The 57671-nt window shown below is 41.7% G+C and carries 44 protein-coding genes (1 of these 44 running past the window's edge); 5 read left to right on the forward strand and 39 right to left on the reverse strand.

The genetic code is table 11. The features are described 5' to 3' along the window. A partial coding sequence (locus CTER_RS00095) for an aspartate--ammonia ligase (RefSeq protein ID WP_004622776.1) occupies positions 1–843 on the reverse strand: 843 nt, incomplete at its 3' end. 271 nt (positions 844–1114) lie between these two features. Beyond that, the gene (locus tag CTER_RS00100; protein ID WP_004622750.1) at positions 1115–2320 is read right to left on the reverse strand and encodes an NADP-dependent isocitrate dehydrogenase; all 1206 of its coding nucleotides are present in this window, start codon (positions 2318–2320) and stop codon (positions 1115–1117) included. 297 nt (positions 2321–2617) lie between these two features. On the opposite strand from CTER_RS00100, the gene CTER_RS00105 reads away from it, so the two are divergent. Beyond that, on the forward strand, positions 2618–3355 hold the full coding sequence (locus tag CTER_RS00105) for a type II toxin-antitoxin system prevent-host-death family antitoxin (protein ID WP_004622738.1): 738 nt from the start codon (positions 2618–2620) through the stop codon (positions 3353–3355). A gap of 132 nt (positions 3356–3487) precedes the next feature. Here the strand turns inward: CTER_RS00105 and CTER_RS00110 are convergent, their stop codons facing one another. The 10 genes from CTER_RS00110 to CTER_RS00155 form a co-directional block, all read right to left on the reverse strand. Next, a complete protein-coding gene (locus CTER_RS00110) occupies positions 3488–4447 on the reverse strand; it encodes a phosphoglycerate dehydrogenase (RefSeq protein WP_004622816.1) in 960 nt (319 codons plus the stop codon). A 14-nt stretch (positions 4448–4461) separates the two neighbouring features. Beyond that, positions 4462–6144 carry a dihydroxy-acid dehydratase gene (gene ilvD, locus CTER_RS00115; RefSeq protein WP_004622820.1) on the reverse strand — a complete coding sequence of 561 codons (1683 nt, stop codon included), beginning with the start codon at positions 6142–6144 and terminating at the stop codon, positions 4462–4464. A gap of 35 nt (positions 6145–6179) precedes the next feature. Then, the gene (locus tag CTER_RS00120; RefSeq protein WP_004622807.1) at positions 6180–7214 is read right to left on the reverse strand and encodes a zinc-dependent alcohol dehydrogenase; all 1035 of its coding nucleotides are present in this window, start codon (positions 7212–7214) and stop codon (positions 6180–6182) included. Between the two features lie 60 nt (positions 7215–7274). Beyond that, positions 7275–8105: a carbohydrate ABC transporter permease gene (locus CTER_RS00125; RefSeq protein ID WP_004622792.1), complete on the reverse strand. Its 831-nt coding sequence runs from the start codon at positions 8103–8105 to the stop codon at positions 7275–7277. Then, positions 8105–8986 carry a carbohydrate ABC transporter permease gene (locus CTER_RS00130; RefSeq protein ID WP_004622741.1) on the reverse strand — a complete coding sequence of 294 codons (882 nt, stop codon included), beginning with the start codon at positions 8984–8986 and terminating at the stop codon, positions 8105–8107. The genes CTER_RS00125 and CTER_RS00130 overlap by 1 nt, the downstream gene beginning before the upstream one ends. 93 nt (positions 8987–9079) lie before the next feature. After that, positions 9080–10429 carry an ABC transporter substrate-binding protein gene (locus CTER_RS00135; protein ID WP_004622747.1) on the reverse strand — a complete coding sequence of 450 codons (1350 nt, stop codon included), beginning with the start codon at positions 10427–10429 and terminating at the stop codon, positions 9080–9082. Positions 10430–10616: 187 nt separating this feature from the next. Beyond that, positions 10617–11267 carry a dihydroxyacetone kinase family protein gene (locus CTER_RS00140; RefSeq protein WP_004622794.1) on the reverse strand — a complete coding sequence of 217 codons (651 nt, stop codon included), beginning with the start codon at positions 11265–11267 and terminating at the stop codon, positions 10617–10619. A 48-nt stretch (positions 11268–11315) separates the two neighbouring features. Beyond that, the gene (locus CTER_RS00145; RefSeq protein WP_004622759.1) at positions 11316–12332 is read right to left on the reverse strand and encodes a dihydroxyacetone kinase subunit DhaK; all 1017 of its coding nucleotides are present in this window, start codon (positions 12330–12332) and stop codon (positions 11316–11318) included. Between the two features lie 69 nt (positions 12333–12401). Beyond that, a complete protein-coding gene (locus CTER_RS00150) occupies positions 12402–13358 on the reverse strand; it encodes a phosphoglycerate dehydrogenase (protein ID WP_004622788.1) in 957 nt (318 codons plus the stop codon). A 32-nt stretch (positions 13359–13390) separates the two neighbouring features. Further along, entirely contained in the window at positions 13391–14287 is an 897-nt protein-coding gene (locus CTER_RS00155) for a dihydrodipicolinate synthase family protein (RefSeq protein WP_004622752.1), read from the reverse strand. Positions 14288–14902: 615 nt separating this feature from the next. Here CTER_RS00155 and CTER_RS00160 point away from each other — a divergent pair. Next, positions 14903–15922, forward strand: coding sequence for a LacI family DNA-binding transcriptional regulator (locus CTER_RS00160; RefSeq protein WP_004622736.1), 1020 nt, complete (start codon positions 14903–14905; stop codon positions 15920–15922). A gap of 51 nt (positions 15923–15973) precedes the next feature. Here CTER_RS00160 and CTER_RS00165 read toward each other — a convergent pair whose 3' ends face one another. From CTER_RS00165 to CTER_RS00225, 13 genes are all read right to left on the reverse strand, one after another. Beyond that, a complete protein-coding gene (locus CTER_RS00165; protein WP_278245886.1) occupies positions 15974–16516 on the reverse strand; it encodes an SIS domain-containing protein in 543 nt (180 codons plus the stop codon). A 69-nt stretch (positions 16517–16585) separates the two neighbouring features. Next, positions 16586–17560, reverse strand: a complete 975-nt coding sequence (locus tag CTER_RS00170) for a ribokinase (RefSeq protein ID WP_117387102.1) — start codon at positions 17558–17560, stop codon at positions 16586–16588. Positions 17561–17892: 332 nt separating this feature from the next. After that, positions 17893–26478, reverse strand: coding sequence for a glycoside hydrolase family 94 protein (locus tag CTER_RS00175; RefSeq protein WP_004622753.1), 8586 nt, complete (start codon positions 26476–26478; stop codon positions 17893–17895). Between the two features lie 157 nt (positions 26479–26635). Continuing rightward, positions 26636–27361 (reverse strand): pyruvate formate-lyase-activating protein, encoded by a 726-nt coding sequence (gene pflA, locus CTER_RS00180; protein ID WP_004622825.1) that lies wholly within the window; start codon positions 27359–27361, stop codon positions 26636–26638. Between the two features lie 82 nt (positions 27362–27443). Next, a complete protein-coding gene (gene pflB, locus CTER_RS00185; RefSeq protein ID WP_004622835.1) occupies positions 27444–29672 on the reverse strand; it encodes a formate C-acetyltransferase in 2229 nt (742 codons plus the stop codon). Between the two features lie 194 nt (positions 29673–29866). Next, positions 29867–30241 carry a hypothetical protein gene (locus CTER_RS00190; RefSeq protein WP_004622831.1) on the reverse strand — a complete coding sequence of 125 codons (375 nt, stop codon included), beginning with the start codon at positions 30239–30241 and terminating at the stop codon, positions 29867–29869. Between the two features lie 228 nt (positions 30242–30469). Beyond that, a complete protein-coding gene (locus tag CTER_RS00195) occupies positions 30470–30943 on the reverse strand; it encodes a hypothetical protein (RefSeq protein WP_004622761.1) in 474 nt (157 codons plus the stop codon). A 198-nt stretch (positions 30944–31141) separates the two neighbouring features. Continuing rightward, the gene (locus CTER_RS00200) at positions 31142–31621 is read right to left on the reverse strand and encodes a hypothetical protein (protein WP_004622798.1); all 480 of its coding nucleotides are present in this window, start codon (positions 31619–31621) and stop codon (positions 31142–31144) included. Positions 31622–32088: 467 nt separating this feature from the next. Further along, the gene (locus CTER_RS00205; protein WP_004622764.1) at positions 32089–33408 is read right to left on the reverse strand and encodes a M48 family metallopeptidase; all 1320 of its coding nucleotides are present in this window, start codon (positions 33406–33408) and stop codon (positions 32089–32091) included. An 81-nt stretch (positions 33409–33489) separates the two neighbouring features. Continuing rightward, positions 33490–34623 (reverse strand): beta-aspartyl-peptidase, encoded by a 1134-nt coding sequence (gene iadA / locus CTER_RS00210; protein ID WP_004622815.1) that lies wholly within the window; start codon positions 34621–34623, stop codon positions 33490–33492. Positions 34624–34651: 28 nt separating this feature from the next. Further along, a complete protein-coding gene (locus tag CTER_RS00215) occupies positions 34652–35374 on the reverse strand; it encodes an amino acid ABC transporter ATP-binding protein (RefSeq protein WP_004622837.1) in 723 nt (240 codons plus the stop codon). Continuing rightward, the gene (locus CTER_RS00220; protein ID WP_004622743.1) at positions 35367–36032 is read right to left on the reverse strand and encodes an amino acid ABC transporter permease; all 666 of its coding nucleotides are present in this window, start codon (positions 36030–36032) and stop codon (positions 35367–35369) included. Before CTER_RS00220 ends, CTER_RS00215 begins: the two co-directional genes overlap by 8 nt. Before the next feature lie 141 nt (positions 36033–36173). Further along, entirely contained in the window at positions 36174–36983 is an 810-nt protein-coding gene (locus CTER_RS00225) for an ABC transporter substrate-binding protein (RefSeq protein WP_004622771.1), read from the reverse strand. A 326-nt stretch (positions 36984–37309) separates the two neighbouring features. Between CTER_RS00225 and CTER_RS00230 the strand changes: the two genes are divergently transcribed. Beyond that, positions 37310–38386 carry a L,D-transpeptidase gene (locus CTER_RS00230; protein WP_083908881.1) on the forward strand — a complete coding sequence of 359 codons (1077 nt, stop codon included), beginning with the start codon at positions 37310–37312 and terminating at the stop codon, positions 38384–38386. 281 nt (positions 38387–38667) lie between these two features. On the opposite strand, the gene CTER_RS00235 is transcribed toward CTER_RS00230, so the two are convergent. Both CTER_RS00235 and CTER_RS26690 read right to left on the reverse strand, forming a co-directional pair. Then, the gene (locus CTER_RS00235; protein ID WP_004622829.1) at positions 38668–39060 is read right to left on the reverse strand and encodes an Imm7 family immunity protein; all 393 of its coding nucleotides are present in this window, start codon (positions 39058–39060) and stop codon (positions 38668–38670) included. Positions 39061–39075: 15 nt separating this feature from the next. After that, a complete protein-coding gene (locus CTER_RS26690; RefSeq protein ID WP_242834914.1) occupies positions 39076–41019 on the reverse strand; it encodes a restriction endonuclease fold toxin in 1944 nt (647 codons plus the stop codon). Between the two features lie 1123 nt (positions 41020–42142). Between CTER_RS26690 and asd the strand changes: the two genes are divergently transcribed. Together asd and CTER_RS00250 are read left to right on the forward strand one after the other, a co-directional pair. Further along, positions 42143–43228, forward strand: coding sequence for an aspartate-semialdehyde dehydrogenase (asd, locus tag CTER_RS00245; RefSeq protein ID WP_004622806.1), 1086 nt, complete (start codon positions 42143–42145; stop codon positions 43226–43228). 268 nt (positions 43229–43496) lie between these two features. After that, positions 43497–45956 carry a hypothetical protein gene (locus CTER_RS00250; RefSeq protein ID WP_004622760.1) on the forward strand — a complete coding sequence of 820 codons (2460 nt, stop codon included), beginning with the start codon at positions 43497–43499 and terminating at the stop codon, positions 45954–45956. A gap of 170 nt (positions 45957–46126) precedes the next feature. Here CTER_RS00250 and CTER_RS00255 read toward each other — a convergent pair whose 3' ends face one another. From CTER_RS00255 to CTER_RS00310, 12 genes are all read right to left on the reverse strand, one after another. Further along, the gene (locus CTER_RS00255; protein WP_004622827.1) at positions 46127–46507 is read right to left on the reverse strand and encodes a RidA family protein; all 381 of its coding nucleotides are present in this window, start codon (positions 46505–46507) and stop codon (positions 46127–46129) included. Positions 46508–46524: 17 nt separating this feature from the next. After that, positions 46525–47823 (reverse strand): glutamate-5-semialdehyde dehydrogenase, encoded by a 1299-nt coding sequence (locus CTER_RS00260; protein WP_004622766.1) that lies wholly within the window; start codon positions 47821–47823, stop codon positions 46525–46527. Positions 47824–47988: 165 nt separating this feature from the next. After that, the gene (gene glpK, locus CTER_RS00265) at positions 47989–49542 is read right to left on the reverse strand and encodes a glycerol kinase GlpK (protein WP_004622810.1); all 1554 of its coding nucleotides are present in this window, start codon (positions 49540–49542) and stop codon (positions 47989–47991) included. Positions 49543–49595: 53 nt separating this feature from the next. Then, positions 49596–49910 (reverse strand): AzlD domain-containing protein, encoded by a 315-nt coding sequence (locus CTER_RS00270; RefSeq protein WP_004622780.1) that lies wholly within the window; start codon positions 49908–49910, stop codon positions 49596–49598. Between the two features lie 71 nt (positions 49911–49981). Continuing rightward, a complete protein-coding gene (locus CTER_RS00275) occupies positions 49982–50728 on the reverse strand; it encodes an AzlC family ABC transporter permease (RefSeq protein ID WP_004622744.1) in 747 nt (248 codons plus the stop codon). 130 nt (positions 50729–50858) lie between these two features. After that, positions 50859–51686, reverse strand: a complete 828-nt coding sequence (locus CTER_RS00280) for an energy-coupling factor transporter transmembrane component T family protein (RefSeq protein WP_004622768.1) — start codon at positions 51684–51686, stop codon at positions 50859–50861. Beyond that, the gene (locus tag CTER_RS00285) at positions 51664–53391 is read right to left on the reverse strand and encodes an ABC transporter ATP-binding protein (RefSeq protein ID WP_004622748.1); all 1728 of its coding nucleotides are present in this window, start codon (positions 53389–53391) and stop codon (positions 51664–51666) included. The genes CTER_RS00280 and CTER_RS00285 overlap by 23 nt, the downstream gene beginning before the upstream one ends. 171 nt (positions 53392–53562) lie before the next feature. Then, a complete protein-coding gene (locus CTER_RS00290) occupies positions 53563–54135 on the reverse strand; it encodes an ECF-type riboflavin transporter substrate-binding protein (RefSeq protein WP_027628820.1) in 573 nt (190 codons plus the stop codon). Between the two features lie 467 nt (positions 54136–54602). Further along, positions 54603–55373 (reverse strand): TIGR00266 family protein, encoded by a 771-nt coding sequence (locus tag CTER_RS00295; protein WP_004622801.1) that lies wholly within the window; start codon positions 55371–55373, stop codon positions 54603–54605. A gap of 124 nt (positions 55374–55497) precedes the next feature. Beyond that, complete coding sequence (pdxA, locus tag CTER_RS00300; RefSeq protein ID WP_004622767.1) at positions 55498–56523, reverse strand: 4-hydroxythreonine-4-phosphate dehydrogenase PdxA; 1026 nt, start codon at positions 56521–56523, stop codon at positions 55498–55500. 26 nt (positions 56524–56549) lie between these two features. Beyond that, positions 56550–57005 carry a VOC family protein gene (locus tag CTER_RS00305; RefSeq protein WP_004622749.1) on the reverse strand — a complete coding sequence of 152 codons (456 nt, stop codon included), beginning with the start codon at positions 57003–57005 and terminating at the stop codon, positions 56550–56552. 233 nt (positions 57006–57238) lie between these two features. Beyond that, positions 57239–57671: the 3' portion of a hypothetical protein gene (locus CTER_RS00310; protein ID WP_004622778.1), read on the reverse strand. Its footprint extends 305 nt past the window's final position; 433 of the gene's 738 nt are visible here — the last part of the coding sequence; the start codon falls outside the window, past its right edge; its stop codon occupies positions 57239–57241.

A 57671-nucleotide genomic window follows, 5' to 3' on the forward strand; every position in this document is an offset into this window, starting at 1 on the left:
GTGGAACGGAAGGCTCTTCCTGTCTTCGCAGCCGGCCTTCTTCAATTGGGCCGCCAGGGAATCCTCATCAACCCTTATGCCCATGGATGACACCTCATATGCAATATCCAGCACAGGATAATAAAATACAATGTCTCCGTTCAATGCCCAGTCATCATAGTCCGGTGCCCTTCCGTCATGTTTGGTTCCCGATTTAAGAGTATCGCCTATTTTCATTATAAATACAGCCCTCTTCTCTTTGGCAAGCTCCCTCTCCCTTTCTTTGGGTGTCAGGCCAGGATACATATCTTCAAGCTCCTGTGTCGTAACAAAGAAGATATCCTGGGGCAGAAAGCGCTTAAGTGAAGGATATATCCCTGTTATATAGTCCTCGGTCCTTTTGAATACCGAATAAATTTGTCTGACTATACTCTTCAAGGTTTCCTCGGTGCGCTGGCTCTTATCTATTATTTTTTCCCAGTCCCACTGGTCTACATAGACAGAATGCAGGTTATCCAGATCTTCATCCCTTCTTATGGCATTCATATCGGTGTATAAACCCTCACCCGACGAGAAGCCGTAACGCTTAAGCGCCATTCTCTTCCACTTTGCCAGGGAGTGGACGACTTCAACCCGATCTCCGTCTATACCCTTTACATCAAAAGCAACAGGCCTTTCAACTCCGTTCAGATTATCGTTCAACCCGGTTTCGGGTTTCACGAATAATGGTGCCGAAACTCTTGTGAGCTTCAATTCCCTGGCAAGTTCATCTTCAAAAAAATCCTTGATCTGCTTGATGGCGATTTCTGTCATGCGGATATCAAGGCCGGATTTATAGCCGTTTGGTTTTGTAATATTACTCATAAAATTCCTCCTGATTTACATTTTGCTGATTCAATAAATTATTTTATAAATTAAAAATAATTGCAAGAAGCCAAATTATAAAAATCATTTTATCACATATTTAAACATAAATAAAACAACAATAAACAAATCACGACTGCAAAATAATAAAACAGACACAGGTAAAATAAAAATATCTGATTTTTTTACCTGTGTCTGTTTTGTTACTGTCAAATTATTTACTTTTCATTTAACGCAATCTATTTGATTCATTTAATGCATTCAAGCACTATTACATGGCATCAAAAGTCTTTTTAACTTCCTTCAGGAAATCTTCTGTGTTAACAGTTTTGATTTCTCTTAAATTCGAAAGGGCTGCAAGGTCTTTTGTCATTATTCCGTTTTCGATTGTCAGTATGGAGGCTCTGTCCATTTTGTCAGCAAACTCGACAAGTTCGGCTATGCCGTCAAGTTCCCCTCTTTTGCGGAGAGCGCCGGTCCAGGCAAACAATGTCGCCATTGAGTTGGTGGAGGTTTCCTCTCCCCTTAGATGCTGGTAGTAATGACGCTGCACCGTTCCGTGCGCCGCCTCATATTCATAATAGCCCTCGGGGGAAACCAGTATTGAAGTCATCATGGCAAGGCTTCCGAAGGCGGTTGCCACCATATCCGACATAACGTCTCCGTCATAATTTTTACATGCCCATATAAATCCGCCTTCCGATCTGACCACGCGGGCAACCGCATCATCAATCAATGTATAGAAGTATTCTATTCCGGCAGCTTTAAACTTTTCGTCATATTCCTTTTCGTATATCTCCTGGAAGATATCTTTAAAGGTATGGTCATATTTCTTTGAAATGGTATCCTTGGTGGCAAACCAGATATCCTGTTTCTGATCCAGCGCATAATTGAAGCAGGATCTGGCAAAACTTTCGATTGATTTGTCAATGTTGTGCATTCCCAGGATGACTCCGGCTCCGTCAAAATCATGTATGGTCTGACGGGTCACTTCACCGTTTTCATTTGTAAATACCAGTTCGGCCTTTCCAGCACCGGGCACGCGGTATTCCACATCTCTGTATACGTCGCCGTATGCATGCCTTGCAATGGTTATGGGCTTAACCCAGGTCTTGACAAACGGCTTTATGCTGCTCAGGAGAATTGGAGCGCGGAATACGGTCCCGTCCAGGACAGCCCTTATTGTTCCATTGGGACTTTTCCACATTTCGGTGAGGTCATATTCTCTGACTCTTTCGGCATTTGGAGTAATAGTGGCGCATTTAACCGCAACTCCGTATTTCTTGGTTGCAATTGCGGAATCTATGGTTACCCTGTCACCTGTCTTTTCTCTGTATTCCAGCCCCAAATCATAGTATTCGGTCTTAAGATCGATATAAGGCAGCAATAATATATCCTTTATCATTTTCCAGATCACTCTGGTCATTTCATCTCCATCCATTTCAACCAGTGGAGTTTTCATAATAATTTTTGCCATAAAACATGCTCCTTCTCAATTAATTAATTAATTTTATTTTAAAACTATTTCTTAAACATTATTGTTATATTTTTCACACATGGGAATTTTATTGTTTGGTTATTCATTAATATAGCACATTAAAGGGCTGAATGTAAATGCACAAGCAAGAAATTGTCGTCAGAACCGACACCTATCCGAAAAACCGATTGACATTGCCATTAAAATCCAGTATAATATAATTAGCTAATTTAGCTATTTATAAATTGCCTTTTATTGATTATTTTAGCTAATGTTTTTTATGGGAGGATTGACTTTATGATTGTCAACGCTACGGATCTTAAAAACAATCTGGGAAAATACCTGAGAGCAGTGGAAAGAGAGGATGTCATCATCACCAGCAACGGCAGAAAGATTGCCAAACTGACTGTCTATACCGAAGAATATGCCGCTGACCCCGCCCTCACAAATGAGACTGTAAAGGAGAAAGCAGAAGCTTATTCCCTGTTTCCCCGGGAAGCCACCTTCGAAGAGTTTCTGCAGCTGTCGGAGCACGGCGAGGACCGGTATGAGTACATTGACGGTGTCATATATTTTCTGGCTACACCCAAAACAACTCATCAACAGGTTCTGGGAGAGTTATTCGGAAATTTTTACAATTGGTTCAGCGGCAAAAAATGCAGACCCCTGCTGGCCCCCTACGATATAACCCTTAAGAGAAATGCTGAAAATATAAATATAGTTCAGCCTGATCTCATGGTTATATGTGATCTGGAGGACAAGCTGAATGAAAAGGACAGTTACATGGGTGTTCCCTCTCTTCTTGTGGAGATTTTATCCGAAAGCAGCAGGGGAAAGGATGCCGTAAAAAAACTGGATTTGTACATGTCCACAGGCGTAAAGGAATACTGGATTGTAAACCCTTTCAACAGGGAAGTAACGCTTTTCCTCTTTGAAAATAACGACGTTCTTAAAAACACAACCTATAAAAATAACGAAACTGTTTCATCATATATATTTGAAGGTTTAAAAGTAGATCTGAAGAGTATTTTTTAGAATAAAAATCCATGTTTTTCAGCCACTTAATGGTTCCAAACCCGGGTCACTATCTTTTTGAAAAGTTAGTAACCCGGGTTTGGTAAAAAATAGATTAAAAAATTATACTTTTGCAAGGCAGTCTATTTAGAGTTACTTATTAAGCCAGTTAATGGGGTCTCTCCCGTTCATAACATCCAATATAGCCTGGGCTGTTGCCATTCCAACCGCTTCATATGTTTCATAGGTCTCAGCCGCACTGTGGGGAAGACATACTACATTATCAAGTTCAAATAGAGGGTTGGCCGCTGCTGCAGGCTCAACTTCATAAACATCTATACCGGCTCCGGCAATTTTGTGTGTCTTCAGTGCATCATACAAAGCATTTTCATCAATCACCGGTCCCCTTGCTACATTTATAATAACCGCCGAAGCCTTCATCATCTCAAATTCCTTTTTACTAAAGAGTTTGGTGGTTTCGGGTGTGCAGGGAACATGTAAAGTAATAATATCGCTCTGCTTTATAATTGTATCCAGATCAGTCATGGTAACACCCAATTTTTTAGCTGCTGCATGATTCGGGTATACATCATATGCAAAAATTTCAGTTTCAAATGCACCAAGGATCTTGGCAGTATACTGAGCAATGGCTCCAAAACCTACCAGACCTATTTTTTTCCCTCTTATAGTGTAGCCAACATACCTTTCCCATTTGCCTGCACGGGTTGATTTATCCAGGTTGACAAGGTTTCTCAGCACAGCCAGGATCAATCCTACCGTACACTCGGCAACTGAATCGCTGTTAATGGCCCTTGCATTCATTACCTTTATGCCATATTTTTTTGCTGCTTCCAGGTCAATGTTGTCAACTCCGATACCAAAGCGTCCAATTACTTTCAAGTTTGGGGCCAGCTTAAAAACATCTTCATTCCAGGTATCTACTCCGGCAACAACCCCGTAAACATCTCCGACTTTATCTTTAAGCTCCTCAAAAGTCATTGGCCTTCCAAAGGTATTTTCAATAACTTCAAAACCTTCTTTTTCAAGAAGCGCTTTTGCCCCTGCACAAAGCCTGGAATAATTTGTAGCAGTCACAAGTACTTTTTTCTTCATGGTATCAACCCCCATTATTCTCTGTTTTTTATAATAGCGCCTTTGTCCGCAGATTCTGCAAGTCTTGCATAAACATTCAGATATCCTGCCGGAATTTTTTTATCAGGCTTTTTTACGGTAGATAACCTGTATTCAATCTCCTCTTGCGATACATCCAGCATTATATTTCCATTCGGTATATCTATACAAATGTCGTCTCCGTCACGCACAGCTGCGATGGGACCACCTTCCATGGCCTCAGGAGATATATGTCCTACGAAACATCCATTGTTTGTACCCGAAAAGCGTCCATCCGTGATTACCGCTGTTGACATGGCAAGATTTTGGCCATACAGCATTTTCATCACTCTTACCATCTCCCGCATACCGGGACCGCCCTTTGGTCCTTCATACCGTATAACCACAACCATGCCCGGCATGATCTTTTTGGCTGATATAGCCTCCGTTGCCTCTTCTTCAGAGTTAAAACATATGGCCTTTCCTTTAAAGACCTGCATGCTCTTATGAATAGCGGTCGGCTTGGTTACCGCACCTGCAGGAGCCAGATTTCCTTTTAAAACCGCAAGACTTCCCCATGGATGCCACGGGTTGGACCTGGAATGTATGATATCGTTTTCTATCTCAGGAATATTGTCCAGGATCTCTCCCCAGGTACTTCCTGTACATGTCATTGCCTCCGGATCAATCAGCGGTGATAAATGCTTCATCACGGCGGGAACACCCCCGGAGTTGTAAAAATCAGGTACGTTTTCAGGTCCTGCCGGGTATATCCGGGCAAGATGCGGTGTGTTTCTTGATATTTTATCGATTGTTTCCATTGATATATCACATTCCGCCTCATAGGCTATTGCAGGAATATGAAGTGCAAGATTGGTAGACCCTCCAATGGCCATTCCAAGCTTTATTGCATTTGTTAACCCCTTCATATTGATTATTTTCCTTGCCGTAATATTTTCCCGAACCATCCTGACAATTGTCCGTCCGGATTCCTGGGCTGCTCTGAGCCTCTCTGAAAATACGGCCGGGATGGAAGAGGTTCCCGGAAGGCACATACCAACAGCTTCTGTAAACGCCCCCATGGTATTTGCCGTCCCCAAAAATGAACACGAACCGCAGGTTTGCATGGAATTATCCTCAAGTTTGTCAAACATCTCCTGCGTAATCAAATTTTTTTGCAGCATCCCAAGTGCCTCCGATATGCTGGAATTATCTGCCGACCTGCCGTCAAACTCCATACCGCCCAGCGATGGTCCTCCCAAAACAATAATTGCGGGTATATCCAGCCGTGCCGCCGCCATCAGCAGGCCCGGGACAATTTTATCACAGGAGCCCAGCAATACAACCGCATCCAGCCGGTTTACCCGAACCATTATTTCAATTTCATTTGCAATGATGTCTCTGGCAGGCAGACAATAATGCATTCCGTCATTCCCGACTCCCATTCCGTCGCATGGGCCTATAATTCCAAACTCAACGGGTGTTCCGCCCGACTGAAGGATGCCCTGTTTGACATATTCAGAAACAGTATTCAGATTATAGTGCCCGGGAGTTGCACGGTTCCATGAATTTGCAATTCCAATCAGAGGATTTTCAAGATCATAATCACTATATCCCATAGCTTTATAAAGAGCCCTGACATGTGACCATAATGGACGCTTCAGAACTTCACTGCTTCGCAATTTAATATTATTTTCCATAGCTACCTCTTTTCAATTTATCTAAACAAAATACACTATTCATCAGGCTTAATGATAACCTTTATTTCATTGCCTCCATTAACAGCCTCAAAGGCATTTTGAGTTTTTTCCAAAGGAAATCTTTTACTAATGATTTTATCCAACTTAACTCTTCCATTTGATAAGTATTCAAGCGCCAGGGAACTTTCTTCGGCAAAACCCGTTGATCCGATCAATTGAATCTCTTTAAAAATCAGATTTGCCAACGGGAAATTCAATTGAGTACCATTATACCCAAGAGCTACAACTCTCCCGCCTTTTTTGCAGCAGCTCACCGCAAAATCATAGGTATCGGTAAATCCGGCAGCATCTATTACAACATCGGCTCCTTTACCATGTGTGTATTCATTTATCTCATTTAATGCTTTTTCCTTATTACTTGAATCAACAAAATGACTGGCACCTGCTTCCAATGCCAGAGCACTTTTTATACCTGAACGGCTGACTGCTATAATCTTATCGGCCCCTGCTATGCCCGCTGTCTGTAAAATTAGAAGTCCTATAGTACCGCAGCCGAGAACGACAACCTTGTCACCTATCCCAACATGGCCTCTGCGGATAACTCTTATGGCATTCCCAACCGGATCCAGTAACGCTCCTTTCTCGTAACTGACATTATCAGGAAGTCTCACCAGCTGCTTTTCAGAAATGCAGATATATTCACACATAGCTCCATGCAGAAACTTTCTTTTAGAAGATCCGATAAGCTGCATATTGTTACAAAGATTATATTTTCCTGTTCTGCAATAGATACAGGTATTGCAGTATATTTGCGGATTTATTGCCACTCTGTCACCAGGTCTCCATCCGTTAACTCCTTCTCCGGCCATCTCAACCATTCCCGCAGCCTCGTGCCCCATTATAATTCCGGGACGGCGTCTTTCAATATCTTTTCCCGTGAATGGGCCAATATCGGAACCACAGATGCCTGCAGCCATTATCCTGATCAATACTTCCCCCTTTTGCGGAACAGGCTTATCCATTTGGACTATGCTAAACTTGTACGGTTCCATAAATACCGCTGCTCTCATATTTTCCCTCCGGCATCAAAAAATTTCTTTAAAATCTTCCAATGTGACCTGCCAAAGGACCTAGCCTTTAACTGCTCCTGCAGTTAATCCTGCGATTACATACCTCTGCAAAGCCAGCGAAATTATCAAAATAGGAAGAGTGATCAATACGGCGGCTGCCATCAAGCTTGACCAGTTTATCTCGGTATATGATACAAAGTTAAATACTGCGGTAGGCAGTGTTTTAGTGTCATTTGTTCCAAGAACCAATGCAAATATGAAGTTATTCCACGAGAAAATAAATGCCAGTATTGAAGACGTCAATATACCAGGCGTGGAAAGCGGAAGCATTATTTTGAAAAAGGTCCCGACTCTTGAACATCCGTCAACCCATGCAGCCTGCTCCAGCTCCTTTGGCAGCTGTTCATAATACGGAATCATTATCCATATAATCAGAGGCAGGGATACCAATAAGTGTGCAAGTATCAGAGCTGTATATGTTCCTGTCAGCCCCAGCTTGTTGAATATAATATACCAGGGTACCAGGAATGAAATTGCAGGTATGATTCTGATAACCAGTATAATTCCCGAGAAAATTGTCTGCTTTTCTCTTGCAATTGAATATGATGTGGGTAAGCCGAATATTAATGACAGCACTGTAGATACAACCCCTACCAGCAAGCTGTTAAAAATGGGCCTTAAAAAATCATATTTGGAGAACACATCCAAATACGGCTGGAATGTTGGCTTGAATATAAACATTTTATCAACATTAAGCAAATCCACCATGCTTTTAAAAGATGCCAGAACCATCCATATAAAAGGAAAAGTGGCACAGATCAGTATTATAACCAAAAGCAAATAAAAAATAATATTGCCGGTTATCTTATTGGATTTAGCTGTTTTAGCCATCAGTAATCCACCTCCACTTTATTTTTAACCTTAATAAAAATGGCAGCAATAGATAATACAATCACAAAGAATATAACCAGTGTCGCAGAGGCTTTACCAAATTGAAAATATTCAAATGCATGCCTGAAGGATAAAATGTTCATTGTTTCGGTTGCGAAGCCCGGTCCTCCCTGCGTTGTTGCATATATGATGTCAAAAGTTTTCAGGACATCTATAAGTCTTAAAAGTATTGCCGTAAAAATAGTTGGCCTTAAAAGCGGAAGAGTTACCTTCCATAAGGTTTGCCATTTTGTTGCTCCATCTACCATGGCTGATTCAAAGGGTTCCGTCGACAGCGAAGATATACCCGCCAGCACCACCAGCATTACCATAGGAGTCCACTGCCATATATCCACCAACATCAGCGACGCCAGGGCTGTATCGGGTGAGCCGAGCCAGACAAGCGGTTTTAGTCCCACAGCTTTGACTATAACATTGGCAATTCCTATCGTAGGTTCGTATATAAGTGTCCACACAAGACCTACAGCAACAGGAGTGGCTACCATTGGCAGCAGAAAGGCAGTTTTCACAATATTTTTTCCAGCCATTTCCCTGTTCAGAAACAAAGCTATTGAAACTCCCAGCAACACTTCAAAAAACAGAGCTACAGCCGAGAAATAGAAGGTTCTTCCAACTGCAGGCAGAAATCTGTCATCAGTAAATAAACTCGTGTAATTTTCCAGACCAATAAACTTCATAGGTACACTATTAGACATGCCCCATTCAAAAAAGCTCAGGACCAGAGTATATCCCAGCGGAAAAAGTATCATAGCTAAAACAAATATTATTGTCGGAAGCGTAAAAATGTATTTAAGATTTTTATCAACCCATTTCAAAATCATTATATCACCCTCCTGTCATTGAAATTTTGGGGTAGTAGCTGATAATATTCTTGCAGTTACTACCCCATTGTTTATATAATTAATTTTATGAATTTATTTTTTTGCTTCCTTATCAAGCAATTTCTGAAAATCTTCATTGGCTTTGTTGGCCATGGCCGTCACATCCTTGCCCAATATGGCTCCGGTTATAACATTTCCTATTACCGTTCTTGCTTCTCCTACGTTAATCATAAACGGCCTGTCTGTACCGACACCGATTGGGTTAGTCTGATTTATGACTTCAACAAGATCAGCCGGGAAGTTCTTATTTGCCTCTTTATTGGTCCAGGTTGAGTTACGTGTGCTTGGATTTCCGGCAAGAGCTGTCTTGACATCCATTTCCTTGCCCAATGACCACTTTATGAATTCCCATGATGCATCCTTATTTTTTGAACCGCTGCTTATTCCCAATGCCCATGCAACTATATTAAACGGTTTTGCTCCTGCCGGTCCTTCCGGCAATACAAAATATCCCACCTTATCAGATATAAGAGAACTTTTTGGATCCAGTGCAAATCCATATTGGCTGTCGGCATCAATTCTCATGGCTGCCTTGCCCTGTGTAAACAGGGATTGAGTTTCAGTCCAGCCCATATTGGCTACACCGGCAGGACCGTAATTCTTCAGCAGATCTCCGTAGAACTGGAAAGCCTTAATTGCTTCGGGAGTATTTATTGCAGCCTTCCCGTCAACAATAAAGTCCCCGCCAAAGGCACGCAGGAAGCCGGAAAATTGAGTTACGGCATCTGAGCCTTTACCTCTGATAGCTATACCGGCTATACCCTTTTCAGGATTATTCAGTTTCTTTGCCGCTTCCATCAGTTCGTCCATTGTTTTCGGAACACTTGTTATACCCGCCTGAGCAAATAATTCCTTGTTGTAATATACAATTTCTCTTTCTGTCATCAGTGGTATGCCGTACATTTTGCCGTCAATTGCACATATGTCCTTTCCCGATTCAAAAAAATCATTTATATCAAAATCAGGAGATTTGGAAATATATTCATCCAAGGGCTCTACCCACCCGTTGTTTGTGAACAACAACGTTTCCTGCAATGGCCTGAACGCAATAACGTCAAGATCACTTCCGCCTGCCGCTGAACTAACTGCAATCTTGTTGCTCAACTGGTCATTGGCAAGCTGCTGGAAGTTAACCGTAATCCCTGTCTCTTCTTTAAACTTATCAAGATTGGCTACGATCTCATTTGTCCACATTGCACCAAAACCAATAAAGTTAATCTTTGTGTCATCAAAAGGCTTTGCCGTACTACTGCTGTTTGCCGCTGCGGAAGAGTTTGCAGTTGTTGAATCGGCAGCAGGTTTTTCACTGCCGCAGGCAGTAAATAGTGAAACGAGCATTGTAAATAACAGTAACATGCAGATTAATCTTTTTGTAGATCTCATAAATGAATTCCTCCTCTAATTTTTTCTTTGAGAAGGCATATATTTTTCAAAGATATTTCAGGCATCATTTTTTACTTTTAGTATGCCTAAGTACCCTTTTAAAGATATCTTGCCTTCTTTTTATGTATACATACACATGTATGCTACATTTTGCATGAAATTCCATTCAATAAAGCGTAGATCTGATTCAGCAGCTATGTCCGCTTTCTATTAACCTTACAAATTCAAGAAAGCCTTGCATCAAAAGAACAGCTACTACGGAGCCTGCATCCAGCAGTTCCCTTGAGTTCTCTCCTCTGGTTGCCGCTCTGCCATGAACAGCAAGCATAGTTTTTGTCATCTCGCTGCCTTTTTCAGATGCTTTTAATGCATTCCGTGCAGCCACTAATATTGTTTCACCCTTTGCCAGATCCTCTTTGAGAGAATCTACTGCAGGGGCTATTCCGTCAAGAAATGTTTTTTCCCCGGCTTTTGCCTTGCCTCGAAATTCCACACCCTGCTTGTATGCTTCAAAAAGTTGTACAATATCTCCAAGTGACAATACATCTTTACCCTTTAATGCCATTCCTGCCTGCATCAACCCCGAAGCCATCAATGTACCCATTGTGGAAGGAACAGCCGAGGACATTTTCTTTCCTGCCTTGTAAAATATTTTACCGATATCCGTTTCTTCTGAATCCGCGACAGCAAGATAAGCTGCCTTAAAGCCATCACTCATGGTCAAACCCAGATCACCGTCTCCGGCAACACTATCGATTTCTATCAGGTATTTCTTATTGCTCAGCATTATTATGCTCCATTGTTCAAAAAGCTTTTTAATCTTATTGAATCTGATCATAATTCCTCCTAAAACTTTAAGCACAGCTATAAAGCAGGTTAAATTATTTTATAATTGCATTTGCTTGAAAAACGGTGTATTTGCAGGAGCAGCCAAAAGTCTTTTAAGCTCATCATCCAGCTTGAACAGGGTTATTGAAGCTCCGGACATTTCCATTGCTGTGGCATATTCACCCACAAAAGCCCTGTATACGGAAATATCCTTTTCCTTAAGTATCTGGGAAACCCGTCTGTACATAATATATTGCTCCTCAAGAGGCGTTGCACCCAAACCGTTTATCAATACCGCCACTTCGTCCCCGGCAGCATAGGGTATATCATCTATAATCGGTTTAAGCATTTCATCAACTATTGCATCAGCTGAAGCAAGTTTACCCCTGCGGATTCCAGGCTCTCCATGTATCCCCATCCCTATTTCCATTTCATCTTCACCCAGTTCAAAGCTTGGCCGGCCAACCCTCGGAACAGTACACGGGGATAGTGCTACTCCCATTGTTCTGACATTCTCACACGCTTTTTCGGCAATACGCTTTACTTCCGCAAGATTCAGCATTTCAGCTGCCGCCGCTCCGGCACATTTATATACGAAAAATATGCCGGCCACACCTCTGCGCGTATTCTTCTGTCCCGGTGCCGAAGGTCCGGCTGAAGCAACATCCTCTCCGGCCACTACGGTTTCAACTTTTATACCGTCTTCAAAATCAGCCATTTCGGCAGCCATATCAAAATTAAATATATCTCCATTGTAATTGCCGTAAATATACAGAACACCGGCTCCCGAACTGATCGCCCTTGTAACCTCCAGGATTTGCTCCGGACTTGGAGATTGAAATACATCTCCTATGGCACATCCATCCAACATTCCCTCTCCGACATATCCCAGAAACAGAGGGAGATGACCCGAACCTCCTCCAGTGGCTATACCTACCTTGCCATTAATTTTTTTTGCAGAAACAAAGCATCTGACGTCTTCAGCAACAGGCTTAACCATATCCGGATGAGCCGAATAAATCCCTTCCAGCATTTCATTTACAAAATTTTCAGGTGAATTTATTATCTTTTTCAATTGAATACCTCCTTTTTCAAACCGGGTTTTGAAACAGTCAGCTAAATAATTTAATTAGAAATTTTGTGTTTATTTGTTTACATAATTTTCAGGATCCCTACCGTTGCAGACAACATCTACGGTAGCTTTGGCCGTAATTTCACCTACCATTTTTATGGTTTCAAGGGTATCGCTTCCCCAGTGGGGAGTACAGATGAAATTGTCCAATGTGAACAGTTTATTATTAGATAAAGGAGGTTCTGTCTCAAATACATCTGATGCGGCGCCTGCGAGTTTTTGATTTATCAAGGCTTCATACAATGCATCCTCATCTACCAGCGAACCTCGGCTGGTATTTATAAAAAACGCTCCATCCTTCATTTTAGAAATCGTTCCGGCATTTATTATGTGATTGGTCTCTTCCATCTTGGGCAAATGAAGACTTATAATATCACATTTTTCAATCAGTTCGTTAAAGCCGGTTATTTGAACATTATATTTTTCTGCCCATTCATAATCGGGATATTTATCAAATGCAAAAATCTTGGCATCAAAGCCATACAGCTTCCTGGCTACAAGCCTGGGGATTTTTCCAAAACCAATCAGTCCTATATTCTTTCCGGATATTTCACTGCCGACTATTCTGTCCCATTTACCTGTTTTACATATCCTGTCCCCTGTAACAATATTCCTTTTCAGATTAACAATTAACCCTATTACCAGTTCAGCCACAGCATTTGTTGAGGCAGGCGCATTGCTGACCTTTATTCCGTATTCCTTCGCCTTTATCAAATCAATGTTATCTACACCGATTCCGAACTTTGCAATAGATTTTATTTTTCTGCCTCTTTTGAAAAGCTCCTCATTCCATTCGTCCATCCCCGTTATGACAGCATCCAGATCTTCTACTATTTCTAAAAGCTCATCCCGGGTATATGGTCTCTGAAAAGAATTCTCAATTATCTCAAATCCCTTCTGTTCAAGATATGCTTTTGACTCGGGACAGTTTTTGGAATAGTTGTAGCCTCCGAAAAACAGCTTATACATGGATATCTCTCCCTTATATGATAATGAAGTGACTATTTTACGATCTCAAGACATTTTTTGAAGTCCTTTGTGAATAATTCAAGCTCCTGCGGAGAGATATCCAGCAATGGCTTTCTCATGGTACCCATGTCAATGCCTCTGATTTTCAAGCCTTCTTTGAAATAAGACATATTTGAACCGCACTTGATTGTCTCTGCAGCATATGTTGCAAGTTTCTGAAGTCTGGAAGCCTCCTGGTACTGTCCTTCCGTAAAAGCTTTGTACACTCTTGAAAAAGCTTCGGGGAATACACTGGAGCAGCCTGATACTATTCCGTCGCAACCAAGCATAAGTGAAGCAAACATCAGAGTATCGGCTCCCTGCACGACAGAAAAATTATCATTGTTTATTCTTCCATAATGTACTGTTCTGTTCATATCCGGCAGGCTATATTTTATACCTATTATATTTGGTGCTCTCTTTACTATTCTTTCGATAACCTCAGGTTTAAGATCATTGCCCGACAGCTGAGGAATATTGTAGGCATAAACCGGGAAATCAGCAGGAACGCTATTTGCAACTGCAACATAATATTCTTCCAATTCCCTGTCGGTAACCTTAAAATATGCAGGAGTTACAACTCCGATTCCATCAGCACCTATATCAAATGCATGTCTGGCAAGTTCAACAGTTTCGGCTTGGGCCATAGCACCTACATGGATATAGGCGGTAATCCTCTTATTGTTTTGAGCTATAACTGTTTCGGCCACCAGCTTTCTTTCCTCAACAGTCATAAGATCCATTTCACCTGTGGTACCCAGCGGATAAAGACAGTTCACTCCACCGTTAATCAAAAAATCAACATGCTTTCTGATTGCGTTTGCGTCAACCTTTTGATTTTTGTCAAAAGGTGTTACCATTGCTGTTATTACTCCATAAAGTTTTTTCATGAATCCAGCCTCCAATTTTGTTTTATGTTTTTATTAAAATAATGAATATTTTTAATCCATTAAGACTTAAGTTATCAACCATTGTGAAACTATTTACATACCGTCAACTCATATGACGTATAGTTTCATATCCCTTAATCAGATATGCAGACTTTCCCCTGTAATTTGCATATACGTATTTCCCCGATTTATACAAAGTCTTCCGGTTGTTAAGATTAATGCCGACATGTGTAATCGTTTTCACATTTATGTATATAATTTAGCATATATAACTAATAAACGCAATACTTTTTGCAAATTTTTTATATAATATTTATGATCAATATGTATGATTACTTTGTAAGCTACCATTAAAAAGTGTAATAGTTTCACATTTTTTGAGTATGGTTATGAAACTGTTACACTTTATGCATTTTAACTCAAAACAGTATAAATAGTGCCTCGGTTTTTATACTTATTTTTTATTGATATGTTTTTATGCATATAGTATACTTTTTATGAGTTATGAAACCGTATACATATTCAAAGAATATAATCGCCAATTGGGTTTCATACAAATCCATGAAGTAAAATATACTTTTAAAATATTCATACATTAACGAGGAGCATATAAGAATGAAAAACCCTACTATAAAAGATGTTGCCAGCAAAGCAGGTGTTTCGACAGCTACAGTTTCACGGTATTTAAATAGCAGCGGTTATGTCAGCAAAGAAATACAGAAAAAAATCAGTGATGTTATTGAGGAACTGGATTTCATCCCCAATAATGTTGCTCAAAGTCTTAAAAGAACCAGAACTAAAACAATAGGTATTGTAATACCAGATTTGTCAAATGTATCTTTTATGGATACTGTAAAAGCCATAAGCGACATTGTTATTGCACACAATTATCAACCTATCATTTTAAGCAGTGACGAAAATCTTGACAATGAGAACAAGATTCTTGATGTACTGGTCTCTAAAAGAGTCGACGGCATTATAATTGCTTCTGCCGGCAGGAATGAAAAACTGCTTAAAATCCATGGTAATGGGCTTCCTATCGTATTAATGGACAGGGACTTCTGCAACACCGATGACAATATAATAATAGATTCCGTTATTAATGATAATTTTACCGGGTCATATCAGATGATAAATTATCTTATTTCACTTGGCCATAAAAAAATAGCCATACTGTGCAGCCAACAAAATCCCGTACTCATAAACGACAGACTGCGTGGTTATATCAATGCCCATGAACATAATGGTATGGATGTGGATGAAAATTATATACTATATGGAAACTATAAATTTGAATCGGGCTATGAATTGACAAAGAGACTGATAATGCAGCCTTTGAAGCCTACAGCCATTTTTTCAGTCAACAATCTGATGGCATTGGGGGCAGTGGCTGCATTAAATGAGATGAACATAAGCATTCCTGATGAAATGTCTGTTTGTGCTTTCGGTGTATTTAAATATCATCCTATTTTAAACCCTGACATGACAGTTATAAATCAACGGCCTGTTGAACTGGGAATAAAAGCTGCCGAGCTTCTGATTAACAGGATAAAAAACCAAAAAGACTGGGTACCTCAAAAATTTGTGTTTGATGCTGATATTATAATGAGAAATTCTTGCTCCGGCCCTAAGTAGGTGGGATAACTTATCAAATATCATTAGCGTCTTAATTAAATCCCGGAAAGGTTACCGCATCTTGCCAAGGCTTCCTCCCGGATGCCACCTGACATATTGTTGGGAGGTTATTCCCTTTTTGCATTGCAGCAACAGACTCAGTATCTGCAGGACAAAAACCTCAGCAAGTATGGAAGCCCGGGGTGCTCTATTCAGCGGATCACCTTCATTTTCGACACCCGCGTAGAGATAAGCATCACCTTTTTTTGCCAGCCAGGATTCTCTCTTTCCAGTCACTGCAATTATCTTAGCTCCATTGTTCTTTAATGTTGTAACCGTCGCTTTCAGTTCAGCCGTTTCACCGCTATTGGATATGGCTATGACAACATCCCCTGGTTTTACCTGCCCTGCCGAGCCATGAACAGCTTCGGTGCCATGCAGCTCATAAGCAGGCGTTCCGGTGGAAGAAAGCAAAGAAGCAATATATCCCGCAACATGACCAGGCTTTCCTATACCGGTTATGTGCACTCTATTTCCGTTTTCTTCCGCCTCCATCACCAGTTTAATTGGCTTTTCATACATTTTTACACTGATTTCACTTTTTAAAGAATTAATCTCTTCAAGGGTAATGTTTATAAAGGTTTTTATTATTGAATCCAATGATTCCCCCACAAAATCACCTCCTTAAATTCTGCTGTAATTGTCTTTCATTATCAGACCTTTTACTTCTTCCATGGTTGGCAGAGATGTAATGGCCCCCATTCGCGAAACAGTAAGGGCAGCAGTATAACTTGCAAAATCAAGGGCTTCCTCCGCATCCATACCCATACATACAGCCGAGCAGAATGCCCCTGTAAAGGAATCCCCTGCCGCAGTGGGATCAATAACTTCAACAGTATCCACGCAGGGCCTGACTATAAAAGTATCCTTATTCATAAAGGCTGCTCCGTTACTTCCCAGGGTAATAATTACATTTTTAACACCTTTGTTCAATAAAATCTGTGCAGCCAGCATTAGCTTTTCGGTATCAACCGAACCATCCTCCGATATAAATTTAACTCCTGTAAGACCATATGCCTCATATTCATTTGGAGATATATAAGTCAATTTGGAGAGAATATCATCGTCCAAAGATTCATACGGGGCTGAATTCAACATAACAGGTATTCCCTTGGCATAAGCAAATTCAATAATTTTACGGTTGACCTCCAGAGGAATTTCAAGCTGTAAAATTACAAGGTCAAAATTTGAAATTTTTTCTTTTAAAAAATATATATCTTCAACAGTTAAGCTCATATTTGCACCCGGCACCACTAAAATTCTGTTCTGATTCTTTTTGCCGGGAATAACCTCCAATATTATGCAGCTTACAGCCGACGGGCAGGTCTCGTCTCTCAAAATGCCGTCAGAATCAATACCTGCATCTTGAATCGTTTTCACAAGTTGATCACCAAACATATCATTTCCAACCTTGCCGACCATGGTAACGTTTACACCAAGCTTAGCAGATTGAACCGCCTGATTAGCACCTTTTCCTCCCGGTGCCAATACAAAGGAGAGACCATTCTTTACAGTTTCACCTTCGCCCGGAACCTTTGAAGTACTATACACCATATCCATTGCGAGGCTTCCAACAACCAGTATTTTCGGTACTTTAATAATATTAATCAGCCCTTTCCCCAAATAATTTCTTATTAATAATAATATAATTTAATAATCTATTTGTCAAATTAAACAAGGAATATATTTAATTATCTCAAGATATTTTAAAGTAACATATTTGCACACTTTTATGTGTATTTATAGAATGTTACATATATTTTTTAAGAAAATGAGTCAGCAGACAACACATACTACATATTTTTTATGCGTCTTCGGAAGAGGTTACCCCTGCTTTAGACGGAGCTCTCACTAATAAACCCCATACTAAAAAACGGTACAGGGATAATTAAGGCTCCCATACCGTTTCTTTAATACATTTTCTACAAATTCTACAAATAAGCTTCTATTTTATGAACTTTTCCGTCGTCAATCAGTTCAAACCTGTTTCCTTCAACAGTTAATCCGTCGGAAACCATTTTCTTGACATTTGTATTTTGATGACTTTCGTTCTTTACGGTTATTTCGTATACAGCCGTACCAAAAGTGTATTTGACAGTATATCCGTTCATTTTCTTAGGAATGCACGGATCGATCATCAGATAATTTCCCTGCTTCCTGATTCCTAAAATATGCTCTATCCCAATACGGTACATCCAGCCTGCGGCACCGGTATACCAGGTCCAGCCGCCCCTCCCCTCATTGGGATAAACGGCATATACGTCGGCAGCCATGACATAGGGCTCTACCTTGTAGGTCATCCGTTCCATACCGGTTCTGGAATGGTTGATGGGATTGATCATGTCAAACAACTCCCAGGCCTGTTCTCCGTTTCCAAGTCTTGAGAAAGCATATATCACCCAGGTGGCAGCATGGGTGTACTGGCCTCCGTTTTCCCTGACTCCGGGCAGATAGCCCTTTATATATCCCGGATTCAGTTCACCGTCATAAAAAGGCGGAGTGAGCAGCTTGATCAGGCCGTTCTTCCTGTCTATCAAATACTTCTCCACGGCGCTCATGGCTTCTTCGACCCTGTTCTCCCTGGCGGCTGCCGATATGGCAGCCCAGGATTGTGAAAGGGAGTCGATCTTGCCTTCATCGTTTCCTATAGAACCCAGAGGTGAACCGTCGTCAAAATAAGCCCTCCTGTACCAGCTTCCGTCCCAGGCCTCCTTTTCCAGTGCTTCAATTATTTTTTCGGCTTTTTCCCGGTATTCTTCCGCTCTGCCTTCATCTCCCATATACTTGCACACCGGTATCATACGCTGCAGAACACAATACAGGAACCATCCAAGCCATACGCTCTCACCCCTGCCGTTGACACCAACCAAATTCATGCCGTCATTCCAGTCTCCGCCTCCAATCAGCGGAATACCATGTGGACCAAACCCCAGTCCCTTTTCAATGGCTTTGATACAGTGCTGGTATACGGTTCCGCGTTCTCCTGCCAAAGACGGTATTTCATATCTCTCGTGCTCATTCTCTCCCAGAAGAGGAGAACTCAAATATGGTTCAGCAATATTTAATATTGAGTAATCACCTGTAGCATTGATGTAGTCACAGGTTACATACGGCAGCCAGAGCAAATCATCGGAATACCTGGTCCTGATACCGTTGATCCTTTGTTCATGCCACCAGTGCTGCACATCCCCTTCAATAAACTGGTGCCTGCAATGCAGTAAAATCTGATTTTTAGTGATATTGGGCATGGTGTATACCACAGCCATTACATCCTGAAGCTGATCCCTGAACCCAAAGGCTCCGCCGGCCTGATAGTAGCCCGATCTTGCCCATAGCCTGCAGGAGATCACCTGATACTGTAGCCAGCCGTTAAGCATAATATTTACTGTTTTATCGGGAGTGTCAACCTGAATCTGCTTTAGTCTGCCTGTCCAGTTCTTCTTAACCCTGTCAAGCTCGGCAAGAGCCTGATTTTCAGATCTGAAATTATCAATCAGTCCTTTTAACTGTTCCGGTCTGTCCTGCCCGAAAAGGAAAACAATATGCCTGGTCTCCCCGGGCATAACATGAATCCTGGTCTTAATAACAGCGCAGGGATCAAGTCCTGCTCCCACCGTACCCTTTAAATCGGTTCTCATTCCTTCCGGGTTTGATAAATCCATCTTTTCGCCGATGAATTCCAGTCTGTGCCCCGTGTAGCTGATCTGGGTCCCGGAGCAGCTCAAAAAAGCACTTAAACCGCTAAAGTCTGGACTATACACATTATCTATCAATAACGAGGCCAGTTCATCCTTAAATCCGGTGACTATATAAGGAGTTGTTTGTCCAGGTTCGGTTCCAAGCACCGGCTTTAAATAATAGGCTGCATCCACTGCCGCCTCTGCTTCAGAAATATTTTTCAGCTTCAATATGCTTATTTTCACGGGAGCTTCAGCAGCAGTGAACTGTATCAGCTCCTGCTCCAGGCCGTGGCTTTTCTGAGAATAGACCGTATACCCAAAGCCATGACGTATTATATATGGATTCTTTTGCCTAACGGGCAGCAGTGTACAACTCCAGACAGCAGCATTCCCGTCCTTGTGCAGATATATGATTTCTGAAGGCGGGTCCAGGACAGGGTCGTTTGCCCAGGTCGTCAGCTTGTTCTGGCTGCTGTTCCGATTCCAGGTATAGCCCCCGCCGGCCTCGGTACAGATAAAGCCGAAGCTGTCATTGGCTATGACGTTTGACCAGGGCGCCGGCGTTGTCTCTCCTGCCTTGAGGCAAATCACATATTCCTCACCATTTTCGGTGAAGCCTCCGATTCCATTGAAAAAATTCAACTTTTCGGTTATGCCGGCAAGTTCGTGTTCACCGGTGTGGGTCTCTTCGGGCTGGATTTCACCAGTCTGGACTTCTATATGGGCAATTTCTCTGGCAAATTCACTTTCAGCCGATTTTACGGCGTACTTCGCGATTTCCCCACGCCTGTTTGCATTCACTGCCTGTACTATTTCATCCGAATCCAGAGCTTCATCTATAAAATCAGCCACTCCGTCATCGGCATTGATTATTAACTTTGCACAGGTAAAGAGCAAATTTCTCTGTCCGGGAGTCATCTGCCTTGTATTTCTGATGAATATTCCGCCCCTCTTATCTATCAGATCACAGGAACGGCCTGAAACAGCCAGGTCCCTGATCATATCCAAAATCGGCTGTATATACGACTCTTCATCTGTTATAAGGATCACGAGGTCAAAGCTTATACCCTTTAATCGCATAAAATCATGTAATTTCAGGGTCCAACGGATCTCTTCAAAACTGTCCCGGTTATGCACTGTCACAAGCAGTATGGGCAGATCCCCCGAAATCCCGAAAGGCCACAGGTCCGACTGGCTGAGGTTATTCCTCATAATATATTGGGCCTGGTTTCTCCTGACGGTACCGTATAAAAGTTTTGGAAGCAGCTTAAAGTAAGCCCGTTCATCATTGCCGCTGATATTTATGAAGCCGGCTTCAACAACGCTCCGTGTCCAGGCCATTTCAATCACTCTGTCGGCAGCGCTTACATCACTGTACTTCTCAAGCATGTCCAGGGCGGCACGTCTGGTATCACAGGTACCCATTGCAAAGTTGACCACGACAGATTCACCGGGATCAATGCGAACTCTTATTCTAAGGCTGAAGACCGGGTCAAGCACCGGGCCCACAGAATTTGTAAGAGGCTGATCCGGATCCATAGCCCTTGGAAATGCAAGACTTCTGTTTCTTCCAATAAACTGTGAACGGTCGGTCTCAAACTCTATATTCCCTTCCATAACACCATTTGTTGATACTGTGTGATAACCCCAAACGGTCTGCTTGACATCGTCCCTCTTTCTTCTCATGGCCAACAGGCCCTTATACTCACTCATATATTCAGTCTTGACGAATAGTTTACTGAAAGCGGGATGAGCAGTGTCCGATTCAGGCTGTGTCAGTACTACCTCCATATAGCTTGTCAGTTCCACAGTCCTTTTTGCTCCGCTGTGGTTATGGATGCTTACCCTTCTGATTTCGGTATCGTCCTCGGCACTTACCAGTACCTCGGTATTTGTCTCAATGTTCCCTTCTCTCCTGATATACTCCGCCTTATGAGGCGAGAAAATGACCTTGTATATCTCGGGTACACTGCTGGTAGGATTAAAGGTTGTTGACCAGAAATCGTTGGAATTTACATTCCTCAGATAAATAAACGCGCCGCTGCTGGCCATATAGTCGCCGGACCACCTGTATACCGCAAGGGAGTGGCATCTCGCAAACCCGCTGCCCCTGTCTGTGAGCATTACATTATAACTGCCGTTGGTCAAAAGATGCAGGTTTGGTACAGGCTCAAGTCCGGTGAAGCTGCGGATTACAATTTCCTCTGAATTTGCCTGTTTCCGGTAAGTGAACATGGGTTTTTCCCTATGCTCCTTCGAAATTACCACATGTGCTGGGAATTTCTCCTGAATCAATGAATCCACCGCTTTTATCTGGGGATTTGCATGAAACCTCTGCTGCATTATGTCCTGCCTGAAGAAATTAACCAGGGCCAGCATACTCATTCCCTGATGATGAACCATGTAGCTCTTAACTATTGCGCATCTTTGTCCCTCATCCAGCCTTGAGACGGTAAAATCCAGGGCCTCATAAAGTCCAAACCGTCCCTCTGCTCCGAATTCCCTGAGCCGCTCTATATTCTCCCAGCATTGCCTCGGTGCTATATCAATTGCCATTACCGTAGCATAGGGTGCTATGACAAGATCATTAATCAGCCCCCGCTTAAGTCCCAGATGAGGGACCCCAAAAGCCCTGTACTGGTAGTTTAGAGCTATATCAAACGCATGGTAGCAGGATTCCGAAATTCCCCACGGAACATTTTTACTCCGTCCGTATTTGATCTGGGTGTTTACTACAAAGCGATAGGTCTTCTCAATCAGTGTATTAGGATAGCTCTTTACAACCAGTCTTGGCATCAGATACTCGAACATGGTGCCCGTCCAGGATACAAGTCCCCTGTCTCCGTCAACCCGGGTCAATTTCCTTCCCAGCTTGAACCAATGCTGTTTTTCCACCTCTCCTTTTGCTATTGCAATCAGACTGGTCTGCCTTGCCTCGGATGCAAATAAATCGTAGTAGGATTTGCTGGGGTGACCCTCCTCAACATCAAAACCGATTGCAAATAAATTTCTCCTGGGGTCATACAGGCTTTTAAAATGCATACCGTCAATCAAAGACCGGATTCTTTTTCTCAATTGTTCCCACTGAACCTTAAGTTCTTCTATATTATTGAATTTATCAAAAAGCTCTTCTCCAAATTCCAGATGCAGAGCCTGGTATACGTCAAGAGCCGCAGTAAGCTTCCTGACCCAATATCCTCTCTTGCTTTTCTCATCAAGCTCCGAAAGATATTTTGCAAGCGTTTCGGTCAAATGTCCAAAACCTCTCTCAAGCCTTTTACTTTCCTCTGTTTGAGATCCATCCGGTGTATTTTCATCAAACACCAATTTTCTCAGGACTTCTGTTTCGAAATACGGTTTATCCCTGTCGATTTCACTGTTGCAAAGTTCAAGCAAATCAAGGAAAGCCTCCAGGTGCACTGCCTGGTATATGGGTTTTTGCCCATACTGCCCCAGTCCCTCATCGAGTACCATTAAATATCCGGCAAAATTTCCGCTGTCTACGGTAGATATAAATTTTGGGCGCAGCACCTCAAGATTGACGGTATTATACCAATTATAGAGATGGCCGTTCCACTTCTGCATTTTTTCAATTGTATCAACAGTGTTGCCAATCCTCTGCAGCAAGTCAATGGAGTTAATATATCCCAGATCTCTTGCAGCAAGGTGGGAAACCATCAGTAACCCAATGTTTGTTGGAGATGTACGGTGCGCAGCTCCTTTATACGGCTCCTCCTGATAATTATCGGCCGGAAGGAAATTTTCCTCAGGACCGGCAAACTCATCGAAATAGCACCAGGTTTTTCTTGCCAGTAATCTGAGCTGATCCAAACATTCCTCGGGAAGGCTTTCCCTTTCCTTACCTGACGGTTTGCTTATATAAAACGCCGCCCAGGGCGAAAGGAGCCACAGTATAAATGCTGCGAAGGCCAGAGGAAAGTATCCCTGGTACATGTATCTGACGGCTAACAGTACTGCAGCGCCGTATATGGGCGCAAACCACATCCTTCTGTAATAGCTTGGCAGATCATTCTTTAGTGCCAGCTCCATATCAGCAGCGGTTACCCATTCCAGAAGGTTCTTCTTTGTGGCAAGAACCCTGCCAAGGGTTTTAATTATGGCATTGGCCATCAAAAAGGCCTGGTACGGGGCAAAGGTCAGCATCAGGCCAACCTGCAGCAGTATTGCATTCAAGCCTGTGATTATTGTGGCGCTTCTTTTTGCCACATAAATTCTGTAGTCACCCACAAAAATAAGATATACAAAATAGCTCAATATTGGTGCGCATAAGGAAAATAGGCTTAGCCAGATCCAGCCGCTGGTGCTTTTGGGCAGCACAAGCAGGCTTAAAAGTATTATAACCGCCATTACAGGATATACGAGGCTTCTTCTCAGGTTATCAAACATCTTCCATTTTGAAAGCAGTGAGAGCTGATTTCTGCCGAAGATCCAGGGCAGCAGCTGCCAATCCCCTCTTGTCCACCGGTGGAGTCTCATCATGAAGGAATTGTACTTTGCAGGGTAACCGTCTATCAGCTCAATATCTGTGACAAGTCCTGTTCTCAGATAGCTGCCCTCCAAAAGATCGTGACTGAGCACAGTATTCTCGGGAATAACCCCATCCAGTGCCTGTTGAAAAATATCCACATCATATATACCCTTGCCGGTGAAAATACCTTCTCCGAAGGCATCCTGATATACATCCGAAACAGTTGTGGTGTACGGATCAATACCGCCCTGTCCGGCAAATATTCTGGTAAAAGCCGACGAGCCGGCACTTTCGATATTGACATCAATTCGCGGCTGGAGAATACCATAGCCTTCTGTTACTATGCCCTTTTCAGGGTCAAAAACTGCTCTGTTCATAGGATGCGCAATTGTTCCCACCAATTGTCGCGCAGCCTCCAGAGGCAGTTGAGTGTCGGCATCCAGGGTTATGACATATTTCACCTGGGGAATTTCTTCAAGTTTGCAGCTGGTAAACACGTAACTGGTATTCCTGTCTCCCCGCAGTACTCTGTTAAACTCTACGATGGCTCCCCTTTTTCTCTCCCAGCCCATCCACTTCTGCTGTTTTTCATTGAACTGCCTTTTTCTGCACAGGAAATAAAACACAGGTTTGTCCTGACTGCCGTATTTGCTGTTAAGCTGTTCTATCCTGCCCATTGCACTGCTGATTATTTCCGCATCCTCAGGCATTGTCTCTTCATTTGTGTCTTTAAAATCCCCAACCAGGGCAAAATAAATATTGCTTCCTTTATTGGCCAGATAAAATACCTCCAGATTGTTAATCAAATCAAGAGTTCTTTTTACATTTGGAACCAGGGTCGGAACAATAACCATTGTGGACATTTCCCCGGGAATCCCTTCCTTGAGCTCCAGCTTCGGAAACCGCGCAGGAATAATTATTCTGCTGAGAAAGCTGTTGACCAGGGCAGTGGCAATTTCACTTGCGGGAATCAAACCCAATATGCCTATGACCAATACTAACAAATAAGAATAGCGTGCTTCACGGTTTAAACCGGAAACCACAGGTATTGCCGCAAAGATTAAAGACAGCACAATGACGGCTGCAATAAAAATCTTAACGGAATGTTTCTTTACAAAGGGTGTATATTCGTCTTTCTGCCCGCTCTTTTTATTGAATTCACGGTATAGCCTGTTTCGTCCCTTACCGATCAAATAATACCCTACATGATTGTCTGGAATGCCTGTATCTCCCGGGTTATTGGCCTCGGCCGCAAATCCGCAGCTCAATCTTGCAATATTTATTTCGGTGGTCTTATATTTTTCAGCAAGCTCTACTATGACATTTCTGTAGTAATTCCTGGAGTTAAAATCCATCCTGTTGTAAATGCCGGAAGGGTCTTGCTTTAAAATCCTCTCCACCTCACTGAGGCTCTCAAACAATGCCGTACTGTCATAGCCTGCCAGCGACCGGAGGCTGTTGATGACATTTCCGGTAGAGACCTGGATAACAGCCTGATTATGGTGATCAATAGAAATATAACTATCGGTGTTTGCACTTTTCTGAACCAGTATGCTATCTATGCAGTCAATCATCCAAAGGGTCTTTGAACCCTCTTTTCTCAGCTTTTTGATCAGAAATTCCACAAAGGCAGGAGATAAGTCCTCAAGTCCTGTAATTTGGTCTTTAAATGCATCACAGTCATGCTCAAACTCTTTTACCAGTCCGGCTATCTCCTGGGCCTTGTACCAATCCCTGCGGGTGGAGTTCATCTTGTCGCATACCACCCAGAGCTTCTCCATTAATGCGGCTTTCACCATAAGTGTAAGCATCCACAGCTCTTCAATTGAGAGAAAGGTATACCTCTGGTATGCCGTTATAAAGTCTCTGATTGTTTTTTCATTTGCATTTCCGTCCACATGGGAAACAATCTCAACCGCGATGGAATATATTCTGGGAAAGCCCCTGTAAGTACCTTCAGCGATTACAGGCACCGCTTTTCTTATTTCATTCAGCTCTTTAACAATAATGCCCTTCTGTTCCTCTATAATATAAAAATTGTCCAGCAGCCATTCTGCCGCAGGCGGAATGGGAAATGAAGAGGAAGCATCCCTGTTCAGATTTTCATAAGTGTCCAGTATATTTTGGAATTTTGCTTCAATCCGTTTTGAGACCCTGCCTATACTCCGTTTTTTTATCAATGTCGTTTGGGATTTTGCAAGGGCTTCGGCATGTCTTTCAAGCTCATCATTGCACAGGGCAACATCCTCTATCTGAAACTCAAAAGAGGAGTGTCTGTCTATCCATATGATCAATGCCGCCAGTATTGCAGTCAATAAGATTATAATGAGAAAAATCCATATATTCATATATGTATATCACCATTTATAAAAATTTTTAAAAAAATAGTACTAATTAGATTCTTTAGATATATTGCCCCAAATTCAGAATCTTTAGTACTATTTGTTAATATTTTTATTTATAGTGATCAATATGGCTGACAATGGCCCTGGCCTTCAGAAAGAACTATTCTTTCCTGCCGGTGGTCAAAATATTTTTCGCCTTCTCCACCTCTTCCTTTGTAGGTGTGGGAACCCCTTCCAGCGGGTAATCAAGACAGAGCTTTTCCCACTTTTCCTTTCCCATGGTATGGTATGGCAGCACTTCTATTTTTTCAATATTTTTAAAATTCCTGAGATAATTATAAGCCGCCATAAGGTCTTCTTCAGCGTCAGTATAACCGGGAACCAGAACATACCTGATCCACACAGGCTTGTTGATATCGGCCAGGTATTGCGTAAATTGCCTTATCCTCCCGTTTTCAACTCCTGTCAGCTCCCTGTGCTTTTCCTCATTTGCCTGCTTCAGATCCAGCAGCACCAGATCGGTGTATTCAAGCACTTCTTTTACATCCTCCAGATTGACATACCCGGAAGTGTCAACAGCTGTATGAATACCCTGCTCCCTGCATTTTTTAAACAATTCCCCGACAAATTCAGGCTGTATCAACGGTTCCCCGCCGCTTACAGTTATCCCGCCTCCTGAAGAATCGATAAAATTCCTGTACTTTTTGACTTCGCTTACAATCTCCTCCGCAGTATAGAGTTTTGCACCCTCCGAACTCCAGGCATCTCTGTTGTGGCAATATTTACAGCGTAAAGGACAGCCCTTGAGAAAAACTATAAACCTGATGCCTGGTCCGTCAACTGTGCCGAAGGTTTCAAAAGAATGGACCCTTCCTTTTATCTCCATAATATTACCCCCTTTGCCATTACGAATACCGGGTTTGAATGGTGAAGACATACCGCTCTCCTCCACCATTCAAGCCAACATGTTAAACATTCTCATGAATAGTCCTGTTGATAACATCAAGCTGCTGCTCTCTTGTCAGCTTGATAAAGTTAACCGCATACCCCGATACCCTGATCGTGAGCTGCGGATATTTTTCGGGATGTTCCATGGCATCCAGCAGCATTTCTCTTTCAAAAACATTGATATTGATATGATGTCCGCCTTCCTTGAAATATGAATCAAGAAGAGCAGATAAATTGTCAATCCTTGATGTTTCATCTCTTCCCAAAGCTTTCGGAATAATGGAGAAGGTATATGAAATACCGTCCTGAGCAAACTGGTAAGGAAGCTTTGATATGGATTTGAGTACGGCAAGCGCTCCGTTCAAATCTCTGCCATGCATTGGGTTGGCACCCGGCCCGAAAGGTTCTCCGGCTTTTCTTCCATCAGGAGTATTCCCTGTTTTGGCACCGTAAACAACATTTGAGGTAATGGTGAGAATGGAAAGGGTAGGCACTGAATGCCTGTATGTCCTTTGCTTTTCAAGCTTTTCCATGAACCTCTTAACCAGCATGACAGCTATATTGTCAACACGGTCGTCATTATTTCCGAATTTTGGGTAGTCTCCCTCAATGTTGTAATCAACAGCAAGCCCTTCTTCGTTTCTTATTACCTTGACTTTGGCATACTTTATGGCACTGAGAGAATCTGCCACAACCGACAATCCGGCAATACCGCAGGCCATAGTCCTGAGTATGTCCTTATCGTGCAGGGCCATCTGAAGTCTTTCGTATGCGTATTTGTCGTGCATATAGTGAATAATGTTCAAAGTATTGATATATAGCTTAGCCACCCACGTAAGTACGGCATCGAAACGTTTCATAACATCATCGTAAACCAGGTATTCGGTTTCAACAGGAGTCAATGCCGGTCCGACCTGTACGCCTGATTTTTCATCACGGCCGCCGTTTATGGCATAGAGCAGCGCTTTTGCCATATTGCAGCGGGCACCGAAGAACTGCATCTGCTTCCCGATTCTCATGGCAGATACGCAGCAGGCAATGCCATAGTCATCACCCCAGTAATATCTCATTATGTCATCACTCTCGTACTGGATGGAGCTCGTCTTTATGGAAGTGTCGGCACAGAATTTCTTAAAGCCTTCCGGTAAATGTACCGACCATAAAACCGTCATATTTGGTTCAGGAGCGTGCCCGAGGTTGTGAAGGGTATGGAGCATTCTGAAGGAATTCTTTGTTACAAGGGTTCTGCCGTCCAGACCCATTCCTCCGATGCTTTCGGTTACCCAGGTGGGATCGCCCGAGAACAATTTTTCATATTCAGGAGTTCTCAGGAAGCGTACCATTCTGAGTTTCATAACAAAATGGTCCATTAACTCCTGGGCTTTTTGCTCTGTAAGTATTCCCTCCTTCAGATCTCTTTCAATATAAATGTCCAGGAAGGTTGACACTCTGCCCAGGCTCATAGCTGCCCCGTTTTGTTCCTTTACTGCTCCAAGGAATGCAAAGTAAAGCCATTGGAAAGCTTCCTGTGCATTTTCGGCAGGTCTCGAAATATCAAAGCCGTATTGCTGAGCCATCTGTTTAAGATATTCCAGTGCTTTGATCTGGCTTCTGGTTTCTTCTCTTTCCTGAATTGTCTCACCATCCATATAGTCCAGCTCAAGACTTTTCAACTGCTTTTCCTTTTCTTCAATCAGCCTGTCAACACCATACAGTGCAGTTCTTCTGTAGTCACCTATAATCCTGCCTCTGCCGTATGCATCGGGAAGTCCTGTTATAATACCTGCCTTTTTAGCTCTCATCATCTCGGGAGTATAAGCATCATAAACGCCGTCATTATGAGTCTTTCTGTATTCAGTAAACGTCTTTACCACACTGTCATCTATTTTCTTGCCGTATGCCTCGCTGCCCTTAATTACCATTCTGATTCCGCCAAAAGGCATGATGCCTCTCTTTAGCGGTTGATCTGTCTGCAGGCCGACTATCTTCTCAAGATCTTTGTTTATATATCCCGGATCATGGGAGGTCATAGTGGAGATTATTTTTGTATCAACATCAAGAACTCCTCCGCTTTCCCTTTCCTTTGTCAGCAAGTCACTGACCTGCCCCCACAGTCTGGTTGTATCCCCGGTAGGACCCTCCAGAAAAGATGAATCTCCTTCATAGGGTGTATAGTTGTTAATGATAAAATCCCTTACATCTATTTCTTCACACCAGTTGCCGTTCTTAAAATTTCTCCATGCTTCCATGAAAATCACCTCTTTGTTTAAAAATATTATTTTGGTTAATTAGTATGAATAGTATAAGCAAAACTGTTATGTGTTATTTATACCACAAAAGAGTGGCCTAAACCAGAAATTTTTGCAGGGAATAATTAACAAACCCGTATAATCGTCTGATCATGCGGGTTGTAAAAACGAAAAAAGTTTATTGTATACAAGATTTACTTGGTTTCCTTCAATTTTTCGGTGATAAATCTGTCGGCGAAGCTTTTGCTGAAAGGCAATTCTATACGGGTACTGCCCGAAATTAAAACGGTTTTTGTCCTGCCATCCTTTTGTTCGGTAATAACTTTGGCCTCCTTCACACTGACAGTATGCTGCTTGCCGAATAAATCAAGGGTTGCTGTTCCGTTATTTACAGTAAAGCTTGGCAGGTTCATATATATTATTACCCCGATTGCAATTACCGCCGCCAGAACCGCCAGCTTAAGTATACTTTTCGCAACCTTTGCAATAATCAGTATTATCACAGCCACAACTATAACGGGTATTAAAAATGACGTATCCAAAATTCCAAGTCCTTTAAGTAACTCCATAACTTTATCCCTCCAAAATTATATTCTCTCACATAATAATCAAGAAAATTTTTCCTGTCAATACAACTTTATTTCTATAAATTAAGGTCAATGCCATAATATAACCTTATTCAAAAAACAACAAGAAAAAAACAATAAATTTAGAAAACTTATCGTAATGAAGAATTTTTCAAAGATTTTTAAACTTAACTGAAGTAATACAGTTAACCAATACCACTATGATATTATCTAATTGTTCACATTCCTTTTCAACTTGATTACCTCTTGTTTTCCATTCCATTTTATCATTAACTCAATTTCTTCATCTTTATTCTCATATGCTACATTTTTGTTAAAGCTGGTTATTTCAACTTTTCCAGCTTTATTCTGAGAAGAAAAATTAACTTGGCCATTTAATTTACGGGCCGAACTTTTCATGTTGTATTCAATTATATTTATTTCATCAGAACCTTTTAAGTAATTTTTATAGAATAGTTGTAAATTTGAATTAATAATATTCGAGTATTCTAGTTTATTATCTTTACGACCAGTACTTTCAGTTATGTCTACTATATATGAAGCAGACCAATTATTGCTTTCTCCCTCATATGTATTTTTCTTATTATTTTGATTGGTATGAGATAATAAATATAAAGCAAATATTGCGACAATAATAACTCCCCCTACCAATATGAATAGATAACTTTTTTTACTATTAACCAAAATAGGATGGTCCTCCCCTATTATTCATATTTTATCTACATTAAAATAAAGCTTAGGTGTTTTGATAACACTATTGTGTGTAATTATACGGTCATCCTCTGATTAACAAAACACCTATTCACTTTAAGAAACTATATAATTATGTATAAGATTCCAGAATAATATCCTGTTACTCTATTTGCAGTATTATTAAGACGCTTATACAAATTTCTGGCAATTGATAAATTCAAATGGATATTTACTTCCTGTCCCTCGTTGCCAATTACAAGTCATATTAAAACTTAGCATACACCATAAGGCATCCTCTTCTATTGGAGAAAAAGTATATGTCTGAGTAACACTAGTATATGTAGCAGGAACATGATAAAGTGAATCAACAACAGATCCCTCTGGAGAGCGCCAACCTTGTTGTAAACCCTGTACCAATAAGTTACTTAGTACTACACCGCTTTGATAAATATACCACCGTCCAATTGCTTTTATTAGTTTTACTGCCGCAACTTGTTGACCGCCAGATGATATAGTGTATTCATTCCAATATATTGTACTTGATGCACCTACATCACCTCCTGTACTAGAACCTGAATCCTCTCTTGAAAGAGTAGCAGTTGTAGTCGCATATGAAGTTGTTGTATTTTTTATAATTACACACAATATATGTATAAAAATATAGTACACTATATTCCTTGAGTTATATGCCATTTTATGTTGTCGTTTTTTACACTAAAATATGTCCATTATCTATCACTTGCATACTCATTTTATATTTAATTTAACCTGGTGTGCTAATTGAAATTTTGTTTTTGCTTTACAGATAGATTTAATCAGAATCACCTGGTACGCGAGTACAACTTCATGAAATAAAATGCACAGTTAAAAACAATTGCGATAAATTGTCGACGAAGGTAAAGTGGTTTTGCCGGCAAAGCAACAGGACGTTGCTTTGAGCTTCAAATCGAGACAGGAGGTCGAGTTTGAGCGACGGCAAAACCGCTTTAAATGAGGCGATACAAATTTCGCAATTGTTTTGGGTGCGTTCTTATTTTATGAAGTTAGTACGGAAGTTACCAGGTGATATAAAAAAATTACACAGGTAAAGTATAAATTAAATTAATTAGCACAACGCGTTAATTTATATAAATCATTTATTTAAATTTAATATACTTCTGATATTTGAGAGGTTCTCCGTTTTCCCACGGTCTGTACTCGTTTGCAAAATCAACTCTGAATTTGTAAGTGGGATGGTCATAGTTCCACAGCATGTATACATATCCCGGCTCAGGCATTGCCAGGCTCTGCTGATGCATTTTGACGGTTGCGGTTGCAGTAGCAAAATTATTCTTTGTCAGCTCAATTTCAAACCTATCCGCTTCGGTTTCTATATTTCTTGAATAGGCGTTTATCACCGGTGAAGTGATAAACAGCATCACATTTATCATCAGCATAATAAGGGGTAAAGCGGCAATGTCGGATAGCTTGCCAAAACCCCAGCTTCCGTTTGATTTTGCAAGAAATCTGTTTGAGAGTCTATAGACAAGGTATAATACCAGAATGCTTGAAAAGCCTCCGAAAACAATGGACTTCCACACGTGGCCCATCAAATAGTGGCCCATCTCATGGGCTACAACGCCCAGAATTTCATCAGTGTTCAAATAATTTATCGTGGTATCCCATAACACGATTCTTTTGGTGTTGAATACACCTGTCATAAAGGCATTCATCTGGTTGGTCTCTTTGCTTTTGTCCACCTGCAGCACCTGACAGTTTTCTATATCTGTTTTTGCAAGCAAATTATCAATTTTACTTGAAAGCTGCGTATCTTCAACCTGCTTATATTCATTGAAAATAGGGTCGATAACCACAGGCTGGACATAGGAACCAATCATCAGGTATGGTATTGAAACCAGACCAAGATATAACCACCAGCGTTTTGGAGATTTCCTTATTATAAGAAAAGGCACCCATATGACTACCGCCGTTATAACCGTATTTACTGCAAAGCTTTTTATCAATTCGACCGCCCATTGTGTCAATGTCTGGTTGGAAAGGCCGTACCGGTGCATTCTGAAAAAGCCTGTATATACATCCAGAGGTAAATATATAAGTGTTTCTATAAGTGAATACAATATGAAATATAATATTACCATCGACACCCAACGCTTCGTTCTGCACGAGGCCCAATCCCTGAGTCCTGCAGACAGTTTGGAAAAAAGAAAAAAAGCAGGCACCGCAAAGCCTAAAAACAGCCTTATCAACCAGGTCGCAACCTTGCTTTTCTGAAAATCAAAGGCCTCCTGTGAAGGCTTTGAAACCGACACTATATCAGGAACTGCAATAGATACCTTGTCCGGATATGTATTGATTATATTTGTGTTATTGATACTTTCAGATATGATTACCGCAAAAACAAATACTGCAAAAACAGCAAGAAATATTAAAATAGATTTACGAATTTCCTTATTCAACAAACTCAACTCCCTTTAGGTTTTTTCTATCATAATTATCATACAGTTGTCCTTTTTAATTATATGATAGACTCAAAACAATTAGGAGTATTTTATACCTTTTGCAAATACAGTTTCAATATTCAGGTCCTTATCGCATATCACACAGTCGGCATCCTTGCCTGTTTCCAGACTGCCTTTCTGTTTGTGTATTTTAAGCACACCCGCTGCATTTTTAGTAACAAGGGATATTGCTGTCTCAATAGGGATTCCTTTCTCTTTTATGGCTACCTTGAGCTCATCAAAGAGGATTTTGGTGGTAACCGTATCTGAGGATATTACATTTCCCAGTCCATCAAAAACAGGTACACTGCCATATGCGTCAGAGCTCATTGTAACCCTGCCTATGTCTGCTCCGGTGTCCACAAGCTTTTTCAGCGCGTCATAGCTGGCAACGCAATCGGGGTCTTCCTTGCTGGGAATGAAACCTGCTGTGAGATCTATATATCCGCCCTTTTGCAGATAGCTGCAGGCCTGTTCGAACAGCATGCCGGTTCTGTTTACGTGAGTCGGGAGAAAATGGGACACAGGTATCAGCGTTTCATTCATCATCCTGAATAAATATTCCAGCCCGGTTTCACCCAGTCCCATATGGAAATGAACCAGGCCTGCCTTCCCGGATATAAGAGCACCGTTTCTCGTTTGAGCGGCTATTCTGGCTATTTCGTCAAAAGTTGGCTGGAACGCTCTGTGATCCTCCAGGCAAAGCTCTCCCACACCTATTATCTTGTCCACAAAAACAATATCTTTTTGGATGCTTCCAGTCAAAGTTACAACCGGTACCTGATAGGAACCCGTGTACATGTAAGTGGACAGGCCTCCGGCCTCCAGCTGCTTTGCCTGGGCATACAGATTTTCTACGCTTCTGGTTACACCGTCGGCACCCAGAACTCCAACAACAGTAGTGACTCCGGTTTTGAGGATTTCATCAGCCTTCGCCGACGGTGTCCTTGTTGAAAAACCGCCTTCCCCACCTCCTCCGGCAATATGAACATGCAGATCTATAAAACCCGGAAAAATAAGCTTATTGCTGCAGTCTAAAACTTCAACGTCATCAAGTGCCGATGGGTCGATTGAGTTTTTGATTGCAGCAATTTTATCAAAGCAGAACAGTATATCCTTTTTCCCCAGAAAATCCGGTGAGTATATGGAAGCTTCCTTTAATAGTGTAAACATAAACCCTCCCGGAGGATTTTATATCCTCCTAAAGTACCTTGCTCAAAAATTCCCTGGTACGTTCATGCTTCGGGTTGGAAAATATCTCATCAGGCCTGGCTTCTTCCTTGATTTTTCCTTCATCCATAAACAATACCCTTGTGCCGACCTCACGCGCAAAACCCATTTCATGTGTAACCACTACCATGGTCATACCCTCAGAGGCCAGCTCCTTCATGACCTCCAGAACTTCTCCCACCATTTCGGGGTCCAGGGCCGAGGTCGGTTCATCAAACAGCATAACATCGGGGGACATGGCAAGAGCACGCACGATTGCAATTCTCTGCTTCTGGCCTCCTGAAAGCTGGGCAGGATAGTTATTTGCCTTTTCTTCAAGTCCTATGCGTTTCAAAAGGGACATGGCATTTTTTTCGACCTGTTCCGGCGTCTCACCTTTTAGTTTTCTTGGACCCAAAGTGATGTTCTCAAATACGGTGAGATGCGGAAAAAGATTAAAATTCTGAAAAACCATCCCCATCTTTTGCCGCTGTTTGTTTATATCATTCCTTTTATCGGTGATATTAATACCTTCAAATATTATCTCACCATCACTGGGCTGCTCAAGCAGGTTTAAACATCTCAGAAAGGTACTTTTCCCCGAACCGCTTGGTCCGATTACCACAACTACCTCTCCTTTTTCAATCTTGGTATCTATTCCCTTTAAAACATGCAGTTTTCCGAATTTTTTATGCAGATTTTTAACATTAATCACCTGTATGCATCCTCCTTTCAGCTATTCCCAAAACTCTCGACAGTGTAAAGGTCAGAATGAAATAAATCACCGCAGCTACCAGCAGCGGCTCAAAAGGTCTGTAAATAGCTGACTTTACAATATCAGCACTTCTCATCAGTTCTACAATGCCTATTACCGAAAGGATTGAGGATTCCTTAATAACAACAATAAATTCATTACCCAGGGCAGGAAGGATATTTTTTATCGCCTGCGGAATTATTATATACCGCATGGATTGACCCGAGGTGAAGCCCAAAGACCTGGATGCCTCCATCTGTCCTCTGTCAACAGCCTGGATGCCGGCTCTTATTATCTCGGCAACGTATGCGCCGCTGTTTATGGACAGTGCTATAACACCGGGTATAAATCTTGCCATTTCCAAGCCGAAAAGTTTAAAATCAGGAATTTGTATAAGATAGAAGAATATCAAAGCCTGTACCAGTATTGGCGTTCCCCTGATAAACTCTATATATGCAGAAGCTATGAATTTAAATATGCCATTGCTTGATATCTTCATCAAAGCCAGAAGAGTTCCGATAACAACACCGAATATAACTGTTAAAAAGGCTATTAATACGGTATTGACCGTACCCGTTAAAAAATAGTATGAGTAATCCGATAAAAAACTAAAATCCAAAATGGTTTCCTCCTGATAAATTCTTTCATTACAATACTATATAAAACTATCCAAAAATGCAAACAAAAATGAGGGCTGTCTTAAAGTCAGAAGAATAACGACTTTATAAAACAGCCCATCAAAGATGTTAATATATCAGTACTATTTTCCTTCAGAAGTCACATTCATTTCATTGGCTTCCTGCACGAACTTGTCAATTGATCCGTCCTTCATAAGCCTATCCAGCGATTGATCAATCAATTTCAGGAAGTCGGAATTACCCTTTTTAACGGCTATTGCCGACCCGCCGGTGTCTTCCTTAACGGTTATTTCAGATAAGGTAAGGTCATTATTATTTTTTACATATCCGTTGGCAACAGGCAATTCTACTACCAATGCATCAATTTTCTTGTTTTTCAGTTCCATAACCAGATCGGGAATTTTGCCAAGTGAAATAAGATCAGCATCCTTTATTTGTTCTTTCGCAATTTTTTCCTGAACTGTGCCGAGCTGTGCACCGACCTTTTTACCGCTGAGATCTGCAATGCTCTTAATTTTGTCCTTATCTTCAGTTCTTACCATCACACCCTGTTTGGCTTCATAATATATCTTTGAGAAATCTACCGCTTTTCGTCTTTCCTCATCAGGATTCATACCCGCAATAACAATATCTACTTTATCGGTATTTAATGCAGCCAGAAGTCCGTCAAAGCCCATATCTACTATTTCAAGCTGTACTCCAAGATCCTTTGAAATTTCCTCGGCTATTGAGATATCTATTCCTACTATAGTATCCTTGCCATTTATCATTGTATGGTACTCATACGGAGCATAGTCAGCACTTGTGCCTAATACAATCTTTCCGCTCTTTTCAATTTTTTTCATTGTGGCACCGTTTCCGCAGGCAGCCACTGAGATGGCAAGTGCAGCAACCATTGCCATGCATAATATCTTTTTCATAGTTCCCTTCATTCTTTGATAACCCCCTGTAACATGTTTATGTTTATATAATCTATATGCAACATTATAAAACAGAATGCATAAAAATTCAATAATATGCATAAATATTTTGTTGAATAATGTCGTTTTTAGTATAATAAGGCATAGCGTTACCACATTAGATTGGTAAATGAGCATAATATTTTATCTCAGGAAATACTTTTTTATTACATTCTTTGCATAATTAAAGGCGTAACATAAATGTAAATCATTTTTTTCTCAAAAATGGTAATTTATATTGACCTGCATTCGTAGAATGTATATATCGACTTTATTAATTTTCAAGGGTGGGCAAAATAATGGGCAAACGAATTTTATGTATTGTTACTCTCTCTCTGTCCCTTATTCTTCAGAGTTCAGCCGTAAGCTTTGCAGAAAACTATGCGGTACCGGGGGGAAATAGTTCTGAAGCAATAGTATCGGCTGCCGCGCAGGAACAGCAGAACCAGCTAAGTGAGGAGGAAATTCAAAGACAGCTGGAGCAGTTGAGAGAAGACCAGGAACAGTTGAAAAAAGATCAAGAACAATTATTTAATGATCAGGAGCAGTTAAAATACGGGCAGGAACAATTGGTAAAAGACCGGGAACAGCTAAATAAGGATCAGGCGCAGCTAAAATACGAACAGGAAAAATTAAAGAACGACCAGGAACAGTTAAAGAAAGAACGTGAGAAGCTGGAAGGTCAGGATAAACGCAAGAAGCTTAATACCGAACTTACCAGCAATACATATTTGAAATATATTAAAGAATTGGGATACTATAAAGCCACCTCGAAAGATGAAACACTTAATATCAGAAATGCCGTATTACTCTTCCAGAGCGACCATAACATGAGTATTACCGGAGTATGGGACAATGCCACAAAAGATATGCTTATCAACAGGCTGGTGAGTAATGTCTTTTCTTATGCCGACAATATCACCAATGCTCCCGCAAACGGCAAGTGGATTGTAGTAAATAAGACAAAAAGAACCTTAACCCTGTACGAGGGCAAAAAAGTCATAAAAAAATATCCCGTAGCCGTTGGGAATCCTCACACATTGACAAAATCCGGCAAGTTCATGATCAATAATAAAATTATAGACCCCGACTGGGGCGGAGGCGGCTTTGCAGCTCCCGTAAAGGGCGGTACTCCAGAAAATCCTCTTGGCAGCCGCTGGCTGGGTATCAATAGAACAGACGGCTCCTACGGAATCCATGGGACCAATTCCTTCTATTCAATAGGCAAATTTATCTCCCATGGATGCATCAGGATGCAGAATTACTGCGTTGAAGAACTCTTTCCCCTTGTCCCCATGAAGGCACCTGTCTGGGTTGGCACCGAGGCCGAGTTGAAAGCGTGGGGTGTTACTCAGAATGCGTTTACTGCAAATTGATAAGATTATAATTGATTTGTTATTGCCAGGGGCTGTGAATAATTTTGTGTATGGAACATAGGAAATACTCCTTTTTAGTTAAGCATTTATTTTTAAGAGTTTGTACCTGGGAAATCCTTAACCCACAGCTGAGTTAAAGCTACTCCATACACAAAATTATTTATAGTCCCTGTTGATTGATATGCTCCCTGTCAAGTAGACAGGGAGCATATCAAACTGTGTGACCTTTCCTCTTGTTATTATGGAGATAGCAGATATGTGGACAAAGTGCTATAATTGTGTTATTCCTCAACAACAGGTACACAAGGTGATAAAAACGAATCTTCCTCATGAGAAATCTTCCCTTTTGCTAATACAAATACTTGAAACTTATTTTCATAACCATTTGTATCTTCGTCATCTCGAACATATAATATGCCATAAGAGCCTTGAGCTACATTACCTACAAAACTATAGAGTTTCAAAACATCCTCAGCATCTTTTCCCTTGTGGTTGCTCATCCCCGATATTGATAGCTGATACTCTCCGTTGATAGCACGCAAGTCTATCAATCCACCATTCCAGTTTAATTTCTCAATAAATTTTTTTATATTCTCTACAATTTCTTTTATATTATTTTCTTCTGTACTACCATATGTTTCTCTTATAGTTGCCCACCCATGAAACTCGTACATCTTATATATTCCCCCTTATTTCATTAATGGATTTGTATCAATTATTACATCAATACCGTACCGCTGACTATATTCATTAAGTTTATTTATTACTGATTGTGCTGGTTGACCTTCGAAATGATAGTATACTTTCCTTCCTGTTTCCTGAGCCGCCTCAAATGTAGCCTTCATCTGGTTTCTGACACTTTGGTTTACGGTCTGAAGAGCTGGTTTTGTTTGCGCTATGTATGCATCACTTACAGCATCAAATTCTCTACCAACAGAATCATTTGCAAACTTCACTCTTGACTGTCCACCTAATCTACTAGCCAAAGCATCAGCTGCCGCATCAGCTTTATTAACTTGAACAAGCTTTCCTGAATATTGTCCAGTAGCCTTACCCGCTCCCTTAAAATTAAATCCTTTAAATTCTGGTTCAGGAACATTGTCATAACTATTTCTACCACCACTGATTGCAACGTTTGCTGCCATAAAGTATATTAAACTTTGTACCTCAGCTTGACGTTTCTGCTGTTCTTCAAACTCAAGCTGTATAAATGACGTTCCATATTGATTTAATCTATACGATGTTTCCAATAATGAAGCCATGTTGTCAGGGTTTGATGTATCAAAGGTTTTCTCAAACCACCCCTTTAATCCTTTGTATTCCTTTCTTTGCATTATTCCTATATTAACTAAATCATCACCAGAAATTGTACCATTGATTTTAAGTTTTAACATTACAGCAGCTTTTTGTTCTATTAGGAACTCATTTATAAAGTCATTATTGTATAAAAATATTAAATCTCCTCTTGTGAGCTTGATGTTAGCAGCTTTACCCGTCCCCTTATCATCTTTTTCTGTTTTCATTGCAGGACTTTTATTGGAATTGGTTACTGCCTTTTTGCTTTTTTCTTTCTCCAGTGCCTCATAGGTACGCTTGTCCAACTTTCCTGTTGGCTTGATACCCTGTAGGTATTCTACCAACTTTTTGCCTTCCGTTGATCCGTTTTTATCCACACCATTAAATGCATTTTCACAGTTTGTTTGATAACTCAGTATGGCTTCATAAGTTTCGCCGCTGCTGCTCCACTTTCCATCCGCTCCGTATTTGGGTAACTTATATCCCAGATTCATCAGGATTAATTGGGCTTCTTTCACATATCCGTTATACTGACCTGCTTTTATATCCCAATCATAAGCAGCATTCGCCTCCTTGTTTTTTCCAATTCCCATTATACTACTTTTTGCCTGTTCAGGTACACTAGAATTATTCAGTAATTTATACAGGCTATCCAGACTCTCAGCTGTCCTGGGTCCACACCCCACATAATTGCCTTTTTTATCATACAGCTCCCCCTTGCCAAGCTTCATATAACCTGTTTGGAAATTTATCAGGGATTCTTTTGTAACCTCACCGAAGTATCCGGTGGCTTTATCTCCGCTTTTTCCCGTCCAGTAATTCATCCTTATTAAGACCTGTTGTATTTTCTTTACATTTTCGCTGGTTTCACCGTATCCTGCTGTTTTGATTCCGTCAGCTTCTTCCTTTACGGGATTTTTAGTATTATTTAGTTCCATTCCTTCCTGCAGCGTAACCCGCTGAATAACATTAGCATTTATCTTAGGAGAATTATGATCACTTGCCGGTTGGCTCTGTATTGCTCCGCTCCCGGAGCCTTCTTTTTCTGCTCTGGCTCCCATCACATCGGCTTCTCTTTCCAGCTTTGAATCCTCATTTACAGCAGCACCGGTTTTCAGCTGTATTTCAGCTTCTACTCTTCCCTGCTTTTGTTGAACTGCATGCCAGCCTTCGTGTGGAAGATATTTTTCCTGTCCCGGGGCGATATGTATGTCAGTTCCCTGCGTATATGCCTGGGCACCGATTTTTTCCGGTTCTTCTGAGTTTTTATGAACTTTTACATCAGAGAGACTGACTCCGGAAAGGTTCTCAAGTCCAGTCTTCAGATTTTCAGGCAAGCCATCTCCGGATGGTGTATTTTCCCCTGCTTGTTTATTGGTCTGAATAGGTTGTTTGCTTGCCCCCGCTGCAGGCACTCCCAGCTTTTGAAGCTGTTTCCGGCGTCTTCCTTCTTCCATTACTCTTAATGCCTTCTGATAGCCGACAGCACTTTGAAAGAACATGAATTCCTCCTGAGTTATGGAATCAGGGTTTGTAAGAATCCATTGCATCAGTATTCTGTAATCTGTCGATCTCACGTTAGGTTTTTTTGCAGGACGCTGCCGGTTAAGCGGTTTCTTATTTGAATTTGTACTGCTTCCTCCAAAAGACGGATTGGGCTTTTTTTCTGCCGGCACTCTTGTGTACATTTACTTCACTCCAATATATCTATGCGTATTTTCCTTCACAATATATAAAGTAAATTTTGAAGCGGATTTAACACCCTGATATCAATAAAAATTTTTCGCACCTGTATCAAAGTCCGGAAATGTTGTATATCATATTGGGGGGCGCGGACGAAAACCTGGCCCTGATTATGAATCAGGAGGTGTATGATGTACTCACTCGAACAGTGAAAAAGCTGTGGTGCTTTACAGACAGTTCTATTTGTAATCAACTGGTAACGTGAGGACAACTTCATAAAATAAGATGTACGGTTAAAAACAATTACACTAAATTGTCGCCGAAAGTAAAGAGGTTTTGCCGGCAAAGCAGCAGGACGCTGCTTTGAGCTTCAGATCGAGACAGGATGTCGAGTCTGAGCGACGGCAAAACCTTTTTACTTGAGGAGATACAATTTTCGTAATTGTTTTGGGTGCACTCTTATTTTATGAAGTTAGTGCGGAAGTTACCTGTTGATATAAAAATTTTTACGGGTAAAGCAGAATTTAATTTAATTAGCACAACGGTTCAAGTTGAATGTCATATTCCTTCCGACACAGTTAAATTGACAAGAATTACGCACTGTAAAACTCATTAATATGTGTTAATATTTATATTGAATTTTAAATTCCGCTATGGTAAAATACACAGTACGAGAACAAATGTCATTCAATGGCGGACAAATTTGTTGAAACTTTAAAAAAATCTATCATATTATATTTATTAATAAAAGAAAATTGGATTGGAGGCATATAAGTAATGTCAAAGTTAAAAGTGGGTATTATTGGTGGCACCGGCATGGTGGGACAGAGATTTATATCTCTGCTTGAAAACCATCCGTGGTTTGAGGTCGTTTCAATAGCGGCAAGTGCAAACTCAGCCGGAAAAACATATGAACAAGCCGCAGGCAGCAGATGGAAGCTGTCAGCTCCAATGCCTGACAGCGTTAAAAATATTGTTGTCAGGGATGCTACTGCACATGTAAAGGAAATATGTGCGGAAGTTGATTTTGTGTTCTGTGCGGTTGATATGAAAAAAGATGAAATTAAAAAGCTTGAAGAAGAATATGCGAAAAACGAAACTCCTGTTGTTTCCAACAACTCTGCTCACAGGTGGACGCCTGATGTTCCCATGCTGATTCCTGAAATAAACTCCGAGCATGTCAAGGTTATCGACAGCCAGAGAAAAAGACTGGGAACCAAAAACGGTTTTATCGCTGTCAAGCCGAATTGCTCAATTCAGAGCTATGTCCCTGCTCTGGCTCCACTTTTGAAATTCGGTATAAAAAATGTAGTTGCATGTACTTATCAGGCCATATCAGGTGCAGGAAAGAATTTTTCCGATTGGCCTGAAATGCTTGATAATGTTATACCATATATTGGCGGCGAGGAAGAAAAGAGTGAACAGGAACCTTTAAAAATCTGGGGTTCGGTACAGAACGGAGAAATCGTCAAAGCTGCTTCTCCCCTTATCACAACCCAGTGCATCAGGGTTCCCGTAACAGACGGTCACCTGGCTGCAGTATTTATTTCCTTTGAAAACAAACCTTCAAAAGAAGAAATACTCAAGCTCTGGGAGAATTACAGCGGAGAACCTCAGTCATTGCAATTGCCAAGTGCCCCAAAGCAGTTTATAAAGTATTTTGAAGAAGACAACAGACCTCAGACAAAGCTTGACAGAGATATTGAAAACGGTATGGGAATCACTGCCGGCAGACTGCGTGAAGATCACTTATACGACTACAAATTTGTCTGTCTCTCCCACAATACCATCAGAGGTGCCGCCGGCGGAGCTGTCCTCATGGCTGAGTACCTGAAAGCAAAAGGCTACATTCAGGCAAAATAATGCTATTAAGAGGATTGTTAATTTGAAAAATCTGATAAATTTCTGCTTAACATTGAATTAATATGTAATTAAAATCCATAAAAATGCCGATAAAAACCTAAAGGGCTGATAGGTGAAACTATTCAGTCTCTTGGGTATTTAGTCCGGCTTTTTTTATTTTTACATATAGTGTATAATTTATTATGTTAATGTTCATCAACATACCAATGAATCCGCCCAATGTTATATATCATTATAACCGGGATCAATACACAAAAGGAGAACCAATATGAGCATAAAACCCGACTTTGCAGGTCAGTATTCATCCATTCAGGGTGAACTCTTAATATGTGAAGGCGATAGAACCTCCTCAGTTGTTTTATTACTTAAAGGTAAAATCGATGTTTTTTTATCACCTTTTGATGATATTTTTAACAATAATGAATTGCTTATATCAAGAAGCTGCCGGTTATTTACACTGGAACAGAATACCTTTCTAAGCATCAACGATGTTATAAGGAACGGACAGAATTCCTTCAGTCTGTTGGCAAGAGATGCCTGTACCCTGTATTGTTTCCCTGCAAATTCGTCAGCAGAAATAAGGAACATAATCTCTACCCAGAAGGATTATTCCGCTTACCTGGTTTCTTCTCTGGCCAATCTGATTGATTTGAGCTATAATTCCTACCAGAAGCTGCTGCCTATCTGTCATAATATTAATGCTCTGACTCAGAATTTAATGACCTATTACTGGGCCATTAAAGACAAGTTTTATTTCAGCTATGCTCCTGATATGGAAATACTTAATTCATATCAGAGTATTTATGAGAACCTGAAACAGGATGGCTACAGATTTTTCCCTCTTGATCCGGATTTTGCATTTACCCATGATATGGCAGATACAATAACAGATTCGCCTGAGCTGGATACTTCAAGTATTGAATATTTTACAAGGTTATTAAATGTCCCGTTGGACAACCGCAAAACTTTCTTCAACAGTGATAGCTTTATATGTGAATACCATATTCAAAAGGGCTCTGAAGTATTGGATACCATAATAGGCGAAATAAAGAATATCTTTTCTATATTATGTAAGAATATGGAACTTTTATATTTATCTCCAAATAATTTATTGACTACATATGGCAGAATAGCCACTGATTCAAGGGATGATAAGGAAGCTGCATTAAATATCCTAAACATTTTGACACAGGCCATCGACATTACAAGTCAATGTATAGATAAACTGCAAAATGAATTCGACAGCTTCACAAACATTGATATTAAAGAGTTCTCAGACCTTATAGAAAGTGTCCGGGCAAAAACTGCTATCGGCACAAGCTCAACGAATCCTGCAGATATTGCAGCAGGTTCGGAATTGCCCTCCGAGCTGGAGAACAGCCTGGAGAAGATAATGAAGTATTGCTCCTGCCCACAGGATAAAATAGACAGCTTGAACAAGCGGTTGAGCCAGTTCAGGGCTCTCAAGGACAAAACATCTGCAGACCCTGAAATAAGGGAACTCCGTTCTTCTATTGCAAACGATTTCTTTGTCATTTATGATGAAGCTTTCAAGAGAACCCAGGCCGACAACAGCTGTCCAAAACTGATAAGCATGTTTCTAAACTTCGGATACATGGACGAACGCCTTGTTACCAAACAGCAGGCTATCGCGCTATATAGGCTGTGCGACAAGGAATACAGCTGTTCTGACTTCAACGTTTATAATACCAAAAAATGGCTTGAACTGATCCATAACAATAAGAAGGAGCCCTCCATCAACGATTTCGGTCAGGATTACTCCGATGTGTTCCGTGATATGAAGAAAAGGAAGATTGTAAGTGATGCCGATAAACCCGCTTATGACCGTGATTTCAAAGCCAAGGTCAGCTTTGAAGTCAATAATATGCTCAAGACAAACCAAAAAGTATGTCACGGCCATATGAGCAGTTATTTCCCCATACTTCACAAGGATATTATAACCCGCGATCTGGAAAAAGCCGTTGTTACACCTACCAGACTGCAGCAGGCCATAAATAATTTGCTTGCAATCGATTTTTCAATATTTTACAGGGAAATCTGGTATAAGAACGATGTAAGGGGTATAGAAAAAGAACCCATAATGAAAGAGATCCGACCGGATATAATTATTGTGCCTACCTTTGGTTCCAGAGTTTCCATGTGGCAGGAAATAACGGGGAAAGCGAGAAATACGCCTGGCAGATTCATAGTTCCGGCTTTTACAGATGAAAATCTTTCTGAATTGATGATTAAATTAATCGGAGCCTTCCGTTGGGAACTGTGCAGAACCATGATGGGAGTGGCATGGAATGATATTACCGAGAAGTCTTTGACTTCGGAGTACACTGACTACATACAGTTCTTCAAGAAGAATCACGATCTGACTGAGGACGCAAAGGAAAAAATCAAAATTCAGATACAGAAAAACAGAAATGTGATGAGAGAAATTTTTACCAGCGATTATGAAACCTGGATCAATTATGAATCCAAAGGCATACTGAGGTTAAACAAACTGGCGCGTTCAATCCTGTTCAGGTACTGCCCTCCTCCCAGGGAAATGCGCAACGCTCTGGCAAAGCAGCCGGCCTTTACCGATCTTTTGACACAGTTTAACAACTCCAGGGCCAAAACTGCCAAATCGCTGACCGGAAAATACACAAAACTGTTTAAGAATGACCCTATAGACAGGGATATGGAGCTTAATCTGATATATTACAGGGATTTGTAAATAGTGTTACCATAAACGTTATGTTACTGATTAGAATTTAATAGCATTGATTGCCGAGAGGCCTGCATTTTCACATGCAGGCCTCTTATTTTCGTCATTATTACTTTTCCACAACAACCAGTTCAATAACCATTACGTTTAATAAATATTTATTTCCAATCCAGCTATAGCTATATTACCGCCACACACTCAATTTCAATCAGTACGTCCTTGGGAAGCCTCGCTACTTCCACGCAGGATCTGGCAGGAAAATCAGATGTAAAAAACTTCTTGTAAACTTCATTTATTACTGCAAAATCATTCATGTCTTTTATAAAAACAGTAGTTTTTATAACCTTATCAAGGCCTGCTCCTGCACCTGCCAGAACTGCAGCCAGGTTCCTGATAGCCTGCTCGGCCTGTTGGGCCACTCCTCCGGCAACAACTTCTCCGCTCTTTGGGTCAACAGGAATTGCGCCGGAGGTGTATACAAAGTTTCCGACTTTTACTGCCTGTGAATACGGGCCTATTGCTGCAGGCGCCTTATCGGTAGAAATAATTTCAAAGCTCATAACTAATCTCCCCTTTTTTATACATCCTGAATTTTCTTATTCAACTTAACATGTTTAAAGCTTTTTCTGTCATTGGCATAATCATCTACGGTCTGACCGTTTCCAACAAGCATATACTTATAGCTCAACAGTCCGTCAAGTCCCACTGGACCTCTGGCATGAAGCTTGCTGGTGCTGATCCCCACTTCGGCGCCAAAGCCGTATTTAAAGCCGTCGCTGAATCTGGTTGAGGCATTCCAGAATACATTTCCCGAATCCACCAGGTTCATAAACTTCAGCGCGGTCTGCCTGTTTGAGGTAACAATACTGTCGGTATGCCCGGAACCATAAGTATTAATGTGTTCGATAGCCTTATCCGCATCGGGAACAAGTTTTATTGAAATGGTGTAATCCAGATATTCTGTTGCCCAGTCGGAATCACTGGCTGCCTTTACCGGTATAATTTTACGTGTGCCCTCGTCACCGTAGATTTCAACGTTCTTTTTATCCAATTCGGCCTTTAACACCGGCAGAAATTTTGCTGCTGCCGCCTCATGTACAAGTAAGGTCTCAGCTGCATTACATACCGCCACATACTGGGTTTTGGAATCAACTGTTATTTTTACCGCCATATCCAGGTCGGCGTCCTTATCCACATATACATGGCAGATTCCGTCGGCATGCCCCATCACGGGTATCCTGGAATTGTCCATGATGTAGCGGACAAATTCATTTGAACCCCTTGGAATTACCAGGTCGATATATTCATCCATTTTAAGCATTTCATTTACATCGTCACGGCTCTCAAGAAGAGTGATCCAGCCTTTGGGAAGACCTGCCGCAATGGTTGCCCCGTCAATTATTTCGGTCAGGGCTCTGTTGGTTTCCACAGCCTCTCTCCCGCCCTTGAGAAGTACGCTGTTGCCGCTCTTGAGACAAAGGGTCGATATCTGTACCAGCGCATCCGGCCTGGATTCAAATATAATACCTATCACACCTATGGGACAGGTTACCTTGTACAGTTCGAGTCCCTCATCCAGCATTGTGGAAAGCAGGGTGTTCCCCACCGGCTCCTCCAGCTTCATAAGGCTTCTGATGCCTTCCACCACATCGTTTATTTTCTTTTCATCAAACTTCAGTCTTTTTAAAAGCGGTGCCGCCAGCTTTTCCTCCTCACTTCTCTTCAAGTCAACAGCATTGGCAGCAATAAGTCTGTCTTTATGTTCAAGCAGCGCATCAGCCAATGCCGACAGTGCTTTATTTTTGGCAGTACCGTCAAGTTCGGCCATTCTTATGGAAGCTTCACTTGCCTTAATACAGACCTGCTTTATATCCATACTAACCTCCATCCCGCTGCTAAGCAGCGACACAAATAGAAATAAAAAGCCGCTTGCGCTTTTGTATTACTATAACACATTAAAATGATATAGTACACTTCCTTTATTATAAAATACACAATATTTCCGCCAAATCAAAAGCTCTGTGCACACCCCTTCACCGGCCTATAAATCCCACTTCATAGAGCGCTCTACCGCATTCTTCCATTTTAAATATAACGCATCAAAATGCTCTTTATTATTTGCAGGTCTGAATATTGTATCCAGGTTCCAGCTGTCGGCTATTTCCTCTCTGGATTTCCATATGCCAACCCCAAGTCCGGCAAGATAAGCCGCCCCCAGCGCGGTTGTTTCCCTTATTACCGGTCTGAGTACGGGAATATTCAGTATATCGGACTGAAACTGCATCAAAAATTCACTTACACTTGCTCCTCCGTCAACCTTCAGCATATTAAGTTCCATGCTTGAATCCTTCCTCATGGCTTCAAGGACATCTCTGCTCTGGTAGGCTATAGCCTCCAGTGTTGCTCTGGCTATGTGCATTTTATTGGTCCCTCTTGTCAGGCCTATAATTGTACCCCTTGCATACATATCCCAATAAGGAGCGCCCAGGCCTGTAAATGCCGGAACTACATACACTCCGCCGGTATCCTCCACCTGTTCGGCCATCATATCGCTCTGCTGCGCACTATCAATAATGCCCAATTCATCCCTGAGCCATTGAATTGCCGCACCTGCATTAAAAACGCTGCCTTCCAATGCGTACTCAACTTCGTTGTCTATTCCCCATGCTATGGTGGTCAGCAGATTATTTTTGGATTCCACCGGAGTTTTACCGGTGTTCATGAGTATAAAACAGCCGGTGCCATATGTATTTTTTGCATCACCGGGTTTGAAACAGGCCTGGCCGAACAGGGCCGCGTGCTGATCTCCCGCCATTCCCGAAACAGGTATCCCGGCGTCCAATATATTTTTGACAACCCTTTCCTTGTAATCCAGACTGTCATCAGTCTTTGATCCATCTGTCCTGTATTTTGTATATGCGCATATGCCGGAGGAGGGAACCACCTTTGGCAGCATGCATTCCGGAATATCAAGCACCCTGAGCATATCTTCATCCCATTGGAGCTCCTTTATATTATAGAGCATGGTCCTTGAAGCATTTGAATAATCGGTTACATGGGTCTGGCCGCCCGACAGGTTCCATACCAGCCAGGAATCAATGGTCCCTGCCAGAAGTTCACCCTTTTCGGCCTTTTCCCTGGCACCTTCAACGTTATCAAGTATCCATTTGATTTTAGTTCCTGAAAAATAAGCATCTATTACAAGGCCGGTTTTTCGCTTGATATCGGCCACCAACCCGCTTATTTTCAAATTGTCGCAGATATCGGAGCTTCTCCTGCACTGCCATACGATGGCATTATAAACAGGTTTGCCGGTGGATTTTTCCCATACCACCACTGTTTCCCTCTGATTTGTTATGCCGATACAGGCAATCTGCTCCGGGCTGACAGCAGCCTCTTCAATAGCCCCTGTCATTGCCTCCAGCTGGTCATCGTATATGACAGAGGGATCATGCTCGACCCAGCCCGGCTGAGGGTATATCTGTTTCAAGGAAACGCTCTTCATACCGGCTATCTGACCTGTCAGGCTGTCGAACAGGACCGCCCTGGAACTGGTAGTTCCCTGGTCCAACGACAAAATATATCTCTTCTGCATAATGTCCTCCCATATAGATAAATTATAAATATATCACTAATAACATAATAATATTATACCATTCTTACCAGTATCAGCTCACATACGTATACCGCTATGATGGCACAGACAGCCACCTGCAAAAGTCCTCTTTCAAAGTACGCCATGACCGAAGCAATTACAAGGCCTGCTGCGGCAGATGCCAGATGCCCCGTAGAGGTCAGTATGTCGGGAAATATCATTGCCCCCAGAACGGCATACGGCACATAGCTCAGAAAAGCCGTAAGAAAACGCGACCTTATTTTATTCTTGAAAATAACCAGGGGCAGCACTCTGGGCAGGTAGGTGACCAGCGCCATCAGCAGTACTGCTGCCAACACCTTATCCATATAATCCTATCTCCTAATCCATATTATGGCTTTAAGCCGCACAGCAGCCACAAAATTTTGATAAAAACCTCTCATTCCCGGTCTGTTTCGACATCCTGGGGCGGAAACATTTTAGCTCCCAAAGTACAGGCTATTGCCGTGGCAATTATTATTCTCCAGCCCCCAGAAATAAACGAGAAGACAGGAATCCATTTGATAACAGTACTTATTATTATGGCACAGCCTGCTACCACCAGCGCAGCTCTGGATTTTTTTGCAGCCGGAATTACCAGAGCAATAAACATTGCGTATAGTGCTATGCCCATCGAGTCCTGCAAAGTTTGGGGCAGCAGGGTACAAACCATTGCGCCCACTGCTGTACCGGCCGACCAGCCAATATACGGGAGCAGCTCCAGCCCTGCCATGAAGGAAAAACTTATATCCCGCTTTTGCATTGCTGCCACAGTGAAGGTTTCATCGGTAACAACAAAAGCCATTATCAGCCTTTTAATGCTGGAAACCCCTGCAACAAGCCTCTGGGAAAGTGAAAGGGACATCAGCATATACCGGATGTTTATTACAAAAGTTGTAACGGCAATTTCGGTAAGCCCTGCACCTGCTATTATCAGATTTGTTCCTGCAAACTGCCCCGCTGATGTGATATTTGTCATGGATATTAAAATTACTATCCAGACAGGAATACCACCTCTGACGGCCATCAGGCCAAAAGTAAAGGATACAGGGAAATATCCCAGAGCAATGGGAATACTGAGCCTGGATCCTTCCAAAAAATCTTTAAGGACATTGCGCTTTTTGTCCTGCACATTAACGGTAGTCATTTATGTAAAACCTCAAAATATTCAAAATAACGTTTGAAAATAATATTTGTATTATAGCACAAAGCCGCAGTTAAATCATATAGCAGCAGTGCATATACGTATACTTCCAAAAAACTTAACCGCCTGGCGGCTATACAAATGGATTATAGAACCGGCTCCCGCCCGCAAAGGTTATGATAACTGCAATTACAGCCAGTATAACAAGGGCCGATATAACCGCAAAATCCAGCCTTTTCATTTTCTTTGCAGCATACCAGGTTCTTTTGTTTTTCTTTCCGAAGCCCCGCAATTCCATTGCATTGCTGATGGTATCGATCCTGTCCATACTTGAAAAGAACAAAGGTATCAGCACCGCAGCCACATTTTTTATTCTTTTCAAAAGGCTTACCTTCCTTGACATGTCTATCCCCCTGGCTTGCTGGGCCTGGGATACAATGACATAATCCCGCTGCATGTCAGGTATGTACCGCAGGGTTATGGCTACAGCATAACTTATTTTATAGCTTAGACCGATCTTATTTAAGGATGAAGCAAATTCACTGGGGTTGGTAGTCAGTATGAAAAGCAGTGCAATCGGTATTATTGTGAAATACTTCAGTGCCACATTCATCTCATAAAAAAGCTGCTGGACGGTAAGATTGTAATTCCCGAATAAATGTACAATCTGAGTCCTGCTCTGATATATTTTTACACCCTCTTCAGGCGAAAAAATAAAGATGGCTATCAGGTTGATACAAAGGAATACCAGTATCAGCTTCAGGACAAAGGCTATATCTTCAAAGTCTACTTTTGAGACTCTGAAGATGACCAGGCTCACAACAAACATAAATAATAACAGCCTGGTGTCATATGTGATCATACTGGCCAACGACCAGATCAGAAAATAAAGAAGTTTGGTGGTTCCGCTCAGTGAGTGGATGACACTTCCCTTATCGCTATAACTTAACATCCGTGCCATTTGACCGTATCCTCCTGTCATAATCAATGAAATGCTGCACAAAGGCACGTGAGTCCTTTATCCCCGTTCTCATGGCCAATTCATACAGGGAAGTCCTCTTCAGGCTTGCCTTATTTATAATTTCATCATTTGTGAGAATCGAGGCAGGCCGGGCATCTGCAATTACCCTTCCACCCGCCAATACAACCGAACGTTCGGTATACTCCAGCAAAAGATGCATGTCGTGGGTTATCATCAATATTGTTGTACCCCTCTCACGGTTCAATTTCAGCAAAAATTCCATAAATTCGGTATAATGCCTGAAATCCTGGCCTGCAGTGGGTTCATCCAGTATTATAACCTCCGGATTCAACACGAGGATTGAGGCTATTGTCACCCTCTTCTTTTGTCCGTAACTCAGTGCTGAAATTGGCCAGTTCCTGAACTCATACAATCCGCAGATCTTTAAGACGTCAAAAACACGGCCGTCAATTTCCTCCTTGCTTTTGCCTCTGGTGACAAGTCCCAGGGCCACTTCATCAAAGAGCATGGGCTTTGAAAGCATATGGTTTGGATTTTGCATTACAAGCCCGATCTTCTGTGCTCTCTCTGCAATACTGTCTGTATCCAGACTCTTTCCGTTGAGTGATATGGTGCCGGCAGAAGTTTTTTCGAACCCGCATATTATTTTTGAAAGAGTGGATTTTCCCGCTCCGTTCTGCCCCACAAGCCCCACCATTTCACCTTTATAAATATCAAAATTAATATCCGTTAATACCTGCCTGTTTTTCTCATAGCCGAAGCTTATATTTTTCAATTCCAGAATCTTTGAACTCTGAGGTTCATTAAGCTCCGGAATATTATTCTCATGCCATTTGACAAGCTTGTCTTTTAAATCCTCCAATACTATGGAATTAATATGCTCAGGATGAATTGAAGCCGAAATATCGCAGCCGGCATACTTCAAGGAAGTGATATATAAGGGTTCCCGGATTCCCGTTTTCTTTAGAATATCTGAGGAGAGCAGTTCGGAAGGAACCGTATCTGCAACAATCCGCCCTTCGGTCATAACTATGACCCTGTCCACACTGCAGTGAAGCACATCCTCAAGCCTGTGTTCCACTATCAGTATGGTAGCTTTTGAATCTCTGTGTATCCTGTCAATCAGCTCCATTGCATATTTTCCCGTTGCGGGGTCAAGGTTTGCCAGCGGCTCATCAAAAAGTAATATATCGACATTATCCACAAGCACGCCTCCAAGAGACACCCTTTGCTTCTGTCCTCCTGACAGGGCCTGGGGAGAGTGGCCCATATATTGGGTCAATTCCACTATTCCGGCAGTTTCTGCCACCCGCCCCAGCATTTCGGACTGTTCCATACAATCATTTTCCAGTGAGAAAGCAATATCCTCTGCTACGGTAAGGCCCACAAACTGTCCATCGGTGTCCTGAAGAACCGTTCCTACCAGTTTGGACAGCCCGAATATGCCAAGCTCGGCCGGGTTCTGATCCTTGATCCTCAAATCCCCCTCTGTTACGCCTGCATAAGAAAAAGGCACCAGCCCATTTATGCAATTTGCCAGTGTCGATTTGCCCGAGCCGGAAGGTCCCACAATCAGAACCTTTTCACCCTCATATATTGTTAGATTTATATCTGACAGAGAAGGTAACTTTTGAACACGATATTTGAAAGAAAAATTTTTAAATTCAATTACAGCTTTTCTCATAGTTTCCTCTGTGTAAAAAAGTGGCTGTATCAAACAACCACTTTTTAATGTTTCATAATTATTATTTCAGTAAACTGGTATGTATCTACTATGTATTCGCCATATTACTATGCATTTGCCATGATTTTTCCACATATCTTTCCGGACTTGCTCCTGCAGGGAGGGAATGCCTCAGGCTTCCTTCTCCAGACTTGAGTTCTTTACACGTATTTTGGAATACGCAAACGCAAGGATGGTTCCGACAATAAGTGTTACGGCCCCGTTAACCGCAAATGCAGTCACACCCTGTGCAAAAACCTTGTCGGATGGTTCCGCATATATCAGTATGTCAAGTACGGGTGCTACCAGTATCCACGCAACAGCATTGGCTAAAAATTGGTTGATATTAAATATAAGAGCCTGCTTGCTTCCAAAACCGCCTTCATAAATTTTCAGCTTTTTAAAGGTTAAACCAACCAGCAGTCCGTATACGGCATCGGCTATTACCCAGCTCCACCACACTCCGCCATAAAACAGCGCATCACCAAGTGTATGTGAAATCAGCCCTGTGAACAATCCTGCCACAGGCCCGAAAATAGCACCTATTATGGCGATAACTGCCGCATTGAACTGAAGTCTTGTGTTGGGAATAAAACCGACAGGAATACTGACCTGGTATATGGCAACAACCAAAGCCGCTCCTATACCTATTGCAACAATTGTTTTAATTGCCAGACCTCTTCTTCCGGTGTTTAAATTGCTCATATTAACCTCCATGAGCCGCTTAGCGGCCACAAAATTGTAATGAAATCTCTTCACTCCCTCATCCGCTATAAGGCGAATAAAGGAGGTTAATTGGCCATGTGCGCTTTCAAAGTATTGGTAAATACTTTGAATATTTCGCACGGCCATAAATTCACAGGTTAGTTTTGGAAGACAATCGCAAGTGAAGTCTTTCAAGCTAACCTCCTACAACTAATAAAAAATAATAGTCCGGATTATATTCTGTTCAAGTTATTTACTTGAGAAAATACTACCGGACCAACCATATTAAAAATATCATATCTAAATGTCTATTTCAACATTATTTACCAATATTATTACATATATTTAACATAAAATATGGAACTAAAGGATATATACAAGCCAAACCGACAGCAATCACCATTTTGCTGCCTGATATTGCAGGTTATTATAGGCTATTATTACAGGTTGTTGCAGGATATTGCAGGCTAATATTTGTTGTCTCCGCCGAACAGTCCTCCAAGTATGCCTCCGCCTATACCTCCGATACCCGACTGCTGCTCTCTGTTTCGTGTACCTGCCGAGGTCAATCTGTCGGCAAGCCTTGAGAGAGGCAGGCTCTGCAGATAAACCATACCCGGGCCGGTCATCTTAGCCAGGAATAAACCTTCCCCGCCAAACAATGCGTTCTTGAAACCGCCCACAAACTCGATATCATAATCGACGCTTGGTGAGAATGCCACCAGACATCCGGTATCTACCTTAAGGGTTTCGCCCGGAAGCAGGTTCTTCTGAATTATGGTTCCGCCCGAATGTACAAAAGCCATGCCGTTTCCCACAAGTCTCTGGAGAATAAAACCCTCACCGCCGAAGAAACCGGCACCAAGCTTTTTGGTAAAGGCTATTTCTATGTCAACTCCATTGGCGGCACATAAAAAGGCATCCTTCTGACAAAGAAAGTTTCCTCCAACACTTGCAAGATCTATGGGTATTATTTTTCCGGGATAGGGTGCGGAAAAAGCCATATGCTTTTTTGACGGGCTGCTGTTATAAAAAGTGGTTATAAAGAAGCTTTCACCTGTGAGCATTCTCTTAAACCCTTTAAATGCACCTCCGTCTGTTGATGTCTGCATTATAATTCCGTCTTCCATATACATCATGGCACCGGCTTCGGCCCTGACACCTTCCGACGGGTCAAGCTCCACCTCTACCATCTGCATATCGTCTCCCAGGATTTTGTAATCAATAACATCGGCCATAATTAACCTCCTAAAATAAAATATTTCATTACAAACGCTGAACTTTTTCAATTTAAATAATGGTAAGCGCTGATATAATTATATTATACGAGATTAATTAAAAACAGTCTGCCTTGTCAAAATATTACATTTTATTAATTCTGCTTCCAATCCATTGCGAATAAGGCCGGGCATATTTCGACGCAAGCAGGATTGCCTCCACCATGCTCACTTCACTTGCCGTTCCCTTTCCCGCTATATCATAGGCAGTTCCATGGTCGACCGAGGTTCTCAGGAACGGCAGGCCTAATGTAATTGCTATGGTCCTTTCAAAATCCAGAGTCTTTGTGGCTATATGCCCCTGATCGTGATAGAGCGAAAGCACTGAATTGTATTTTCCCATAAGGGCCTGGTGGAACACCGAGTCGGCACCTACCGGTCCCACCACCCTGTACCCGCGGCTTTTTGCTTTTTCTACGGCAGGGACAATCTGCTCCATATCCTCGTTTCCAAAGAGCCCGTTATCACCGCTGTGCGGATTCAAGCCTGCCACGGCCATAGTCCCCTCTGTTATCCCCAGGCTTTCAAGTGCTCCGGTACACCTGTCTATATAGTCCAGCAGCCTTTGCTCGGTAACCATTTCACAGGCCCTTTTGAGCGGGACATGCCGAGATAGGAAGAACACCCTCATTCCTCTAACTTCAAACATGGTCAGAGGGTCTTCGGTATTTGTAAGTCCGGCCAGTATTTCCGTATGCCCTATAAAATCCACATTTCCGGCTTTTAAGGCAGGCTTGTTGATAGGTGTCGTCGCAATAGCTGCCAGTTCACCATTTAGAGCCAGTTCCACCGATTTTTTAATATATTCATAGGATGCCAGCCCATTCTGTGCCTGAACAATACCATAGCTGAATTTTTCATGAGCTATATTGTTCAGGTCTATCACATTTATGGCTCGGCTTGAGAATTGACCTTCATCACTTTTTTTAATAACCCTGACTTCCGAATCCAGTTTACATATTTCAACCGACTTTCTTATTGCTTCTGCATCCCCGATAACAACCGGCCTGCATACATCATAAATGTCTTCATGCACCAGTGCCTTAACTGTTATTTCAGGTCCTACCCCTGCCGGATCTCCCATGGGAATGCCGATAAAAGGCTTTGTCATATATTACCTCCGATAATGTGAATTTTTTATCTTTTCCAATTTTGCAACTCAATGAAATTACCTTCCGGGTCTCTGACATAGACGGCGGTAAGCAAACCCAGTTTAGGGTATTCTTTTTTGACAATTTCCCCGATAGGCCTCCCTCCATGTGAAATCACAGCCTCCAGCACCTTTTCCACATCATCCACATGAAAGGCCAGATGCCCCAGGCCCCGCAGATTTATTGCCTGCCCATCGCTCCTGTCGTTTTCCGGAGAGTACTCGAAAATCTCAAGAGTGGGTCCGTCTTCATAGCCCGGCAGGCTCAAATGTATTCCTCTGACTCTAACGCCAGGAATTCCAGTCAATTTATCTATCCATTCTCCCGCCAGGTCCCTTTCAGGGTATGTGGGTCTGCAGCCCAAAACTTCAATATAAAATTGTGCCAGACTTCTCCAATCCCTGGCTATCAAATTTGTGTGAACATATTTAATATTTTTCATGCCAACACCTCACAATGTAAATATGTATTTATTGTATATCATTTTGCAAATACATAAAACTTTGTTTGATAAAAAAGCCGAGGCCTTTTCACCAAAAAAGTATCTGCAGGATTACAAAAGTGCATTGACCAGTTAAAATAATTTTTTGCAAAAACAGGCCTGCCTGAATCACTTTCGATACAGGCAGGCCATCTATATGCACTCTCTTTACTCTCTTTACTGTCTTTAAATATCTACTCCTTTACTGTAGCCGTTTTTACCAGCATGAAGCATAATACGGCCACAACGGCTGCTTCAACAGTAAGTGACAACACCGGAATATAGGGATTTACCCCGTATTTCAACCCTCCAAAAATCAGGAAAACATTTCCGATATATTTAAAAATCCGCCCCTCTGTAACAGTAGCATCTATAATTGGAAGTACTATTGTAAACCATACCGGGACACCTATGGATACCGCTATCTTGGTCAGCTTTGACATTCTATAATAAAGACTTGTAATCAAATATCCCCCGATATAGGCAGAGAGGTATATGGTTATATCCCACAGGAAAGTCACTAAAATTACCACAGCCCCGGAGGTTACTGCTGCCCAGCTCCCATAAATCTGAAGAAAGGTCGATCTGTAATCAAAGAACATGGAAAAGATGTTGGAATAAGCAGTA

Origin of the sequence: Ruminiclostridium cellobioparum subsp. termitidis CT1112 (assembly GCF_000350485.1) — a bacterium.
Lineage (GTDB): Bacteria > Bacillota > Clostridia > Acetivibrionales > DSM-1351 > Ruminiclostridium > Ruminiclostridium termitidis.

Bases quoted from the DNA above. Each gene is read 5' to 3' on its own strand.
- CTER_RS00100 (WP_004622750.1), bottom strand. From the start codon at position 2,320: ATGGCAAAAATTATTATGAAAACTCCACTGGTTGAAATGGATGGAGAT.
- CTER_RS00105 (WP_004622738.1), top strand. From the start codon at position 2,618: ATGATTGTCAACGCTACGGATCTTAAAAACAATCTGGGAAAATACCTG.
- CTER_RS00110 (WP_004622816.1), bottom strand. From the start codon at position 4,447: ATGAAGAAAAAAGTACTTGTGACTGCTACAAATTATTCCAGGCTTTGT.
- ilvD (WP_004622820.1), bottom strand. From the start codon at position 6,144: ATGGAAAATAATATTAAATTGCGAAGCAGTGAAGTTCTGAAGCGTCCA.
- CTER_RS00120 (WP_004622807.1), bottom strand. From the start codon at position 7,214: ATGAGAGCAGCGGTATTTATGGAACCGTACAAGTTTAGCATAGTCCAA.
- CTER_RS00125 (WP_004622792.1), bottom strand. From the start codon at position 8,105: ATGGCTAAAACAGCTAAATCCAATAAGATAACCGGCAATATTATTTTT.
- CTER_RS00130 (WP_004622741.1), bottom strand. From the start codon at position 8,986: ATGATTTTGAAATGGGTTGATAAAAATCTTAAATACATTTTTACGCTT.
- CTER_RS00135 (WP_004622747.1), bottom strand. From the start codon at position 10,429: ATGAGATCTACAAAAAGATTAATCTGCATGTTACTGTTATTTACAATG.
- CTER_RS00140 (WP_004622794.1), bottom strand. From the start codon at position 11,267: ATGATCAGATTCAATAAGATTAAAAAGCTTTTTGAACAATGGAGCATA.
- CTER_RS00150 (WP_004622788.1), bottom strand. From the start codon at position 13,358: ATGTATAAGCTGTTTTTCGGAGGCTACAACTATTCCAAAAACTGTCCC.
- CTER_RS00155 (WP_004622752.1), bottom strand. From the start codon at position 14,287: ATGAAAAAACTTTATGGAGTAATAACAGCAATGGTAACACCTTTTGAC.
- CTER_RS00160 (WP_004622736.1), top strand. From the start codon at position 14,903: ATGAAAAACCCTACTATAAAAGATGTTGCCAGCAAAGCAGGTGTTTCG.
- CTER_RS00175 (WP_004622753.1), bottom strand. From the start codon at position 26,478: ATGAATATATGGATTTTTCTCATTATAATCTTATTGACTGCAATACTG.
- pflA (WP_004622825.1), bottom strand. From the start codon at position 27,361: ATGGAGATAAAAGGAAGGGTCCATTCTTTTGAAACCTTCGGCACAGTT.
- pflB (WP_004622835.1), bottom strand. From the start codon at position 29,672: ATGGAAGCATGGAGAAATTTTAAGAACGGCAACTGGTGTGAAGAAATA.
- CTER_RS00190 (WP_004622831.1), bottom strand. From the start codon at position 30,241: ATGGAGTTACTTAAAGGACTTGGAATTTTGGATACGTCATTTTTAATA.
- iadA (WP_004622815.1), bottom strand. From the start codon at position 34,623: ATGTTTACACTATTAAAGGAAGCTTCCATATACTCACCGGATTTTCTG.
- CTER_RS00225 (WP_004622771.1), bottom strand. From the start codon at position 36,983: ATGAAGGGAACTATGAAAAAGATATTATGCATGGCAATGGTTGCTGCA.
- CTER_RS00230 (WP_083908881.1), top strand. From the start codon at position 37,310: ATGGGCAAACGAATTTTATGTATTGTTACTCTCTCTCTGTCCCTTATT.
- CTER_RS00235 (WP_004622829.1), bottom strand. From the start codon at position 39,060: ATGTACGAGTTTCATGGGTGGGCAACTATAAGAGAAACATATGGTAGT.
- asd (WP_004622806.1), top strand. From the start codon at position 42,143: ATGTCAAAGTTAAAAGTGGGTATTATTGGTGGCACCGGCATGGTGGGA.
- CTER_RS00250 (WP_004622760.1), top strand. From the start codon at position 43,497: ATGAGCATAAAACCCGACTTTGCAGGTCAGTATTCATCCATTCAGGGT.
- CTER_RS00255 (WP_004622827.1), bottom strand. From the start codon at position 46,507: ATGAGCTTTGAAATTATTTCTACCGATAAGGCGCCTGCAGCAATAGGC.
- CTER_RS00260 (WP_004622766.1), bottom strand. From the start codon at position 47,823: ATGGATATAAAGCAGGTCTGTATTAAGGCAAGTGAAGCTTCCATAAGA.
- glpK (WP_004622810.1), bottom strand. From the start codon at position 49,542: ATGCAGAAGAGATATATTTTGTCGTTGGACCAGGGAACTACCAGTTCC.
- CTER_RS00270 (WP_004622780.1), bottom strand. From the start codon at position 49,910: ATGGATAAGGTGTTGGCAGCAGTACTGCTGATGGCGCTGGTCACCTAC.
- CTER_RS00275 (WP_004622744.1), bottom strand. From the start codon at position 50,728: ATGACTACCGTTAATGTGCAGGACAAAAAGCGCAATGTCCTTAAAGAT.
- CTER_RS00280 (WP_004622768.1), bottom strand. From the start codon at position 51,686: ATGGCACGGATGTTAAGTTATAGCGATAAGGGAAGTGTCATCCACTCA.
- CTER_RS00285 (WP_004622748.1), bottom strand. From the start codon at position 53,391: ATGAGAAAAGCTGTAATTGAATTTAAAAATTTTTCTTTCAAATATCGT.
- CTER_RS00290 (WP_027628820.1), bottom strand. From the start codon at position 54,135: ATGAGCAATTTAAACACCGGAAGAAGAGGTCTGGCAATTAAAACAATT.
- CTER_RS00295 (WP_004622801.1), bottom strand. From the start codon at position 55,373: ATGGCCGATGTTATTGATTACAAAATCCTGGGAGACGATATGCAGATG.
- pdxA (WP_004622767.1), bottom strand. From the start codon at position 56,523: ATGACAAAGCCTTTTATCGGCATTCCCATGGGAGATCCGGCAGGGGTA.
- CTER_RS00305 (WP_004622749.1), bottom strand. From the start codon at position 57,005: ATGAAAAATATTAAATATGTTCACACAAATTTGATAGCCAGGGATTGG.